Annotated in this window: 52 protein-coding genes and 2 riboswitches (1 of these 54 running past the window's edge); of the genes, 17 read left to right on the top strand and 35 right to left on the bottom strand. The window is 49.2% G+C overall.

Going from position 1 to position 57,671, the window contains the following annotated elements; translation table 11 throughout:
* The first annotated feature begins 132 nt into the window (after positions 1-132).
* Positions 133-1,266, top strand: a complete 1,134-nt coding sequence (locus ACQ5DJ_RS21765) for a glycerate kinase (RefSeq protein ID WP_429844282.1) — start codon at positions 133-135, stop codon at positions 1,264-1,266.
* 27 nt (positions 1,267-1,293) lie between these two features.
* Here the strand turns inward: ACQ5DJ_RS21765 and ACQ5DJ_RS21770 are convergent, their stop codons facing one another.
* From ACQ5DJ_RS21770 to ACQ5DJ_RS21785, 4 genes are all read right to left on the bottom strand, one after another.
* Positions 1,294-2,712 carry a glycosyltransferase family 4 protein gene (locus ACQ5DJ_RS21770; RefSeq protein WP_429844283.1) on the bottom strand — a complete coding sequence of 473 codons (1,419 nt, stop codon included), beginning with the start codon at positions 2,710-2,712 and terminating at the stop codon, positions 1,294-1,296.
* 132 nt (positions 2,713-2,844) lie between these two features.
* Positions 2,845-2,994, bottom strand: a complete 150-nt coding sequence (rpmG, locus tag ACQ5DJ_RS21775) for a 50S ribosomal protein L33 (RefSeq protein ID WP_007726139.1) — start codon at positions 2,992-2,994, stop codon at positions 2,845-2,847.
* A gap of 24 nt (positions 2,995-3,018) precedes the next feature.
* The gene (locus tag ACQ5DJ_RS21780) at positions 3,019-4,233 is read right to left on the bottom strand and encodes a GTP-binding protein (protein WP_429844284.1); all 1,215 of its coding nucleotides are present in this window, start codon (positions 4,231-4,233) and stop codon (positions 3,019-3,021) included.
* Positions 4,234-4,452: 219 nt separating this feature from the next.
* On the bottom strand, positions 4,453-5,409 hold the full coding sequence (locus tag ACQ5DJ_RS21785; protein ID WP_429844285.1) for a hypothetical protein: 957 nt from the start codon (positions 5,407-5,409) through the stop codon (positions 4,453-4,455).
* Between the two features lie 255 nt (positions 5,410-5,664).
* Between ACQ5DJ_RS21785 and ACQ5DJ_RS21790 the strand changes: the two genes are divergently transcribed.
* From ACQ5DJ_RS21790 to ACQ5DJ_RS21805, 4 genes are all read left to right on the top strand, one after another.
* Positions 5,665-7,029, top strand: coding sequence for a VCBS repeat-containing protein (locus ACQ5DJ_RS21790; RefSeq protein ID WP_429844286.1), 1,365 nt, complete (start codon positions 5,665-5,667; stop codon positions 7,027-7,029).
* A 37-nt stretch (positions 7,030-7,066) separates the two neighbouring features.
* The gene (locus tag ACQ5DJ_RS21795) at positions 7,067-7,774 is read left to right on the top strand and encodes a response regulator transcription factor (protein WP_429844287.1); all 708 of its coding nucleotides are present in this window, start codon (positions 7,067-7,069) and stop codon (positions 7,772-7,774) included.
* Complete coding sequence (locus tag ACQ5DJ_RS21800) at positions 7,761-9,155, top strand: ATP-binding protein (RefSeq protein ID WP_429844288.1); 1,395 nt, start codon at positions 7,761-7,763, stop codon at positions 9,153-9,155. Before ACQ5DJ_RS21795 ends, ACQ5DJ_RS21800 begins: the two co-directional genes overlap by 14 nt.
* Before the next feature lie 196 nt (positions 9,156-9,351).
* On the top strand, positions 9,352-9,462 hold the full coding sequence (locus ACQ5DJ_RS21805; RefSeq protein WP_012684156.1) for a putative holin-like toxin: 111 nt from the start codon (positions 9,352-9,354) through the stop codon (positions 9,460-9,462).
* Between the two features lie 365 nt (positions 9,463-9,827).
* On the opposite strand, the gene ACQ5DJ_RS21810 is transcribed toward ACQ5DJ_RS21805, so the two are convergent.
* Positions 9,828-10,460 carry a nitroreductase family protein gene (locus ACQ5DJ_RS21810; RefSeq protein ID WP_429844289.1) on the bottom strand — a complete coding sequence of 211 codons (633 nt, stop codon included), beginning with the start codon at positions 10,458-10,460 and terminating at the stop codon, positions 9,828-9,830.
* A 127-nt stretch (positions 10,461-10,587) separates the two neighbouring features.
* On the opposite strand from ACQ5DJ_RS21810, the gene ACQ5DJ_RS21815 reads away from it, so the two are divergent.
* Positions 10,588-11,343: an SDR family NAD(P)-dependent oxidoreductase gene (locus tag ACQ5DJ_RS21815; protein WP_429844290.1), complete on the top strand. Its 756-nt coding sequence runs from the start codon at positions 10,588-10,590 to the stop codon at positions 11,341-11,343.
* A 221-nt stretch (positions 11,344-11,564) separates the two neighbouring features.
* Here ACQ5DJ_RS21815 and ACQ5DJ_RS21820 read toward each other — a convergent pair whose 3' ends face one another.
* The 5 genes from ACQ5DJ_RS21820 to ACQ5DJ_RS21840 form a co-directional block, all read right to left on the bottom strand.
* The gene (locus ACQ5DJ_RS21820) at positions 11,565-13,238 is read right to left on the bottom strand and encodes a b(o/a)3-type cytochrome-c oxidase subunit 1 (RefSeq protein ID WP_429844291.1); all 1,674 of its coding nucleotides are present in this window, start codon (positions 13,236-13,238) and stop codon (positions 11,565-11,567) included.
* A gap of 15 nt (positions 13,239-13,253) precedes the next feature.
* A complete protein-coding gene (locus tag ACQ5DJ_RS21825; protein WP_144618062.1) occupies positions 13,254-13,721 on the bottom strand; it encodes a cytochrome c oxidase subunit II in 468 nt (155 codons plus the stop codon).
* 23 nt (positions 13,722-13,744) lie between these two features.
* Entirely contained in the window at positions 13,745-13,912 is a 168-nt protein-coding gene (locus ACQ5DJ_RS21830) for a cytochrome c oxidase subunit 2A (protein WP_429844292.1), read from the bottom strand.
* Positions 13,913-14,147: 235 nt separating this feature from the next.
* Positions 14,148-14,804: a response regulator transcription factor gene (locus ACQ5DJ_RS21835; RefSeq protein WP_069851973.1), complete on the bottom strand. Its 657-nt coding sequence runs from the start codon at positions 14,802-14,804 to the stop codon at positions 14,148-14,150.
* Complete coding sequence (locus ACQ5DJ_RS21840) at positions 14,779-15,849, bottom strand: ATP-binding protein (RefSeq protein ID WP_429844293.1); 1,071 nt, start codon at positions 15,847-15,849, stop codon at positions 14,779-14,781. Before ACQ5DJ_RS21840 ends, ACQ5DJ_RS21835 begins: the two co-directional genes overlap by 26 nt.
* Before the next feature lie 160 nt (positions 15,850-16,009).
* Between ACQ5DJ_RS21840 and ACQ5DJ_RS21845 the strand changes: the two genes are divergently transcribed.
* The gene (locus tag ACQ5DJ_RS21845) at positions 16,010-16,525 is read left to right on the top strand and encodes an N-acetyltransferase family protein (RefSeq protein WP_429844294.1); all 516 of its coding nucleotides are present in this window, start codon (positions 16,010-16,012) and stop codon (positions 16,523-16,525) included.
* 48 nt (positions 16,526-16,573) lie between these two features.
* Here the strand turns inward: ACQ5DJ_RS21845 and ACQ5DJ_RS21850 are convergent, their stop codons facing one another.
* The 4 genes from ACQ5DJ_RS21850 to ytaF form a co-directional block, all read right to left on the bottom strand.
* Complete coding sequence (locus ACQ5DJ_RS21850; RefSeq protein ID WP_429844295.1) at positions 16,574-17,548, bottom strand: copper amine oxidase N-terminal domain-containing protein; 975 nt, start codon at positions 17,546-17,548, stop codon at positions 16,574-16,576.
* A gap of 126 nt (positions 17,549-17,674) precedes the next feature.
* The gene (yunB, locus tag ACQ5DJ_RS21855) at positions 17,675-18,376 is read right to left on the bottom strand and encodes a sporulation protein YunB (RefSeq protein ID WP_429844296.1); all 702 of its coding nucleotides are present in this window, start codon (positions 18,374-18,376) and stop codon (positions 17,675-17,677) included.
* A 30-nt stretch (positions 18,377-18,406) separates the two neighbouring features.
* Positions 18,407-21,211: a calcium-translocating P-type ATPase, SERCA-type gene (locus ACQ5DJ_RS21860; protein ID WP_429844297.1), complete on the bottom strand. Its 2,805-nt coding sequence runs from the start codon at positions 21,209-21,211 to the stop codon at positions 18,407-18,409.
* Between the two features lie 109 nt (positions 21,212-21,320).
* The gene (gene ytaF, locus ACQ5DJ_RS21865) at positions 21,321-22,016 is read right to left on the bottom strand and encodes a sporulation membrane protein YtaF (protein ID WP_429844298.1); all 696 of its coding nucleotides are present in this window, start codon (positions 22,014-22,016) and stop codon (positions 21,321-21,323) included.
* A gap of 166 nt (positions 22,017-22,182) precedes the next feature.
* Between ytaF and ACQ5DJ_RS21870 the strand changes: the two genes are divergently transcribed.
* Both ACQ5DJ_RS21870 and ACQ5DJ_RS21875 read left to right on the top strand, forming a co-directional pair.
* The gene (locus ACQ5DJ_RS21870) at positions 22,183-22,773 is read left to right on the top strand and encodes a TetR/AcrR family transcriptional regulator (protein WP_429844299.1); all 591 of its coding nucleotides are present in this window, start codon (positions 22,183-22,185) and stop codon (positions 22,771-22,773) included.
* A 19-nt stretch (positions 22,774-22,792) separates the two neighbouring features.
* Complete coding sequence (locus ACQ5DJ_RS21875) at positions 22,793-23,422, top strand: HXXEE domain-containing protein (RefSeq protein ID WP_429844300.1); 630 nt, start codon at positions 22,793-22,795, stop codon at positions 23,420-23,422.
* Positions 23,423-23,480: 58 nt separating this feature from the next.
* Here the strand turns inward: ACQ5DJ_RS21875 and ACQ5DJ_RS21880 are convergent, their stop codons facing one another.
* The 13 genes from ACQ5DJ_RS21880 to kdpB (ACQ5DJ_RS21940) form a co-directional block, all read right to left on the bottom strand.
* Positions 23,481-25,142: a DUF4179 domain-containing protein gene (locus ACQ5DJ_RS21880; RefSeq protein WP_429844301.1), complete on the bottom strand. Its 1,662-nt coding sequence runs from the start codon at positions 25,140-25,142 to the stop codon at positions 23,481-23,483.
* Positions 25,123-25,689 (bottom strand): RNA polymerase sigma factor, encoded by a 567-nt coding sequence (locus tag ACQ5DJ_RS21885; protein WP_429844302.1) that lies wholly within the window; start codon positions 25,687-25,689, stop codon positions 25,123-25,125. The genes ACQ5DJ_RS21880 and ACQ5DJ_RS21885 overlap by 20 nt, the downstream gene beginning before the upstream one ends.
* Before the next feature lie 196 nt (positions 25,690-25,885).
* The gene (locus tag ACQ5DJ_RS21890; RefSeq protein WP_429844303.1) at positions 25,886-26,449 is read right to left on the bottom strand and encodes an RNA polymerase sigma factor; all 564 of its coding nucleotides are present in this window, start codon (positions 26,447-26,449) and stop codon (positions 25,886-25,888) included.
* Between the two features lie 507 nt (positions 26,450-26,956).
* The gene (locus ACQ5DJ_RS21895) at positions 26,957-27,799 is read right to left on the bottom strand and encodes an arginase family protein (RefSeq protein ID WP_429844304.1); all 843 of its coding nucleotides are present in this window, start codon (positions 27,797-27,799) and stop codon (positions 26,957-26,959) included.
* Positions 27,800-27,861: 62 nt separating this feature from the next.
* Entirely contained in the window at positions 27,862-28,587 is a 726-nt protein-coding gene (locus ACQ5DJ_RS21900) for a hypothetical protein (protein ID WP_429844332.1), read from the bottom strand.
* Between the two features lie 12 nt (positions 28,588-28,599).
* On the bottom strand, positions 28,600-30,930 hold the full coding sequence (locus ACQ5DJ_RS21905) for a universal stress protein (RefSeq protein WP_429844305.1): 2,331 nt from the start codon (positions 30,928-30,930) through the stop codon (positions 28,600-28,602).
* 21 nt (positions 30,931-30,951) lie between these two features.
* Positions 30,952-31,515, bottom strand: coding sequence for a potassium-transporting ATPase subunit KdpC (gene kdpC / locus ACQ5DJ_RS21910; RefSeq protein WP_429820885.1), 564 nt, complete (start codon positions 31,513-31,515; stop codon positions 30,952-30,954).
* Positions 31,516-31,550: 35 nt separating this feature from the next.
* On the bottom strand, positions 31,551-33,590 hold the full coding sequence (gene kdpB / locus ACQ5DJ_RS21915) for a potassium-transporting ATPase subunit KdpB (protein ID WP_429844306.1): 2,040 nt from the start codon (positions 33,588-33,590) through the stop codon (positions 31,551-31,553).
* 76 nt (positions 33,591-33,666) lie between these two features.
* Entirely contained in the window at positions 33,667-35,340 is a 1,674-nt protein-coding gene (kdpA, locus tag ACQ5DJ_RS21920) for a potassium-transporting ATPase subunit KdpA (RefSeq protein ID WP_429844307.1), read from the bottom strand.
* Positions 35,341-35,401: 61 nt separating this feature from the next.
* Complete coding sequence (gene kdpF / locus ACQ5DJ_RS21925) at positions 35,402-35,479, bottom strand: K(+)-transporting ATPase subunit F (protein ID WP_111914364.1); 78 nt, start codon at positions 35,477-35,479, stop codon at positions 35,402-35,404.
* A gap of 741 nt (positions 35,480-36,220) precedes the next feature.
* Positions 36,221-36,367, bottom strand: a riboswitch (cyclic di-AMP (ydaO/yuaA leader).
* A 162-nt stretch (positions 36,368-36,529) separates the two neighbouring features.
* The gene (locus ACQ5DJ_RS21930; RefSeq protein ID WP_429844308.1) at positions 36,530-38,467 is read right to left on the bottom strand and encodes a putative bifunctional diguanylate cyclase/phosphodiesterase; all 1,938 of its coding nucleotides are present in this window, start codon (positions 38,465-38,467) and stop codon (positions 36,530-36,532) included.
* 9 nt (positions 38,468-38,476) lie between these two features.
* Positions 38,477-39,802 (bottom strand): methyl-accepting chemotaxis protein, encoded by a 1,326-nt coding sequence (locus tag ACQ5DJ_RS21935; RefSeq protein WP_429844309.1) that lies wholly within the window; start codon positions 39,800-39,802, stop codon positions 38,477-38,479.
* A gap of 37 nt (positions 39,803-39,839) precedes the next feature.
* Positions 39,840-41,840, bottom strand: a complete 2,001-nt coding sequence (kdpB, locus tag ACQ5DJ_RS21940; RefSeq protein ID WP_429844310.1) for a potassium-transporting ATPase subunit KdpB — start codon at positions 41,838-41,840, stop codon at positions 39,840-39,842.
* A 167-nt stretch (positions 41,841-42,007) separates the two neighbouring features.
* Between kdpB (ACQ5DJ_RS21940) and ACQ5DJ_RS21945 the strand changes: the two genes are divergently transcribed.
* Entirely contained in the window at positions 42,008-42,376 is a 369-nt protein-coding gene (locus ACQ5DJ_RS21945; RefSeq protein WP_048036120.1) for a DUF2294 domain-containing protein, read from the top strand.
* 56 nt (positions 42,377-42,432) lie between these two features.
* Here ACQ5DJ_RS21945 and ACQ5DJ_RS21950 read toward each other — a convergent pair whose 3' ends face one another.
* The 8 genes from ACQ5DJ_RS21950 to ACQ5DJ_RS21985 form a co-directional block, all read right to left on the bottom strand.
* The gene (locus ACQ5DJ_RS21950; protein WP_429844311.1) at positions 42,433-42,843 is read right to left on the bottom strand and encodes a hypothetical protein; all 411 of its coding nucleotides are present in this window, start codon (positions 42,841-42,843) and stop codon (positions 42,433-42,435) included.
* Positions 42,844-42,862: 19 nt separating this feature from the next.
* Positions 42,863-43,798 carry a glycine betaine ABC transporter substrate-binding protein gene (locus tag ACQ5DJ_RS21955; RefSeq protein WP_429844312.1) on the bottom strand — a complete coding sequence of 312 codons (936 nt, stop codon included), beginning with the start codon at positions 43,796-43,798 and terminating at the stop codon, positions 42,863-42,865.
* Entirely contained in the window at positions 43,795-44,634 is an 840-nt protein-coding gene (locus ACQ5DJ_RS21960) for an ABC transporter permease (RefSeq protein WP_429844313.1), read from the bottom strand. The genes ACQ5DJ_RS21955 and ACQ5DJ_RS21960 overlap by 4 nt, the downstream gene beginning before the upstream one ends.
* On the bottom strand, positions 44,618-45,844 hold the full coding sequence (locus ACQ5DJ_RS21965) for a quaternary amine ABC transporter ATP-binding protein (protein ID WP_429844314.1): 1,227 nt from the start codon (positions 45,842-45,844) through the stop codon (positions 44,618-44,620). Before ACQ5DJ_RS21965 ends, ACQ5DJ_RS21960 begins: the two co-directional genes overlap by 17 nt.
* Positions 45,845-46,238: 394 nt before the next feature.
* A riboswitch (cyclic di-AMP (ydaO/yuaA leader) is annotated at positions 46,239-46,385 on the bottom strand.
* A 752-nt stretch (positions 46,386-47,137) separates the two neighbouring features.
* Positions 47,138-47,338 carry a copper ion binding protein gene (locus ACQ5DJ_RS21970; protein ID WP_429844315.1) on the bottom strand — a complete coding sequence of 67 codons (201 nt, stop codon included), beginning with the start codon at positions 47,336-47,338 and terminating at the stop codon, positions 47,138-47,140.
* A gap of 64 nt (positions 47,339-47,402) precedes the next feature.
* Entirely contained in the window at positions 47,403-49,823 is a 2,421-nt protein-coding gene (locus ACQ5DJ_RS21975) for a heavy metal translocating P-type ATPase (protein WP_429844316.1), read from the bottom strand.
* 642 nt (positions 49,824-50,465) lie between these two features.
* The gene (locus tag ACQ5DJ_RS21980) at positions 50,466-51,392 is read right to left on the bottom strand and encodes a pseudouridine-5'-phosphate glycosidase (protein ID WP_017247167.1); all 927 of its coding nucleotides are present in this window, start codon (positions 51,390-51,392) and stop codon (positions 50,466-50,468) included.
* 3 nt (positions 51,393-51,395) lie between these two features.
* The gene (locus ACQ5DJ_RS21985) at positions 51,396-52,496 is read right to left on the bottom strand and encodes a carbohydrate kinase (protein ID WP_376898797.1); all 1,101 of its coding nucleotides are present in this window, start codon (positions 52,494-52,496) and stop codon (positions 51,396-51,398) included.
* A 187-nt stretch (positions 52,497-52,683) separates the two neighbouring features.
* On the opposite strand from ACQ5DJ_RS21985, the gene ACQ5DJ_RS21990 reads away from it, so the two are divergent.
* The 7 genes from ACQ5DJ_RS21990 to ACQ5DJ_RS22020 form a co-directional block, all read left to right on the top strand.
* Complete coding sequence (locus ACQ5DJ_RS21990; RefSeq protein WP_429844317.1) at positions 52,684-53,130, top strand: MarR family winged helix-turn-helix transcriptional regulator; 447 nt, start codon at positions 52,684-52,686, stop codon at positions 53,128-53,130.
* Positions 53,131-53,262: 132 nt separating this feature from the next.
* Complete coding sequence (locus ACQ5DJ_RS21995; RefSeq protein WP_429844318.1) at positions 53,263-53,889, top strand: FMN-dependent NADH-azoreductase; 627 nt, start codon at positions 53,263-53,265, stop codon at positions 53,887-53,889.
* 75 nt (positions 53,890-53,964) lie between these two features.
* Positions 53,965-54,351, top strand: a complete 387-nt coding sequence (locus ACQ5DJ_RS22000; RefSeq protein ID WP_429844319.1) for a DoxX family protein — start codon at positions 53,965-53,967, stop codon at positions 54,349-54,351.
* 54 nt (positions 54,352-54,405) lie between these two features.
* Positions 54,406-55,179, top strand: a complete 774-nt coding sequence (locus ACQ5DJ_RS22005; RefSeq protein ID WP_429844320.1) for a pirin family protein — start codon at positions 54,406-54,408, stop codon at positions 55,177-55,179.
* A gap of 192 nt (positions 55,180-55,371) precedes the next feature.
* Positions 55,372-55,998, top strand: a complete 627-nt coding sequence (locus ACQ5DJ_RS22010; protein WP_429844321.1) for an FMN-dependent NADH-azoreductase — start codon at positions 55,372-55,374, stop codon at positions 55,996-55,998.
* 58 nt (positions 55,999-56,056) lie between these two features.
* Positions 56,057-56,683, top strand: coding sequence for an FMN-dependent NADH-azoreductase (locus ACQ5DJ_RS22015; RefSeq protein ID WP_429844322.1), 627 nt, complete (start codon positions 56,057-56,059; stop codon positions 56,681-56,683).
* Between the two features lie 156 nt (positions 56,684-56,839).
* Positions 56,840-57,671, top strand: partial view of a cytochrome ubiquinol oxidase subunit I gene (locus tag ACQ5DJ_RS22020; protein ID WP_376898943.1) — the 5' portion only. Its footprint extends 503 nt past the window's final position; only the first 832 of its 1,335 coding nucleotides appear in the window; the start codon lies at positions 56,840-56,842; its stop codon lies beyond the right edge, outside the window.

Raw genomic sequence — 57,671 nt, forward strand, 5'->3', positions numbered from 1 at the left:
TTGCTTAATTCGCAATGGTGTTTTGATACCTGTCCTACGGACGGGGGTCAGTCCCCTCCTCTAGAATATCTTCGATGGAGGTTTTTTTATTATGGAAAAAATACCCTCTCTTTTGATAGGAGGAACACCGTCATGAAAATTGTAATCGCTCCGGACTCTTTTATAGGTAGCCTGACTGCCAAACAAGTGGGCGAAGCCATTTGCTCAGGGATTCGACGCGTACTCCCACAAAGTGAACTGATCGTGAAACCGATGGCTGACGGCGGCGAAGGTACCATGCAATGCCTGGTCGATGCCACAGATGGCAAAATACTAACCACCACCGTAAAAAACCCGCTCGGACTGGACATTTCCGCTGAATTCGGCATTTTGGGTGACGGTGTAACCTGTGTGATCGAAATGGCTGCTGCCTCTGGTCTTTACTTAATTTCTGCCGCAGAGCGCAACCCGCTTGTCACGACGACCTATGGCTTTGGTCAATTGATTACGGCCGGACTGGATCAAGGCTGCCGCAAGTTTATTCTGGGACTGGGGGGCAGCGCTACCAATGACGGAGGCGCTGGCATGCTCCAAGCCCTCGGATATGTGCTTCTCGATGAGGACGATCAGCCACTCTCTTTTGGAGGTGGCGAATTATCACGACTCAGCCGTATTGACACCAGTCACATTGATAAGCGGCTGGCTGAATGCCACTTCGTCATTGCATGTGATGTCACCAATCCTTTTGTTGGACCCAATGGCGCTTCTCACGTTTTCGGCCCGCAAAAAGGAGCTACACCGGAAATGGTGCTGCAATTGGATGATCATTTGCGCCATTTCGCTGACTTGATCGAAAAGACCCGCGGCATCGCCATTCACGAATTGCCTGGGACAGGTGCTGCGGGTGGTGTCGCTGGTGCCCTTCTCGCTTTTCTAAATGGTCAGATGCGTTCCGGGATTGAGATTGTGATCGAGACGACCGGACTCGCGGAAGCCATGGACAAAGCCACTCTTGTGATCACAGGTGAGGGACAAGTCGACTTCCAGACGGCCCATGGAAAGACGCCATGTGGAGTTGCCCAAGTCGCACAACGATACGGTATTCCCGTCATCGTCCTCGCTGGTTCCATTGGTACTGGCATCGATGCCCTATATGAAAAAGGCGTTTCTGCCGTTGTCAGCATCACCAACAAACCGATGGCGCTGGACCAATCGATGCGCGAAGCCGCCTTGCTCTTGGAGCAGACAGCCGAACAGGTCATGCGGATTTATTGTCTGAAATCCTGATCGGCCACTTCCTTTTCATCATAATTGCTACGATCCCGTTCCAGCATTGTGTGAACCGTATAGGAGTGCATCGACAAGCCTTTGATAGCCGATATCGGAAAAGAAATCGAAAGTGGCTTCGGCAGACTCATCACTCCCATCGGACTCGTCATCATTTTCCGTACACAGATTGGCAAAGTTTTGGAAAACTCCGGTACTGGCGATGCTTTGGTTGTCTTCATCAAAGCAATTCCAATCGTGGATGATGTTAAATGGTTGCAGGATGGGATCACAGCATGGATTGCTTCTCTCGTCATTACCCCCACCATTGTCGGGCTCCTCTTGCCTTCGCTCAGGCTGGACGCCATGCTCGGTACCATGGCATTCATAAATGTGACTGAGTCTATCTGCTGTTGCACGCCAACTAAATTTCTCCAAGGCAATTTGACGAGCTTCTTGCTTCATTTTCAAATACAGTGGCTTATTCATGATCAGCGAACAGATCGCATCGGCGAACGCTTGCGGATTTTTATATTGTTTGATCAGCAATCCAGAACGGCCATGCTGAATCACTTCTTTTATTCCCCCGTTTTTCGAGGCAACGACTGGCAATCCGGAAGACATCGCTTCGACGTTAACAAGGCCAAACGATTCATGCTTTTGCGAAGGACAAATGAACAAATCGGCCTTTCTAAAAACACAGTGGATACTACGATGGGGAATCGTACCTAGGAATTCGGCATGTACCCCAAACTTACGAGAGAGCGACTGCAATTCTCTTGCATACTTGCTTGTTGGTGTTCCTCCCGCAATCATTACTTTGACAGGTTGGGCTACCTGTTTATTCACGAGCTTAACTGCTTGAAGTAATACGGGAACGCCTTTGCGTGGGATCAGCCTCCCTGCGAACAATAAGGTGAAGGCACGGGGATGAGAGGTTTTTTGAATAGGGGAAAAGCGACATGTATCAACCCCAAGCCATGCAACCCGGATTTTTCTCGACATACTAGGAAAGCGAGCAGAAAGCCGACTTTCAAGCGAAGAACTATTGGTGATAATCAGGTCTGCTTTTCGTAATCCGGCCAAGGTCTCTACCCGGCTGGTATGGGGTAAGTTTACAAAAGTCAGCGAGTGAAGATACAAGGACACAGTCGCTTTCGGAAACATCGATTTAATCGACCTGACGAACTCTGGACGGTTATCAATTTGCAAAACGTCAAATCGACGTTTTTTCAGGATTTTTTTCACATGGGTCAAATATTTCGCAGGACTGCCGGTAGGGACGCGATATATGTGCACCCCATCGATAACTGAATACTTCGGATAACGAGGATGCGCTCTGCTGATGATCGAGACCGAATGCCACTTACTCAATTCTTTGGCGATCGCCAGAATCGTAATTTCGACGGACCCCCCAAGAATGGGGGGAACGGGAATTTGCTCGGGGGCGATGATCACGATTTTCATACCGAACCCTCTCCTGTTTAAGAGCTAGGACTTGCAGCGAATTCTTCATTCGATAAACACAAGTACATTTTATGTTTTGGTGATTAGAAGGTGTTGGGCAGGGTGCCTATGGTCTCCAGACATTTTTTAGAATTACTTTGTTTCCCTATGAAGGGTATAGCGTTTTAAACGTGGAGAGTATTTTTTCAGTTCCAATCGCTCGGGATGATTCCGCTTATTTTTGGATGTGATATAGTTTCGGTCTCCGGTTTCCGTGCATTGCAGGGTAACGTTCACGCGCATGGATGTCAGCCTCCTCTTTTTTGCTTACAAGGTCGTCTCGATTACAGCATCTGCTGTCGGGAGTGGGTCGGGCAGCTTACTCCAGTCTGCCTCGTATTCCTCATCGTTCAGGAGACATGCATCGAGATGCTTCACGATTCGCTCCTGGTTCAGATCGATCCCGATAAAGACGAGCTCTGTCGTTCGATCCCCATGTACGGGATGCCATGTTTGCTGCCAGTCCGGCTCTTCGACCAGAATGGCTTGTTGCTCTTCTGCCGATAACGCTGCTGTCCAATAGCCTGCCGTTCCGATTTCGATGGATGGCCCCGCCTGACTGAGTGACATCGCCACATTATTTCGTGTCGCTAACCAGAAAAAGCCTTTGGCACGCACAACCTCCTCTGGCCACTCCTCCAACCACTTTTCAAAACGTGCTGGATGAAACGGCCTGCGACCGCGATAAACGAAGGAGGAAATTCCGTACTCGTCCGTCTCAGGTGTATGCTCTTCCTTTTGCAACTCAGCAATCCATCCCGCTGATTGACTGGCTGCCTCGAAGTCGAACAGGTTGGTATTCAAAATTTCTTGCGGATCTACCTGCCCACGAACAGCGCGGATGAAGCGAGCATTTGGCTGTAGCTTGCGCAGAACGGCTTCCAGCTGTATTAAATCATCTGGAGCGACACGATCGCATTTGTTCAGAATCAACACATCACAGAATTCAATCTGGTCGATCAAAAGATCCGCCACCTCACGGGTATCCTCTTCGCCAACTGCCTGCCCTCTGTCCAATAGGTTTTCGCCGGACGAAAAATCATGCCAGAACCGGTACGCATCGACTACGGTCACCATCGTGTCCAGACGACACAGGGACGATAAATTGATGCCATTTTCTTCGTCTACGTATGTGAAAGTCTGGGCGACAGGAACCGGCTCACCTACTCCCGTCGATTCAATCAGTATGTAGTCATACCGTCCTTCCAAAGCCAGACGCTCTACCTCCGTTAGCAAATCCTCTCGCAAGGTGCAGCAAATGCAGCCATTCGACAGCTCTACGACCTTTTCGTCCACGCGTGAAAGACCACTGCCCGAGAGAATAAGAGAGGCGTCTACGTTTACTTCGCTCAAATCGTTAACGATCACGGCGACTCGTAACCCGTCCCGATTGTTCAGGACATGGTTCAGTAGCGTCGTTTTGCCCGCTCCCAAGTACCCGCTCAGGACTGTGACGGGGATTTTCTTTTTGATTATGTTCATGGTAGTTTCTCCTTTTTGCTTTACTCAAAGCGTAATTATTACGATTTATTGGTTATCATAACGTACTGAAATATCCGAAGTCAACACAAAACGTAATTATTACGATTTAAAAATCAGAGAATAACCTTCATTTCTCCTTTCGGAATGACTTTTTACGAAATTAGTATAAAAAAAATCAGCCAGATTTCACTCTGACTGATTTCCTCCACGCCTACTCCATTATTGTTTTTTCGCCTTATTCATCCCAACCGCTTCCCCATAAGCCCCAATAACCGGATGATACGCCTGACGATCATTTAATTTCCCCTGCTCGACGACTGGCTGCGGGCGATTATCTTTCCACGTAAGCTGACTGTACACATGACCTGCCGCAGTGGGCATCGTGACGAGGATGTCTTTTACCTGATCGACATTGCCATCCGTGATAGCGAGCTTCGGAAGAATACCACTGTCGCGTTTTCCTACAGAGATAAACGTCTGCTGATTATCCTTCCCTTCGCGAACCACGACACGCAGGTTATGGGCGGTCTGATTCATCGATACGCCCATCTTATCGCCTACTAGCAAAATGTGATCCTTGATATTGTCTCCGGTCACATCTGCATACTTCGAATCAAGGACAAAGGTACTATCGCTGCCCATACTGAAGCCGCTATTGATCGTCACATCTGGCGACGGCATATTGTCCCAGTCTGCTTTTTGAACCGTTACCTGTAAAAGCTGCGGCTGTTTGTCGACGACGTTCCACACACTGGTCGCTACTGCCAAGCGATCCTCCGTATTCAGCCCCCACAAGGTTTGCTTGCCCATATAACGCAGGTTGCCTTGCGCATCCCGGAATGGCACCAGCTCCACCAGCTTTTGCGTATATCCATTGGTTGCCTTTTGCAGCTTTCCATTGGCATGATAAATTCCTTGCTTCACGTACGTAGCCTTATTGTCCGATATATCTACTGTACTCGTCGCTTTTGTTTTTGCATTCGTTACTTTTGCCACAAATCCATCAACAAATTGTATGGTAAACGGAATATTTTGCTCTGATTGCAGTAAGACTACTGGCGCGTACGCTTGCGATTGGGTGCCGCTCGCTTGAACCGGGTTAGCCCCAACGCCCGAAGCCATGAGAACCGCTCCGCTGCAAAGAACTACCGCTATCGTTTTGTGCCATGCTTTCATCCTATTCTCCTCCTTCGTATAAATAACATCGAACTCCTATCCTACATTTTTAAACGAATTTGCTAGGTCAATTGTTGCTAGTAAAATGTTCCCTGTTCTCTCACACTTTTTTCCTGTATAAGGAAGCATAGGACACGTTCATTCGTTTTTGAAAAAGCTTAAATACGGGTTTTTTTACCGTTTTGCAACAAATTTGCGGGATGGGCAAGCTACAATATAGTCAAATGGATGCAGCAACAGAAAGGAACATTTGAAATGAAAAAGGCTTGGCTCGTTACGACAGCACTCTGCGCCTCGCTCGTTAGCGGTTGCGGACTCACAGATACACCCAATGAATTGATGCGCGCCCCATCAGCAGACGGCGATCAAAAATCGATTAATCAGGCCGTCATGCAATATTTGCCCGCAGGGTCGCAATTATCTGTTCCTCTTCATCCCGCAGAGGCCAGTGCCGTCTCCCTACAGGATTTGAATGGCGATGGGATTGCGGAAGTCGTCGCTTTTTACAAAACCGAAAAAACCGATTACGAAATCGGTGTGCTTGTGCTTACCCAAAACCAAGGAAACTGGGAAAAGCTCTCCTCCTTTACGGGTGTCGGTAGCGAATTGGATTACGTCTCCTTTCAAGATCTCACAGGTGACAAAATCCCGGAAATGCTGATTGGAATGGGGGGCGGCGAAGATTTGAACAAGGAGCTCTCCGTTTATTCGCTAGCGAATAATATGACCCAGGAATTGATGAAGCAGCCCTATTCCATTATGGCAGTAGGCGATTTGACAGGAGATGATCACGCGGATCTCGCTCTCGTTGTTCTCGATAAAAATAACTTCACATCCAAAGCCGAGCTGTATGGGGCGGCGAACGGCACAATCGCAAAAAAGACGGAGCTAGCCCTTGACGGATATGTGAATGGTTACTATCAGGCTGTCATCGGAAAAGCATCACCAACCCGAAACGGACTATTTATTGATGCTGGATTAGGTGCTCACTCTGCTTCTACTGAACTACTCCTCTGGAACAATGGACAGCTGTCCAACCCTTTGGCAAAAATAGAAGGAGAGATGGACCTGACCTTTAAGCCGTATTCTTTGGAAAGTGAAGATATCAACGGTGATGGCATCATCGAGATCGGCACGAAGATACAACCCGCTGGGACAGAGGATTTAGCCATGGCAGAAATCCCTTGGGTCTCCTCCTACTTCCAATGGGACGGGAAAACGGGCTTGAAACACATACAAGATCATTATCAAAATTACACACAAGGGTTCGACCTCAAGATTCCAGCAAAATGGGGCGAAAAATACACCATTTCCACCAACCATGATACGAATCCATTTCTAGTCCGGTTCCTTTATTACGGAGCGAATGGAAAAAATAAGGCAGAATTACTAACGCTGCAAAGCATTCCACAAAACGAATGGGTGAAATTTGAAAACGGATTGAAGCAAAAGCAGGTTCCCTACATTTTGCTAAAGGAAGAGGGGAAACAAGTCTTGATCGCCATTTTACCGCAAACGACACCTACCCTTGGAAAGGCAGCTCTCGCGGAATATCGATCGATGCAGCTTACAGCTGAGGAAGTTCGCCAGCTCTACAAACCAATGACGAGTCGGGAATAAAGTGAAATAGTAAATCCTTATCAAGGAGATTTGCCCTATGAAGGTTCTATTACTGGAAGACGAGAAATCCATCCGAGATTTTGTGCGCATCAATCTCAAACGCGAGGGCTATGAGGTAATCGAGGCAAGCACCGGAGAAGAAGCACTTGATCTCGCAGATCAACAATCGGACATCGTCATTGCAATTCTCGACGTGATGCTCCCTGGCATTGATGGCTTCGAAGTATGCGGACAACTGCGGAAAAAATATCCGCGCCTCGGGATCATTATGTTGACTGCTAAAAGCCAGGAGTTGGACAAAGTCATGGGTCTCGAATTCGGGGCAGACGATTACGTCTCCAAACCGTTTAGCCCTGCGGAACTGCTGGCCCGTGTCAAAGCGTTGCACCGCAGATTGACACCCATTCCTGAGGCTGAGGACAAAAATGAAATTAACATTGCCCCCTTCACGCTGTTGCTCGATGAACGCAAGCTGATTCGGGCGGAACAAGAAATTGACCTCACGCCAAAAGAATTTGCCATCATCAAATTACTCGCAGAAAATGCGAACAAAGCCATCAGTCGCGACGAGATTTTGACAGCAGTTTGGGGTCAATTTTTTGTCGGGGACTTAAAAATCGTTGATGTGAATATCCGTCGAATCCGGCAAAAAATTGAGGACGATCCGGCTCATCCAGCTTTCCTGGAGACAGTCTGGGGGTATGGCTACCTCTGGCGAAAGGACGTCCCAGATGAAAGGCATTAAGAGCAGGCTGGTTCTTCATTTCGGCCTGATCCTCCTTTTGATCGTACTGCTCTTGGAAGGACTGTTTTACTGGGCCGTTCATACGTATTACATCGGGACTGCGACCGAAGCATTAGTGACCCGCAGCACGACCTTCACCAATTTTATTAACAAGTACGCCACTGGCTATCGGTTAAAAGACAAGGCACGCTACATTTTGGAGAATGTTTCGAATCAGGAATACGCCAAAATTGAGGTCTTGGACCCAGGAGGAAAAGTCATTCTCAACTCCTACGGTTTTCAGACCAGCGAGATCATCAATACCCCTGACGTCATGGATGCCATCAAGGGGCAAAGTGGTCTCTACATCGGGAAAAGTCCACAGTCGCGGGAGCGTGTCATCGCGGTGTCCAATCCGCTTACGTACAGCGGAGAATTTGTAGGCGTTCTGCGGTACACGATCTCCGCTGAACCGCTCTATCAAGCAGTCAATCGCATTGCCTTGTATGGGGCAGGCGTTGGGACAAGCGTAGTCGTCCTCGCTTTTGCGCTCAGCCTACTCATGGCAAAACGAATCGTTGACCCTATCGAGGATTTAACGAATGCGGCTAAACAAATGGCGGAAGGAAATTTCGCTGTCCGCGCGCCAAAACGATTCGATGATGAGGTTGGAACCCTCGCGGATACGTTCAATTACATGGCTGCGGAGATCGGGAAAAACGAAAAGCTAAAAAATGACTTCATCTCCTCTGTCTCCCATGAGTTGCGTACCCCACTTACGTCGATTAAAGGATGGGGAGAAACACTCATTTCGGGCGGTCTGGAAGAACCTGAAGAGACGATGCTCGGTCTGGAAGTCATCTCCAAGGAGACAGATCGTTTGATCGGGCTGGTCGAGGAATTGCTCGATTTCTCGAAGTTTCAATCCGGTGAGATGAAGTTGTCCCGCGAACGCATGGATGTCCGGGAGCTTCTCCATGATTTGCATCTTCAATTTTCCGTACGTGCCAATGCGAAACAAATCGAGTTGAAGCTAGAGACTCCCCCTACCCCACTCATGGTTTTAGGAGACCCGAATCGGCTGAAGCAAGTATTTGTGAATCTATTGGACAACGCGTTGAAATTCACGCCACAAAACGGCTCGATCGTCATCGCGACTTCCTTGTCAGGCGATAGGCTCCTTGTCACCGTCACGGATACTGGTGAAGGCATTAACCCGGAAGACCTGCCGCATGTCACAGAAAAGTTTTTCAAGGGACGCTCCAAGCTCTCTGGCAGTGGTCTGGGATTGGCGATCTGCAAAGAGATCATTCAACTCCATGCCGGGCGGTTTTCGGTCAGCAGCGCCCTTGGTCAAGGAACATCGATTATGGTGGATTTACCGTTATTGGCAAAGCAATAAGGCAGGAAGAGCGAATAGCTGCTCTCCTGCCTTTTTTTGTGAAAAAGTATTAAGATGAAACTGACTCGTCACTTTCGCTTGTTCCCGGTAATAGCATTTCTATCAGGTATTTTCATTGTCTTTCCCTATCACTTTACGTAAAATTAAGGTAATTCAATAGAACGAGGTCTCTCAAGGGTGGACGGCTCGCTCTCTCATGTCTAAAAACGAGGGGGTGATGCTGGTGGAGGTTTATCAAGCGCTGACGCTCATGTTTATGTTTGGCATGTTCATTCTGGCGCTACTTACTTACCTCAAAAAGAAATAGACCGCCCTTGAGCTTGCGAGGCCAGGTGGCGGTCTTTTTACTGTAACACATATGGAGCCGCTCCCTTTTCGAGAACGTCTATTGAAGTAACCGTAGGTGCTGGAACACCTACGGTTTTATTTATATCCGAATCCAATAAGAAAAAACCTTATGCGATATCGTATATCGTATATCGTATAACAAATATAACATGTGGAGTGATATACGTTCAATCTTTGATTGACGCTTCGTGAAAAGCAAACTTGCACATTGGATTAACGTAAAAAAGGGTACGCTAATTCTTGTATCGATTTCTCTATAAAAAAACTCACCCTGTCCCTATTAGTATGAGGCGTGGATGAGTTTTTTGCTGTTGGAACACGATATTAGAAGCTGTTTTGAATAACCAGCTCATCCAATCCAAAACGGGAAGTCGAATAAGCTTGCACGCTTGCTTTCCCCAAAGTCAGCATGAGTGTTGGCAAATAGCGGGATGGGATGTTCAGCTCTTTAATGAGCGCATCGCGGTTGTAGCCACCCATTGGGCACGTGTCGTATCCTTTGGCTTTTGCCGCCAGCATGAGCTGCATCGCTGCATAGGATGAATTACGGATTGCTTCATCACGCGCGATTTCCGGGTTGTTATTGTAAGCCCCTTCGATTTGCGCGATCATGGTCTCACGCACTTGCTCTGTCACATATCCTTTTGCCAATGCTTCATCATAAACAGGGCCAGCAGACTTGTAAGCCTCCAGATCGCCGAGAATGATAATGGTAGCGTAAGCATCCACTACCTGCTGCTGATTGTATGCGATTGGGAGCAGTTTTTCTTTGATAGCAGGATCGGTCACGACGAGAAAACGCCAATGCTGCAAATTCCAGGACGATGGCGCACTTGCTGCAAGACGTAGGATTTCGTTCAGCTCGCCTTGTGGAATTTTTTCATTTGGATCGTATTTACGCACGCTGTGACGGGCTTCCATTACCTGTTCAGCGGTAATTTTCAGTTCTGTATTCATGATTGAATCTCCTCCATACTGTATAGTACGCTGCTAAAAAGACATTACTTACTTTATTATCGTTACGAACATTTTGCAATTACTTTTTTCATTTCGCTTCATACCCTATTGTTTGGAGGCACTCTCGATGAAATACACGGATAACATTGTCATCGTCACTGGCGGTGGCCAAGGCATTGGACGGGCTATTGCCACCATGTATGCTGCCGAAGGTGCACATGTCGTCATCGCCGAATACAATCGCGCAGCGGGAGAAGAAACGGCCTCGCTAATCAACACGACAGAAGCAGTGAAAGGTACAGCCCACTTCGAGCATATCGACGTCAGCGTTCCAGCGCAGATCGAACAATTGATGAGAACCGTCGATGAACGCTGGGGACGCCTCGATGTTTTGATCAACAACGCGGGCTTGTCCGTATGGGAATCCCCCTATGAACTGACCGTCGAAGCGTGGGACCATATCTTGAACACAAATTTGCGCAGTGTTTTTCTCGCATCGAGAGAAGCAGCCAAAATCATGCGTCGCCATGGTGGAGGCGCTATCCTTAATCTTTGTTCGACGCGGGCACACATGTCCGAGCCACACTCAGAGGCATACGCAGCTTCCAAAGGAGGCATATTGTCCTTAACACATGCGCTTGGTGTTTCACTCGGTCCCGATGGAATTCGTGTCAATGCGATCTCTCCCGGCTGGATTGAACACCGCGAATATGCCGCTCTTCGTCCCAGCGATCATGCCCAGCATCCGGCAGGTCGCGTAGGTACACCCGATGATATTGCCCGTGCGTGCCTATTTTTGACGCAAAAGGACAACGATTTCATTACGGGTACTGAGCTGATTGTAGATGGCGGAATGACCCGCAAGATGATATATGAGCCATAAGCTAAACCAATGTCCTCCCTCTTGAATATGTTGTGCTAACAAGAGATAAAGGAGGAGTTGTATGCCATTTGAAGAGGAAGACCTCAGAATTCTCGCCCTATGGCTTTTGGCAATCGGGTATCTGATTCTTGCCTTTACTGAATTGGCAGCGCTTGAGTTTATTTTAAAAGAAGGGCCGCTCGCTTCCAAACGGAATGAGCGGCTTTTTCGTACGTATCGTCTTACCAAGTCACAAAAGGCGGCGAGCCTGGTGCCTGGTGCTGAATTTGTTCCAAAATCGGATAACCGTAAGCGAGAATTATTAGGAAGGCAACGAGTCCGATCCATACAGGCCAACGCTCCAAAATTTTTGGAACCTCTTGTGTTGTCTCTGTCTCTGCAATCGGATATTCTGTATTCCCTTTTGGTGCGTAGAACGTCAGGTACAGCAAGATCAGGATCAAGAGAATCGCAGACACGAACAACAGTCCTCCCCCGAAAGCCATCACGCGCTGATAATCCATCCAGCCCAGAGCTAACGGATGATCCATATACGTTGTGTAGTCTGTACGGCGTGGCGCTCCTTGTAAGCCCATCGTGTGCATGGCGAGCGACATCAAGAACATTCCTACTGCCCAGAATACGGTTTGCACCATTCCCATGCGATTCGCAGTCTTGGTCAACTGCCGTCCGGTCAATGCTGGAATCAGCCAAAAGCTGACACCGAAGAAGGTGAGCGCAACAGCTGCTCCTACCGTGATGTGGAAGTGACCGGTAACCCAAATCGTATTGTGCACGACCGCGTTAATTTGGTTACTTGCGTTAATAATTCCCCCAGCTCCGCCAGGAATGAAGAACAGCATTCCTACAAATGGAGCAAAGAAACGTACGTCTGTCCAAGGCAGTTTTTTGAACCAACCAAAGAGTCCGACTCCGCCTTTTTTACGTCCAGTCGTTTCAAAAATGGCAAACATCGAAAATGCTGTCATCAAAGATGGAATTACAACAATCAGCGTCAGTGTAACGTGGATCATTTTCCATGCTGGTGAGATTCCTGGCTCCATCAATTGGTGGTGGAAACCGACAGGAATCGAGAACAACAGCAGGCAGATAAAAGCGAGTCGACTGAGTGAATCACTAAAAACGTGACCGCCAATGATTCTTGGTAAACAGACATACCACGCCATATAAGCAGGCAATAGCCAGAAATAAACGAGCGGATGACCGAAAAACCAGAACAGCGTACGGCTGAGCATGACATTAATCGTTGGAACCAGCCCGAGTGACCACGGGATAAGTTGGAACAGAACCTCAACCGCTACAGGAATCGTCGCAGTAATCCACAGGATATAAGTAGTGACCCCCATGTAGAGGAACAGCGGGGACGTTTTCCCTTTATTTTCGCGTTTCCATTTGCGATAGCTGGCAAAAACCCCGAATCCCGCCAGCCAGCTACCTACTACGAGCAAGGCAGAACCAATGTAAAAGTACGGAGATGCTTTCAGTGGTGCGTAGAACGTATACAGGACAGAGGCTTCATTCAGCAGAATGGTGACAACAGCCATCAACGTCCCTACTGTCATGAGAATCCAGCCGGCCCATCCAAATTTCAGAGCGGCTCCGTGCAAGGAACCACCTGTCGTGCGGGCGACTCCTGAGAAAATAAATCCGACGATGAAGTACGTTGTAAAAATAAGTGCCATCAACACGCCATGGGCGGTCAAAATTTGATAGTAATTTGTCCAGCTCGGGAGTTCCATGATTCCACCGCGAACCATTCCCTGTACCATCCCTGCTATAGCTGCCAATCCGAATGCAATATAAGCTACCCACACATAGGCCAAACTAAGACTTGCCGCAGAACGCTGAACCGGAACATGGGGGATTGTATCGTCGATCTTCCGTTCGATTACCATAGGATTCACCTACCTTTATTTCACAATAATCGTGGTCGCCATTACCTGATGACCTGCGCCACAGTATTCGTTACAAAGGATCAAATACTCACCTGGCTCGTCAAACGTGTGTGTCGCCGAGCTGATGTGTCCAGGCAGAACCATGAAGTTAATGTTGGTCTCTGGAATCTGGAATCCGTGAATAACGTCTGGACTCGTGACGTGGAAATTCACCGTTGCGCCAACCGGTATTTCCATCTTGGTCGGAGAGAAGCCGAACGCAAATGCTGTCATGTAAGCGTCGTATTCGTTGTCCCCTACCTGTTTCAAGCCTGGTTTATCAAAAGGAGGTGTCTCCGTAACCTTCTCCGGATCAATCATTTCCATATTACTTGGCGGAGCCATCCCCATAGCAAACGCATTGACGCACAACAGTACAATAAATAAGGCCAAACCACCTGCGCCAAGCATCAACCAGATTTTTTCATATCGATGCAAATGCATAAGTACCCTCCTTTACTTCCTTATTACGACCTATCCAGGAAAAGCCCGAATACACCCAACCAACCGACTAGAATAATGCCTCCAACGATCAGAACCGCGACAAACGTTCCCTTCAAGTCTTCCTGGTTCGTTTGCAGCTTGCTGGATTTAGATTTCTTGCCTTTCTCCGCCTTGTCAACTTGCGTCTCCATCGCGCTCTTCTCCTTTCCTACGTGCCTCATGGGCGCGGTGTAGTATTCACGCCTTCATTTTACCGCTGGAGCCCCTTGGAAGTAATTCGGGGAAATCCCCTAAAATGTTCCGGGAAACCCCTGATTTCGACCGTTTTATGACCGTTTTTGGTCACAAGTTCGACACAAAAAAAGACGACCCCTTAATGGGATCGTCTTTAACCCGTTTTACATTCTGCTGAGCCGATCGCATACGCTACTCAAAATCCAGCCAGCCCTTCTTAATCGCATACCGCACCAAATCAGGGCGGGTACGCAGGTGGAGCTTTTCCATTATATGCGCTTTATGCGATTCTACTGTCTTGACGGATACAGTGAGCTGCTCCGCAATTTCCTTGTTGCTGAAGCCTTTTGCAATCAAGACCAGCACTTCTTTTTCCCGATCAGTCAGGATGTCGTACTTGGCTTGCTCCTCACCGTTCTTGACCATTTGCAGAAATTCCTCGATCAGAGATTTCGTAGCGGATGGATACAAATAGGCCATGCCCTGATTGACCGAACGGATCGCCGTGATCAAATCGAGGTCAGGTGCGCTTTTTAAAATATAGCCGGCAGCTCCGGCTTGCAGTACCCGAAACAAGTATTCCTCGTCATCATGCATTGTAAGCACGAGCACCTGAATGTCGGGTGCCGTTTCCTTCAGTCTGGCAGTTGCCGTCAAGCCGTTTTCCCCAGGCGGCATGCTCAAGTCCATCAAGACAACGTCGGGCCGGACTTCCCATGCTTTTTCACATGCCTCTTTTCCGTCAGCTGCATAACCGACGACTTCCATGTCCTCCTGGGCGTTGATCAGCATCCCCAGCCCAGAGCGTACAATCGCATGATCATCAGCGATCAAGACGCGAATGGTCATTCCCTACCCCCTCCTTCGGCACCGGAATTCGGACGATCACCGTCGTTCCTTCCTCGGGTGCGGAGCGAATATCAACGGTACCACCAAGCAGCTGGGCACGCTCCTTCATGCCAAACACACCGAGACCTTTGCCGATGTTCAATGTTTTCTCTACTTCAAACCCTACGCCGTCATCCACAATCGTGACGACAATTTCCTTTTCCCTATTCTCGAACATGATTCCCAGATGGCTCGCCTTTGCGTATTTTGCTGTATTGGTCATGGCTTCCTGTACAATCCGGTATAACGCTGTTTCCATCGCAGCGGAGTATCTGCGTTTCTCCCCCTGAACATGCAACTCCACCTGGATATGAAACGTCTTTTCCACCCGTTTCATCAACGAACGTAATGCAGGCAGTAAACCAAGATCATCCAGTGCAGACGGACGCAGCTCCAGCGCCATGCGCTTCACTTCCTCCATCGCCTTGGAAGTCATATTCACCAATTCCGTGACATGGTGCATAACTGGCTCGCTCAATTCTCGTTGTCTGACTACGTTTAGTCCCACTAAAATACTATAAAGCGCCTGCCCTACGCCATCATGCAGCTCCCGGGCGATGCGCTTTCGTTCTTCTTCTTGTGCTTGGATCGCAAAATTCGTCAGCTTGTACTGATGGCGCTCTTTTTCCACTCGCTGTTGCGCAGACATATCACGCAAAATCATGACCAGCTTCCCCTGCGATTCATCCTCTAGTCTCGCAGAGCTGGCAGCGACAGGGTAATCTACACCCGATTTCGTTCGGAGCCTCATCTCGAATGAAGGCATTTGCACGCGCTTAAAAAAGCAATCCGTGCAGCTCTTTTCTTCCATACACGTTGCCATTCCGAGACACAGCTCGCAAATATGTTTATCTCGAATCAGCTCTTCTTCTGTCCAGCCCGTCATCTGCTCCAACGCAGCATTGGCCTTTACGATTCGTCCCTCATGATCAATCACCAGGATCGCATCGCTAGCGTTGGCAAAGATGGACTGCATCAGGGAGAGCACTTCACTCGACGTACCCATGCGCTCCTCCTTTTGAGACAATCATTCTATCGTTATTGTAAAGTTTCCATAAAAGAAAGTGTATCAGGAATTCCCTTATCATCATTCGAATTGACATTTTATTAAATTAGAATATCATCTAATTAGATGAGTAAAAAATATCCTGAAAGGAGCATTTGACATGCCAAGCACAACTCCCTTCCCAGCCCAAAGCGCTCGATTGGTGTTTCAGCCTGTCACGGAACACGATTTCCCCGAGCTGCTGACGGTGTACAATTCAAACCCCGATTATATGGAGTTTGCCTTTGGACAACAGGTCGTCACTCTACAGACAGTAGCAGATGACCATCAAGATAATCTGAAGCTTGCGGACTCCTACAGCTTTTCGATAAGAGAAGTACACGGTACCGAGATCATCGGGATCGCCCAGTTCATTTTGCGTAATCCGCGAGATGGGCACCCTTGGCTAGGTCTCATCATGCTGCACAGTGCCTACCAGAGTCACGGTTACGCTAGAGAATTCCTCGATACGTTAATCGCCTGGTACCGGGAAAACGGCTACACTTCTCTGCATCTGGCCGTTTTGGAGAAGAATAGCCGGGTCGTACCTTTTTACGAGAGATACGGTTTTGTTATCTACGAGGAAAGAGAGACGGAAAAACTCGGTCGCGTCATCTGTATGAAATACTCGATCTAGTCATGAACGCAAAAAAACGGGACAGCAAATGCCATCCCGTTCTTTCTCTTACTCTACTACGATTTTTTCAGCAGTGCCGATAGGCGGCAGGCTCTTTGTCATCATTGGGCCATAGAAGGCCACTACCTGCATATCTTCTTTCAGATCTGCTGGGGAGAGAACTTTGTTGTCACGCGCATTGATGATAACCGTTTTCTCGGTAATGTTCAGGTTGATTTTTTCTTGGGAGGTTTCGGTAATACCGCGACCCTCTACGAGCATTTTGTAATTGCCCTCTTTGTCAGCAGAGATGCTCGCTACTTTTCCAGTTGTTCCCAGGATGTCCTGAGTCTCCAAGCCGCCTTTTACCGTGATGCTGAGCACACTCGTTTGTGGCGGCAAGCTCATCGCCATGAATTTTTCGGTAGTAGCATCTACAGCCATACCCAGCTTCAAGTCTTCTGGCTTCAGTACTTTACCTGCTTCATCCGTGATTTTCGTATCTTCCGTCAGGTGCAGGATGATGCCAGACTCATAGATGTTCAGTGTAACGGAGTAGCCTTTGTCGGATTTGCTGATGTTGGTAATTGTACCTGTACGCATAGGAGCGATTTCGTCTTCCACTACAGTCACTGCATCATCGGTTACATTCACTTCTGCTTGCAGGATTTCGTCTACGAATTTAACTGGCACATATGTACTGCCATTCAGTACACGCGGCTCCGCTCCCAATGTTTTGTACATTTTTGCGAAAGGATAGCGATCCTCTCCTTCTTTTGCGTAGCTGGTGATCGCGCCTCTTTGCACTTCTGCTGCTTTTTCCTTGTCGTTCCAGCTTACTTTGAAACCGAGCGCTTCAGCAACGGGACGAAGTGGAACCAGTACGGTTTGTTGACCTTTATCAAAGATCGCATCTTGTGCGATTGCTTGACCGTTAATGTTAACGGAAAGTTCTTTTACTGGTTCGGAGGTTGCAGATACCACGCTAGTTCCCAAAACGGCCAGTGCCGCGATTGTCATCATGCCTGTACGGATTGTTTTCATGTTGTTTACGCCTCCAATGTTCTTTCTAGTTTTTGTGTGTCTCTATTCATTGGACGGCACCATTTCAGAAACGTTTCAATAAATTTTTCATAGATGTGTAATTCGTTCGCGTATAAGCGAAAAACATCACGGCTGGCTTGGGATTTCGTTGTTTCGTGGCATCGGCACATCGGGCTTGCCTGTCGGGTTGTCATACAAATAAGTCGGTACCTTGCCGACGATCAGGGCTTCAGAGACCGGGATTTGTGTGGTGACCGTCTGTTGCTGGGTCGCAAACGGGATAATGACCCGCAAATCGACCTCGACGTGAATGTAGACAGTCACCAGCACCATGTTGATCCCGGCTTGCTTCAGGCCTGTTTCCAGCTTGGTTTTGACGGCTCCAATCGGAACGAACGACACTGGAATATCAGGCCCAAGGTGCTCTAGAAAGACGTTTTTGGTAGCCAAGCCTAGTGGTATGGTTGTCTGGACATGCTCCTGCTCGAATTCCTTCAAGCGATTTTGAATACGCGCTGTCGTTTCCCCCACAATCCTGGAGTACTCTTTGAAATTAAAATTCACCGCTTTGATGCTTCCATTCTCGTCTTTCTCCATGAGGACAACTTCGTTGACGTCGAGACCCTGCTGAGACATGCGTTTGGTGACTGCATCGGTAATAGCGAGCTTTGCGACCTGCTCTGCCTTGGCCTGGGCAATCAACATCAACGTCGGCTCTACCCTGCGTTCCACAACGATAAACAAAACGATCAATACCACCATAATCAGCAGGAACCCAGCGAAAATTCTCCTTCTACGTCTTTTCCATCCTCCCCTTCTCACGCGCACGATGGCTCCCTCTCCCCTTTGGCGGCTCGGTTAGTCAGGACGAACCGTACGCATAGCTGGACGTTTCTCTTTGCTTGCGCGCTGTCTGCCGCCGGTAAGCACCCCACCGATTCCCGCGACAAACGTAGGAACTCCCGCCGCGACTAAAATTAATGCCCAATCGCGCAGATTCAGATCCGTTGTTTTGAAGATTGGCTGGAGTGTCTCCATGTATACGACACCGATCACGAGCACGATCGACGAAAGCACAGCCCAGACGAGGTATTTGTTTTCAAATACATTGCGGTGAAAAACGCTGTATTGACTCCGGCAATCGAAAACGTGAATTAGCTGCGCCATAACCAACGTGACGAAAGCGACAGTTTGGGCATGCACCAAGTCATTCGGATTCTCTTTGAGAGTCAGCCAGAACGCCAAGAGCGTCATAGCCCCGATGAGGAAACCACGGCTAATAATTTTCCAGCCCAACCCTCTGCTGAATATGTTCTCTGCCTTGTTGCGCGGCTTCTGATACATCGTGTCTTTCTCCGCCTGATCGACGCCCAGCGCCATGGCCGGTAAGCCATCTGTCACGAGATTGACCCACAAGATCTGGATCGGCACCAATGGCAAAGGAAGCCCGAGGAGCATTGCAAAAAACATGACGAGAATCTCACCTACGTTGGACGCGAGCAAATAACGGATGAATTTTCGAATGTTGTCATAGATGTTGCGACCTTCCTCGACGGCGGCAACAATCGTGGCGAAGTTATCGTCGCGCAGCACGAGATCGGCTGCTTCCTTCGTCACATCTGTACCGGTAATCCCCATCGCGATCCCAATGTCTGAGGTCTTGATCGCAGGAGCATCATTGACACCGTCTCCGGTCATGGCAACAACATGTCCTTGGCTTTGCAGGGCACGGACGATCCGCAGCTTGTGCTCAGGAGAAACACGGGCATAGACAGTCACTCGCTCCGCATACTCTGCGAGCTGCTCATCTGACATGCCATCTAGCTCACGCCCCTCCAGCACCTCTCCGTAGCCACGCATCAAGCCAATCTGCCGGGCGATTGCCTCTGCTGTTACCTTGTGGTCGCCTGTAATCATGACCGTCTTGATTCCTGCTTGATGGCACAGATTGATCGCTGGACGCACCTCTTCACGCGGTGGATCGATCATCCCGGCCAATCCGACAAAGACGAGATTGTTTTCCAGGGTGCCGATCGGCTGTCCCGGGCGGTAGCCTTGCAGTGTCTTATACGCGAAGCCCAGTACGCGCAGCGCTTTGCCTGCCATCCGTTCCGTTTGCTCCAATACTTGATGACGAAGCGTCGCGGAGAGTGGGATGAGCTCTCCCTTCCACAAAATGTGCGTCGATCTCGCCAGCAATGCCTCCGCCGCGCCTTTGGTCAGCAGGGAATACACACCGTCCGTTCCCTGTTCGACGACCGACATCATTTTACGGTCAGAATCAAAAGGAAGCTCCTCGACACGCTGTCCCTGACTCTTCTGGTTGCTACGCTCTGTATTGCCGCCCAATGCCTTCGCGGCAAGCACCTTGAGCGCACCTTCTGTCGGGTCGCCTACGACTTGCCAAAAGCGTGACGTCTTGCCCATTCCAAGCAGATTGCGCGTGCTTTGCTCCTCGCATGTCAAACGGGCGTTGTTGCATCGGTCTGCGATTCGGATCATTTGTGAGAGCGCTCCGTCACGGGCGGGAGATACCATTTTCCCTAGATAGTGAAAGGCTCCCTCTGGTGCGTAGCCGCTGCCGCTCACTTCATACGTGGAATCGCTGTGCCACACTTGGGTAACGGTCATTTTATTTTGAGTCAGGGTCCCTGTTTTATCAGAGCAAATGACAGAGGCGCAGCCCAATGTCTCGACTGATGGGAGTTTGCGTACGATCGCATTGCGCCGGATCATCCGCTGGACGCCAAGCGCTAGCGCGACAGTCACAATCGCTGGCAAGCCTTCCGGAATCGCCGCCACTGCGAGACTCACCCCGGCGAGGAACATCGTAAACAACTCATGACCATGCCAGACACCAGCAGCAATGACCACAATCGTCAACAGCAGTGCAACGACCACGAGAATTTTGCCCATTTGCTCCAATCGCAGCTGCAAAGGGGTTTCTGCTTCTTCCGCTGTATTCATCAAGTGCGCGATTTTCCCGATTTCCGTGCTCATCCCTGTCGCTACAACGAGGCCGTTCCCTGTTCCTCCAGTCACCATCGTGCCCATGAATGCGAGATTTTTTTGGTCGCCAAGCGGTACAGTTGATGCCTGGGCTGTCTCCAGTGTTTTCACGTTTTTACCGACGGGGACAGACTCCCCTGTCAACGCAGACTCCTCCACCTCTAGCCGATTGGCCGAAAGCAACCGTAAATCTGCGGGAATACGGTCCCCGGCCTCCAATTGCACCAGATCACCAGGTACCAGTCGCGAAGCCGGTATCATGGAAATGTGCCCACCCCGGATGACGCGCGCCATCGGGGATGCCAGCTCCTTTAGCGCTTGCAAGGATCGCTCGGCCTTGGCCTCCTGAATAAAACCGAGGATTCCGTTAATGAGGATGATCGCGATAATCGCAATCGCATCCAAGTACTCTCCAAGGAAGTACGAAATCAGTGTCGCGATGAACAGGATGAGTACCATAAAATCCTTGAACTGATCAACAAAGACCGAGTAGAGAGGCTTTCGCTTTTGTTCAGCCAACTGGTTGGCACCTTGTTTAGCCAGTCGCCGCTCCGCCTCCTGCTGAGTCAACCCTTGCGCAGCATCACTATGAAGGGCTTCGGTCACGTCGGCCGCCGCCAGCGTGTACCATTTTCGAATTGGCTGTGTATCCACCTACATCTCCTCCATCCACATCTCACTCCTTTTCATGTGTATGCAGACGAGCTAGAAAATAAAACAACCCGTCCATTTATCTGGACGGGTCTGTGATTTGGTTTGTCGGTTATTTCAAGCTTTTGGCTACACCAATGCAAATCAACAAAATCGGCGGCAGCCAGGTGAGTCGCGTCAACCAGCTAGCTTTTCCTGCGCGGCTGCCGAGGGCAATTCCTACCACAAGAAGCAAGGCACTCATCACTGCGATACAAAGGGCGACGAGCAGTGGCGAGTATCCCAAAAACGTAAGGCTGATGCCTGCGCCGAAAGCATCTAAAGACAGAGCAAGCCCCAACATGACGGCCTCCCAGCCCATAATATGCCCAGAACGGTCAGCATCGGCTTTGGACGGATCTTTTAAAATCTGGATCATGACACCAAAAATGCGGAACTGCGACAATAATACGATGGGTTCCTGCTCTTCCTGTTCTTCTGCAGCTACAACGGCATCGCTGCTCGCATCAGTAGACTCCTTCTGAGCCTCTGTCCCCGACCTTGTCGCAATGAGTCGCCACAGAGTAAATAAACCCATGAGGATCAAGACTGCGGCGCCAATATACTTGCCGATCTCGGGGGTTAACCATTCGGTGAGGGATGAGCCTACGAGCATGACACCATATACAACAGCAAACGAACAACCGGAAACGACGACGAGCGACAAAAAGGGCATTCTCATGTTCCGTAAACCATACGTCAATCCTACACTGACACTGTCCATGCTGATGGCCAGGGAAACGAGCAGGAGTGCGAGCCATCCGCTCATATGTGGTCACCTCTTTCCCATTGCCTATTAGGTATACGCGAAAAGCTCAGCTGATGTGCCAACAAATCATTGTCATCTCGATTGGAAAGTGCTACCATAAAATTAAACAACGTTTAAAACGTTGTTTAATAAATCGTTTTTGCTTCCAATAAAGAGGAGGTTGGTCATGTCACAGGTAGATAAAAACAGCGAAACGAAAGCGAAAATTTTGCAATCGACACTGGATTTGATCAAGATGGAGGGCTTCGAGAGTGTGACGGTGCGGAAAATCGCAGCCGATTCCGGTACTAACGTAGCTTTGGTTAACTACTATTTCGGTTCCAAGGATAAGCTCATTAATGAAGCCCTTAGTGCATTTCTAGGAAGCTTTACAGCCACATTTGATATTTTGGATAACACATCTCTACTTCCCCAAGAACGACTCAAGCAGTTTTTCATGAGCTACGTGCAGATCATCCAGCAATATCCCGAGCTGGTTTCCCGAATTTTTTCGCTTGGAGGCGCTGTATTCACATCTCAATATGAGTACGGCCAATTTCTAAAAAGCATCGGGTTCGTGAAGATTGAGGGAGTTTTGAAAGAAATGACCCGCGAAGAAAACCATGAAGTTCTCATGATGATGATCATGCAGCTGTTTGGAGCGATTTTTCTGCCAGCCTTGCTCAAGTCGATATTGTCTACAGGCGCTGGCATCGAGGTCGCTTCGGTAGAGCAACAGATTGATTTGTTATTCGCACGCTATTTTCATAAACAATAGGAAATAGGGGGAGAAACAGATGGGCTTTTTGCGAAAATATTGGTCTGATCTCGGTTTGTTGGTGGCAGTAGGCGTAGGTTTGTATGTCATGCTGCAATGGGGAACCCTTCCTGTTATCGAGCGGCTGTTGTGGCTAAGCTTCATCGCCATCCTTGTTCATCAGTATGAAGAGTACCGTTGGCCTGGATATTTTGCCGGCCTGTTTAATGGTTTGATTTTCAAAAGCAGCCATCCAGAGCGATACCCGCTGAATCCACAGTCTGCGATGATCATCAACCTCGTCATTGCCTATGTCTTTTATCTGGTTCCCCTCTTATTCCCGACGGTCATCTGGCTCAGTTTGGGACCGATTCTCATGGGCTTCTTCCAATTTATCTGGCATGGAATTTTTGCGAATCTAAAAGCCAAAACGCTCTACAATCCGGGCCTGTTCGCCGTTATCGTCTTCCACATCCCGATCGGGGTATGGTATATCAGGCACATTATCTCCACTGACATGGTAACGACGTCAGACTGGATCATCGGGACGATCTACTTCATCGTTGCGGTGTACATCCTCATTGTGAAGGGCAATATGTGGCTGAAGGACGAAAATTCCCGTTATACCTTTACTCATCAGCAGTTGGGGCCATATGTACACAAATCATAAAAACCAGCTCCTGTGATGAAAAGAAGAGGCCACTGTCGGCCTCTTCCTTTTCTTTGAACTATTTGATTTCAAAAGGTACTTCCCACTTCACGTCATGCTCCACCATATAGGTAGCGTAGGATACCGTGAGCTTTTTCAATTCTTGCTTCAAGAGCGGAATCGAGACCTCACCTTTGATCTGTACCCGTCCGTCCTTGTCTCTGGTGCTTTCAGTACTCACTGACGCAGAGTAAGCCTTCCCATTTTCATCCTTTACAAACCAATCCTGGTTCTCGACTATACCTTTTCCTAATGTACCCTCTATGGTCATTACGGCCTCACCTAGATCTTCGCCGTTACCTGGCTTCCATGCATAAGAAGAGAATGTAAAGGTACTGCCTGTTGACTCATCCTTGAAAGTCGCACCATTCTTGTCTAGTTCTGTTGGAACCAGATCAAATTTAGGCGAAGCCAGTTTTTTCTCATAAATCTTCTGAAGCTCAAGCTTTAATTTTTGTTCGCCCTTTATCGGGCTAAATGTATGCCACCAATTCAAAACATCGCCTTTTGGTCCTTCTTCCGCTTCTTCTTCTGTTCTCGGTGTCCGAAGAACATTCTCCTTTTTATCAAGCCCATCATCCAATGATTTCATATCCCAAGCTGCTACTACTTCCCCTTTTTCATTGGTGATTTCGTACATCATATTCTCTCCCGAAAAAGCAGGATCACGCTCTTTTTCAGTGATATGGCCGCCTCGCGGGTTTTTCCGATCGTATAGGATCGACGTTCGTTCAACGTCCAAATAAGCTGATTTTGGAGAAATAGTATCCAGCATGATCCGTGTCGCACTTGGGGAAAATTCGATATTTTTCAGTTCAATCCCTAGACCTTGTGGCGATTGAAAAGCCGTATTCTGGAAGACAACCGTTTTCGTCGCTTCCTTGGCTTTCTTCATATCAATCGGAATTTCCAAAGACCATTTTCCTGTCTTACCTGCAATTTCTGTCTGTTCCAAATACAAGGTCAGTTGGTCGGGAGTAGCTTCAGGTGATTCGAAAATCTCGTTCAAATACCGCTCCGTGATGAAAAACTGTCCATAACTTTTCCATCCATTTCCAACTTCTTCCAACCAATCTTTTCCGTTCGAATCAATCAGCTTCGCTTCCAGAAGATGATCCTCAATCTTGTTACCGCTCTCGTCGTACAAGTCGTAGATAACGGCGATCCTCATCGAGTCTGCCAGAAGCTCTTTTGCTTCAACCGTAATTCCTTGATCCGTCGCCTTTTGCTCCAGCTTTTGGACAAGGCCTTTATAGACAGCGTTTTTCATCCCTTTATCAGAGTTCTCTTCCATCTGAAACAAGCTGTTCACGTAGTTTGCAAATGTAGGTGATACAACCGTTCCTGTCACCACCAATGCCGTAAGTCCTGCTACTACCAATCCTGTCTTCTTCACAATATCCCAGCCCCTTTGTCTTCTAGTTAGGGAGGAGCGCTTTCGCGTAGAACGTGGAGGAACTGCATCAGACAGCTTATCCATGACCTCATCTGTAAACGCATCGAGTACAGGAGCCTCCGGAATGTCAGGAAAATCCTCTTCCTGCATGCCTTCTACCCACTCTTGTAGGTGCTTCTGGCATTGTGGGCAATTTTCTACATGTTGCTCCAATCCTTTGCTCTCGGCAGGGGCCAGCTCATCGTTTACGTATAGCTTCAATTGATTAAACATGAAGCATTTCATAAATAGCTCCCCCTCCCATCGTTTTCGTCAGGCTGTCTCTCATCTTTTTGCGGGCGCGGAATAATCGCATCTGAACGGAGCTCTCCGAGAGAGACAGTTGCTCGCTGATTTCCCGATACGACAGACGATGGATATAAAACAGGACGAATACCTCACGATACTCCTCATCCAGCAGCATGATGCTACGTTCCAGCTCGGCGTCCCGTTCCTTTTTCAATAAAGTCGTCTCTGGCGTGTCTTGGTCAATCAGCTGCTCCTCATCGATTTCTACCTGTTCTGTCCTTTTGCGTTTTCGCATTTCATCGAAACAATGATTGCTCGCAATTCGATACAGCCACGACGAAAACTTGTACTCAGGCCGATAGTCGTGTAAACGATAAAAGGTCTTGATAAACACGTCTTGAGCCAAATCCTGTGCGTCTTGCATGTTGCCGATCATCCTGTACAAATAGCCAACCATCTTGCCCTTGTATCTGTCGACAATTTGTCTGTACTGCTCATGATCGCCAGCCAGGATTTGCTCGATTAGTTCCTGATCGTCCGGCATTTTGCTACTCCTCCATCTATCACAGATCAAGCCAGCGGGGAATGCTGCGCAGCTTCCGTTTTGGTTGATTCATAAGCTAATACGGATCGGCTGGAAAAACCTTTCTCTTTTTTTGAATAAATTCTTTAAATTACCAAAAACCTTTTGATTAAACGCGAAAAGAAGAGGCTTTTCTCAGCCTCTTCTCTCATTCGATCTATTTGATTTCAAACGGTACTTCCCAATTCACGTCGTGCTCCACCGTATATTCAGGATAGGAAATGGTAAGCTTTTTCGGTGCTTGCTCCAATTTCGGAATGACCAGCTCGCCTTTGACCAGCACGCGTCCATCTTTGTCTCTAGTGCTTTCTGGTCTCAATGTCGCATGGTAAATCTTCCTATTTTCATCCTTTACATACCAATATTTGATGGAGACCATGTCTTTTCCTAGTGTACCCTCTACAGTTATCACAGTCTTACCTTTTTCCTCCCCGCTAGCAGGTGTCCACAATGTCCTTTTGCGTCTTCGCATTTCATCGAGACAGTGATTGCTCGCGATTCGATACAGCCATGAAGAAAACTTGTGCTCAGGCCGATAGTCTTTCAATAGGTAAAAGGTTTTGGTAAACACGTCTTGAGCCAAATCCTGTGCATCCGGCATGTTACCGATCATTTTGTACAAATAAGTAACGATTTTGCCCTTGTACCTGTGGATAATCTGACTGTACAACTGATGATTGCCAGCCTGGATTTGCTCGATTAGTTCCCGATCCTCCGGCATTTCTACTACTCCTCCATCTATCACCGATCAGCCTTTGGGGAATGCTGCGCAGCTTCCGTTTTGGGTGATTCACAACTAGTACGAATGGGATGGAAAATCCTTTCTCATTTTTTAAAAAAATCTTTTTTTCCTTTTAAAAGTGAATGGAGTCAACATTGTGGAGGAGAAGAAAAAGCACAGTTCTCTTCGACTCTGACACGCCAGTATGGGGGATTGACTGTCCGTCTCCACTTTAAAAAGAGGACCGTCGAGCCAAAGCCACCCTACGGGCGGACGTTTCTCAGGGAAGAAGTGTTCGACAAGCGTGGTCCTCTTTTTAAAGTTCCGACTGGGAAGGCGTTGTCAAGGTCTGCGAGCCCTGTGCTTTTTCTTCTCACCAGCTTAGTAAGTTTATCGATACCTTTTAAAACTTAGGAAGATCCAAAAAAAGAGCTCGACAGCCTGAACGAAATCAGGACTGCCGAGCTCACTCGTTATCGAATTTATTATTTCATAGATGGGAGGGCATTAAGCACGTGCAGATAGTGCCCGAGCGAGCAACTCTGCCAGTCTCCGCGCATACTCGCCAGCGGTATCCCTCGCCCCTGAAAACTCTGTCACTTCCATACTGGTCACGCGCGAATCTCGCAGAATAGTCGCAAGCAATGTCTCCGCTTCGGACAGCGACAATCCAATCTCACTTGGGGAATAGGCAGCTGCCATTGCGTCTTTGTGCATAATATCTACGTCGAAATGAACGAGGATTTTGGCATCAGGCGGGATCGATTGGAGCATATGAGAAACTCGCTCCACGATGCTTCCTTCTGTGAGCTGAGCCAAGGTCATGATCTCTACGCCAAACGTCTCCGCAGGCATCTGCTGGCAGCCGACAAGGCGGATTCGCTCTGCATCCCAGCCGCTTGGTTCGATCCATTGTCCGCGATCCTGAAGCAAAAACCACAATCCCATCCCTGCTGCCCCAATACAGCGAGAAGCCGATGGAACTACTGCATCCAGATGACCGTCAAGCACCAGCAGATACGCCCTCTCTTGATGAATAGCCCGATGAGCCTGCGCCGTTGCAACGATCAAGCTGCAATCGCCACCGAGCATCAAGACAAAGTCGTCTGTATCGATCCACTCTTGCGCGTCCTTTTGCAGCAAATCCCAAAACATACGCGGAGCCGGCCAATTACGAACCGGCGGAATATTATGGCGCGGCAATTCATCGGGAAGATGCAGATTTCCTACATCCTGCACATCCAAGCCATACTGCTGCAACTGCTCGATCAATCCTGCTGTACGAAGTGCGTCCGGAGCTAATTCTGTACCAGAGACATACGCCCCTGTGAAATGCGGGATACCAGCCACTTTTACTTTTATAAATAGTCCCTCCCAAGGAAATTCATGGTATGAATGTCCTTAGAAGTATATCACAGCTTGGCTTGCAATAATTGGATGAGATCACTGACAGACGGCTGTAACCAACGATCTGGCATGGATGCTTTTTCCCCGCGCAGCAATTGGCAAGCGAGCGCATTCGGATGGACATCTGCACTTAAAAAATACACCTGGTTTACAGGTTGCGGGAGCGCGTCCATGACTTCCACATATTTGTTGACGTACACCTGCAACGCATCCCGATAGGCTGGAGTGGTTAGTGCCGCGCCACACCACACGTCAATTCCGGTCAACGCCTTGGCATGAGCTGCATCCAAGCTTTTTGCGAGCGAGCAGACAACGAACAACAGCTTCTCTGGCGCCAGCTTGAACCGCTTCTGATACTGCTTGGCAAAACGGGCAAGTGTCGCATTCCAAGACGGTGTATCGTAGCTGCCGAGATCCGGGATGCATTTGAGTGCTGCTACCAGTTGTTCGTCTTTTTTCATAAACAACAGACCGTCGATCACTTGAAACGAAAGCCCGGCCAACTGCCCAGACAAAAACTCACCCACCCGCTCATGCATGACGCGAGAGATTCGCTGTGAGGATTTGCGCTTTAGCTTTTGCCGTATGCGCACCTCTTCTTCCTCCAGGTAGACCCGTATCAGCCTGGAAAACAAATCTGCCTCCGTAGTTGGCTCTAGTATCAGGCACTCCAAACGGCTATAGGCGTCTGCCACGCTTTGGTCCCATTGCCCTTCTTTTTCTGTGCCCATCATTAACCTCCCTCACATCATATCGGGTGCGTGATCGGCCACGACCAGCACATCCATGTGTCGGACCTCCCGCAATAATCGCTGGATGACCGAACCCTCGAGAATTTCCTTCCATCGAGTCCGTGCCGACTGCCCGATGACGACCTGTGTCGTTCCTTTTTCGTTCATATGCAAAATCAGCTTGGTGAAAACCTTGCGTCGGGAAGGGGCTTCGTATCGTTCGAAACGACCTCCGAGCCGCTCTGTTAGTGCCTTCAGCTTCGCCAGCTGTGTCTCTTCCTCTTCTGTCAGCGACGGATGATCCTGCACGTAAGCGACATGCCAGGACGCCTTCAACCGATACGCAATCCGGAACCCTCGGCGAATCAATCGTTCACTGTCTGCGCGCAAATTCACACAGACAAAAATGACTTCCTGCTGCCTCCAAGGCCCGCGCAGTGTTCGGCGCTCCCACGCCTCCAAGCGTTCGTCGACGTCATCCGCCACTTCACGCAAGGCCAGCTCTCGAAGCGCGATCAAATTCCCTGTTTTGAAAAAGTTGGTCAGCGACTGCTCCACCTTTTCCATCGCGTAAATATTGCCCTCCCGCATCCGCTGACGCAGTGCTTTGGGGGAAATATCAATCAGCTCTACCTCGTCTGCTTGATGCAGAATATGGTCCGGCACCGTCTCTCGCACGCGGATTCCCGTAATTTGCTCGACGCTGTCGTTTAGGCTCTCGAGGTGCTGAATGTTCATCGTGGATATAACGGAAATACCCGCAGCCAAAATCTTCTCGACATCGTGGTATCGCTTCTCATAGGCACTCCCTGGCACATTCGTATGTGCCAGTTCATCCACCAGTACGACCTCCGGATTTCGCCGGATAATTTCGTCCGTGTCCATTTCTTCCAGCGTTACGTTTTTGTACGGAATGCGCTTGCGCGAGATGAGAGGAAGTCCCCCTACCTGCTCAATGGTTTCTTTCCGTCCATGCGTTTCCAAAAGCCCAATCACCACATCGATGCCATTTTCGGCGAGCTCGTTGCCTTCTCTCAGCATCGTGTACGTCTTGCCGACACCAGGTGCAGCTCCTACATATACTTTTAGCGTCCCGCGCTTGATTTTCCCGATTTCCTCCTGCATCTCCTCATCGGAGAGTCGTCGGTACGGATTGGCCGTTATCGCTTGTTCTCGCTTGGTCGGCATGACGCGCTCACCGTCCCGCTCGGAACGATCCGCCACGATCAAGATATCGATATTTTTCGTTTGCCGAAGAATCTTATGAACGATGGAGCCGTACCATATCTCTTCCCAGCGTGTACGCTTGGATTGCCCCATGACGATTCGGGTCACATTATTCTCCATCGCATAAGCGACGAGCTCGTTTGCTACGTCCTTTTCACGTGCAAGCATCTGCTCTTCAAAGGTACCTCCGACTTTGTCCACGAGCTTTCCGATGGATCTCTTAAAAGTCGCTTCTTCCTTCGTCAGCTTCTTGGATAAAGGGAGAAAACAGACGACCAAGAGCTCTCCGCCGAGCCGCTTGGCAACCTGTTGTCCACGTCGAACCAATATCGAGCCGTTCCAATGATACTGGGCAGAAACCAGCACCTTCTCTGTGGCTCCTGAAGCCCCCACCATGCCGTGCTTCTCCCGATAATCCTCCAAATCCTCGTTTACGCCCGTAGCTACGAATCGAAGAGCGAGTTCCCGCAGCATATGCAGATTGTCTCTGCGAAACAACGGATGCTTGGTCCGAGTCGGGTTGCGATCGTCTTCTTGCAGCCGTTTCAGAATAGCTTCTGGCGTAACATCGAGCAGTTTCACCTCGTCTGCCATGGCAAGCGTATCTTCCGGGACACATTGGTCGATCCGTACCTCTGCCTTCGTCAGTCGCTCAGCCATCTCTTTCATCCCGGCCAATTCGTAAATGTTGACCGTCGCAATCACACTTATATTGTGGTTCAGCAAATACTGAACATCATCTAAGCTGGTTGGTCGCGGGGCATCTGGACGATTGCGATGAGCCAAACCGTCTACGAGCACAACTTCCGGATCTCGTTCGATAATGGCTGCAACGTCCAGATCATGTCTCGCTTCCCCGAGGGAATACCAGATGATTGGCTGGATTTGCTCCAAGCCTTCCCGCTTTTGCGCCAGCTTGGGATGAGTGGCCTCACCTGAGCCAGCTACGACTACATCAATCCCTTTTTTCTTCAGCGTCTGCCCTTCCATTAGCAGGTGATAGGTTTTCCCTGAACCACTGACTGCCCCCAGAATGATTTTCAGCCTGCCCCGGTGCATTCTGGAGATGGACTGCAAGATTTCCTCCGGGGACTTTCGCCGAAACTGCTCTACCATCTCGCAGCCCTCCTTCTATCTTTACTTCTTCAATTCGTCCAAGGCCAAATTCAGCTTCACTACATTGACACGCGGCTCCCCGAATACACCCAAGCTTCTTCCGTCTGTATTGGCTTCAATCAGTGCCTGTAGTTGTACCGGTTCGAGATTCCGCGCTTTGGCTACACGCTCTACTTGTATCTGGGCAGCTTTTGGCGAAATATGTGGGTCCAGACCGGAAGCGGAGTTGGTCAACAAATCAGCCGGGATGTCCTCCTGCTTCACGCCAGGATTCGCTGCCAGAAACGCGGCGATATCCTTTTGCGTACGTTCGATCAGGGCTGGGTTGGATGGCGCATAGTTGTTCGAGCCAGAACCTGCCGCATTATTATCAATAGAAGAAATGCGTCCCCAGAAGTACTTCGGATCGGTGAAGGTCTGCCCGATCAGCTCGGAGCCGACCACCTTGCCGCTCGCATCGGTGATGAGACTACCACTTGCTTGTGCAGGCATGACAACCTGTGAAATACCTGTCATCGCCAGCGGGTAGGCAATGCCGCAAATCAGCAGCAAAACGAGGCTGAGACGCAAATTTTTCAATATCATATCGGTTCACCTGAGCTTTCTTTTTTCAATATGAGTTACACCAGATTCAATCCGGTCAAAATCAGGTCAATCAGCTTGATGCCCACGAACGGAACGATAATTCCTCCCAATCCATAAATCACTAGATTGCGGCTAAGCAGCTTTGTTGCGCTCATTGGCGTGTATTTCACGCCTTTCATCGCCAGCGGAATCAGGATCGGGATGATGATCGCATTGAAGATCAACGCGGACAAAATCGCACTTTGCGGTGTAGCCAGGCCCATGATGTTGAGCGCACTCATTTGTGGGATCGCCAGCATGAACATCGCAGGAATGATCGCGAAGTATTTCGCTACGTCATTGGCGATACTGAACGTCGTCAATGCACCGCGTGTCATCAAAAGCTGCTTGCCAATCGCTACGACCTCGATGATCTTAGTCGGGTCAGAATCCAGATCGACCATGTTCGCTGCTTCCTTCGCCGCTACCGTACCTGTATTCATCGCCAAACCGACATCGGCTTGTGCGAGAGCTGGCGCGTCATTCGTACCGTCACCTGTCATGGCGACCAGCTTGCCTGCCGCTTGTTCTTTGCGGATCAGTGCAATCTTATCTTCCGGCTTGGCTTCGGCTACGAAATCATCCACACCTGCTTCGCGGGCAATCGTCGCTGCTGTCAGCGGGTTATCCCCCGTGCACATGACTGTACGAATTCCCATGCGGCGCAGCTCTTCAAAGCGTTCGCGCATGCCTGGCTTTACGGTATCTTTCAAGTAAATCAAACCGAGAATCGTATTTCCTTCTACTACAGCCAATGGCGTGCCGCCCGCCGTTGCAATTCGGTTTGCTTTTTCATCCAAGTCAGCAGGGATGTTGCCCCCTTGCTCTACCACGTATTTTTTGATGGCGTCGACGGCCCCTTTGCGGATGAGTACGCCGTTTGCCAGATTCGTTCCACTCATTCTTGTTTCAGCGCGGAACTCCACGCCTTCGGAACCAGGCAATTTCAGTTCAGTAGGTGCCAGACCTTGTTTTTTCGCCAGCTCTACAACAGAGCGTCCTTCCGGTGTTTCATCATGAACCGAGCTTTGTGCAGCTACGCGGTTCAATTCTGTGCTTTTGCTGTCGCCTACAGTGACAAACTCGGCAGCCATCCGGTTACCATGCGTGATCGTTCCTGTTTTATCCAAAATAATCGTGTTGATGTCACCAGATGCCTCTACGGCTTTACCAGACATGGCGATGACGTTAAACTGTGTGACCCGGTCCATACCCGCAATCCCAATCGCTGACAAGAGTCCGCCAATCGTGGTCGGAATCAAGCAAACGAGCAAAGCAATCAGTGTCGCAACCGGAATGGCTGCATTCACATAGTTCGCAATAGGCTGCAAGGTCGTGCAGACGATCAGGAAAATCAACGTCAAGCTGACCAACAGCGTATTCAACGCGATTTCATTCGGGGTCTTCTGTCTTTTCGCGCCCTCTACCAACGAAATCATGCGATCCAAAAACGATTCACCGGGATCCGTCGTCACACGGACGCGGATGCGGTCACTGACGACACGTGTACCTCCTGTGACAGAGCTGAAATCGCCACCTGCTTCTTTAATGACCGGAGCGGATTCACCCGTAATCGCTGATTCGTCCACAGAGGCGACACCCTCGATGATTTCCCCGTCGGAAGGAATCAGCTCGCCTGCTTCCACGATGACCAGATCGCCTTTTCGCAGTTCTGTGGAACTGACGACTTGAATGCGACCATCTTTCCCTACTTTTTTTGCTTGCGTGTCCTGCTTCGTTTTTTTCAGGCTCTCTGCCTGTGCTTTGCCACGACCTTCTGCCAATGCTTCTGCGAAGTTGGCGAACAAAATCGTCACGAACAGGATAAAGCTGACAACGCCGTTGAAAAACGGGTCCGAAGCTCCCCCAAACAAATTGGGTGCAAACGTCAGGAGGAGCGTAATGAAGAACCCGATCTCTACCACGAACATGACAGGATTTTTCATCATCACACGCGGGTCCAGTTTTTTGAAAGACTCGACAAAGGCCCGCTGGTACAAATCTTTAGGAAGCGCAACCGTGCGCGTTCTACTCATGGAAAATTACTCCTTTGCCTCTAGTATTCATTTTCAAATCGAAGTTCAAAAAGTCAGCTTTATGAACTACCTCTTATTAGCGGATCGTGAGCCACTCGGCGATTGGGCCGAGAGCAAGCACAGGCAGGAATGTCAGTGCGCCTACGATCACCACAGTCGCAATCAGAATCACTGTGAATACACTATTATCTGTGCGCAGTGTACCCATCGTTTCCGGTACCGGCGTTTTTGCGAGCAAGGAGCCTGCTACCGCCAGCATCGTAATGATCGAGACGTATCGGCCGAACAGCATGACGAGTCCGGTAGATATGTTCCAGAATGGCGTGTTGTCACCCAATCCTTCAAAACCAGAACCGTTGTTAGCTGCCGAGGAAGTGTATTCGTATAGCACTTGTGAAATGCCGTGGAAGCCTGGGTTCGACACTGCGGATGATCCCATTTCTGTCGCCAATGCAATGGCGGTCGGCGCCAAAATAATCAGGGGATGAACGAGAATCGCGATGGCGATCAGCTTCATCTCTTTTCCTTCAATCTTGCGGCCGAGGAATTCAGGCGTACGCCCTACCATCAAGCCCGCCAAGAATACAGCCAAAATCGCATACATCAAAATGTTAATCGTTCCAACGCCATCTCCGCCGAATACGCAGTTGAGCATCATTTCACCGAGTGGAACCAAACCGCCAAGTGGCGTCAATGTATCGTGCATGTTGTTCACAGTTCCTGTCGTTGCCGCTGTTGTCACGGCAGTGAACAAGGCGCTTTGTGCGATACCAAAACGGACTTCTTTTCCTTCCATACTGCCCATTACTTGTGACAGGCCAGCTCGTTCCAGCGCCGGGTTGCCGTTTACTTCATTGGCATACGCCGTAATCAGAAACGCCAGGAACATCACGAACATCGCTCCAAAAATAACCCAGCCTTGCTTGCGGCTCTTCGCCATGAAGCCGAATGCGAATGGCAGTGACGCCGGGATCAAGAACATTGACAAAATTTCGATCACGTTTGTTAGCGGTGTCGGGTTTTCAAATGGATGCGCGGAGTTTACCCCGAAGAATCCGCCCCCGTTTGTTCCCAAATGCTTGATCGATACGAGGGAAGCGACCGGACCGCGAGCGATTTGTTGCTCCGTTCCGCTTATGGTTGTCGCAGTTGCCGTCGGCTCCATCGTCTGCGGCACGCCTTGGGACACCAAGAGCAATGTCACGATAATCGCCAGTGGAATCAACACTCGTGTATGAGCACGTACCAAGTCAACGTAGTAGTTACCGATGCTGCGCTGCCCTGTCAGGCCGCGCATGAAGGCCATCACGACCGCGATCCCTGTCGCTGGCGTCGTAAACATCAGGAAAATAATGACCAGCATTTGCGATAGATACGACAATCCGCTCTCCCCGCTGTAATGCTGAAGATTCGTATTCGTCAAAAAGCTGACAGCCGTGTTAAAGGAAAGCAACGGCTCCATCGCCGCGATTCCACTTGGGTTTCCCGGCAGCATCCCTTGCAAACGAAGCAAGAGATAAGCAATAGCTACCATCGAAATGTTGCTGACCAGAATAGCCATTGCGTACTGCTTCCAGGTCATATCTGCTACGCGAATACCAGATATCTTGTATATCGCTTTTTCCACTCCGCCAAAAACACGGTCCAATCGGGTCGTCTCCAGCGAAAAGGAGCGTGCCAAATATTTTCCCATCGGTATGGCGAGCACGAAAAGCACCACCAAAACCAATGCTATTTGTATAAAGTCCACGACAGTTCCTCCTACTCCCTCTAAAAAATGGTTCCAAATAAACGAATGCCTCGGATAACCCCTAGTATTTTTCCGGGTAAATCAATGCGTGGCACAGGTACATCGCAAGCCCTGCCACAATCAGCAGCAACCAGATCATTTCTCTTTCCCTCCCTGTTCTCTTACCACGGCGTCACAAAACTTGATGAGTGCAAAAAATACACCGAATGAAAGCGCCAAGAGCAGTATGGAAACCACGTCCATGCAATGTCCCTCCTTTTTTCCGTACTAACTATTCCGTGAAGTCTGGTCGGATCGTCTCTCTCGCTTCCCTCTGTACAGGCTTCCTTGTAAAGGTAGTTCAAAAAGTTGTCTTTTGATCACGAAGTAGTCCTGAGGGCTTATGCGACATCGAAAGTGTCGTTCACCTTCAAAGTCCGGTGCTCATGTAGGTCCCCTACACTCCGCTCCTCCTTCATCAGGTTCTCGCCACTTTCTCGGTGCTGAAAAGCCAACTTTTTGAACACACATTTTTTTGAAAAAACCTGCCATTTGGGAAAAAAATAGACCAATGCTTACGATTTCCCCGAAAGATCGTCACATTTAACCGAGCTGAAGATAATCAGACGAACGAAGTCGCCCGCTTCCCGCGGCAAATAAAACAATCCTTTGTATCGGAGAAAAAGTACTCATTGGTCTACCTAACGCCCAGCCGACTTGAAGTTGCCTTCTTTGCGTTTTGTCTCCCGTTTCCTTTTTCCGAAAACAGCTATTTACTTGTAAGTAAAAACGGTCATTGGCCGTTTTTGAGCAAAACGAAAAGACCTGCATTACGTTTCGAGTCAACCCTTGTCGTCCCTCAATGGATAACAAAAAGGCCTCCTCAAACAGGCGGTCTTTAGACCTCCCTCGCTTTAGCCGACGAAGTTAGCTGACGGGTAGGATGGCGAAAGAGTTTCTCATCCCTCCCACGATTCATGCGTGGGATTAACCCCTACTGATTGGGTCCTCCGTTCCCGAGTGCCTCGGGATTTGGCCATATTTGCAATTGTTGGTTACGAGTCTCATTATACGTCCGGCATAATCGGATGTTAATGTCCTATTTCAGTCTTTTTCACACGATTTTTGCGTTCTTTATCCGTGTAAGCGATTTAAACCTATCAGGCCTCATCCGATCATGATATTTCATCGTTTCTCTCCTTTTTTCATTTTATTTTCCCCATACCGCGAGAGCAGTCGTGCCTAATTGTTGCATCCATTCTTCCAATTGCTCCGAAGGTAACGGCTTACTACAGTAGTAGCCCTGCATTTCATCACACTGCTGCTCACGCAAAAAGGCCAGCTGAACTTCGTTTTCCACCCCCTCAGCCAGTACGTTCATTTGCAAGCTGTGCGCCATGGCTATGATCGACTTGGCGATGACAGCATCTTCGTTTTCTGTAATATCATTCACAAACGACCGATCGATCTTCAAGCGGTTAATGGGAAAATCACGCAAGTAGCTTAGCGAGGAGTAGCCTGTCCCAAAATCGTCGATGGACAGCCATATCCCTAGATTTTTCAGCTCATGCAGGATTCCGATGAACCGCGTGGCGTTTTGCATGACGGCACTTTCTGTAATCTCTAGCTCCAGAAATTGCGGTTGCATCCGCGTTTCTTGGAGCACCTGTTTGATCATGCCAACCAAATTCTCCTGCTGAAATTGGCGGGCTGATAGATTCACCGCTATACGCAAGGGAGGATAGCCTGCTTCTGCCCATGCTTTGTTTTGCTGACAAGCCGTTCGAAGCACCCATTCCCCAATGGGTACAATCAAGCCAGTCTCTTCCGCCAAGGGGATAAATTCGGCTGGCGAGACCATGCCCCATTCAGGATGCCGCCACCTGAGCAGAGCCTCCACTCCGACCACCTGATTCGTTTTGCAATCAAGCTGCGGTTGATAATGCAGGCAAAACTCATTGCGCTCCAACGCCTTGCGCAGCTCCTGCTCGACTGCCAGCCGTTCCGCCGCCTGAAGGCTCATCGTAGACGAATACAGGTTGTACCGATTCCTCCCCTTTTCTTTGGCACTGTACATAGCGGCATCCGCATGCTTCATGAGGGTTTGCGTATCCTCTCCATCTCTCGGGAAAATACTGATCCCGATACTTGTCGTGACAATGCATTCCCGATCCTCCACCTGAAGCGGCGACTGCAAGGACGCAATGATCCGATCCGCCAACGCAATCACCTCTATCTCGTCAGCAATCGCAGGGAAAATCATCGTAAACTCATCCCCGCCCATGCGAGCCAATATGCCTGCCGAGCCGACATTTTCCTTTAATCGATGAGAGAGCGACTGGAGCAAGCAGTCCCCGAAATAATGCCCCAAGGAGTCGTTGATGTATTTAAAACGATCCAAATCAAAAAACAAGATCGCCATCATCTGCCCTTGCTGCTTCGCCTGGGATAGCGCAATTGTCAGCTCCGCCTCGAAAAGTCGACGGTTCGGCAAATCAGTCAGCGCATCGTAGTACGCCATGTGATTGATTGTCTGCTCTGCCTGCCTGCGATCCGTCACGTCGCGGATAATCCCGCGCAGCCCCGTGATACCACCCGATTTTTCGCTGATTTTCACAATGGAGCCCTCCACTAAGCGCCTCTGACCGTCACGCTGGACAAACGCCCAGTCAATTTGCTGGACAGGCGTCCCGGTATGCGACACCCACCGAAACGCGTGCTTTAGCTTCAGGGCATCTTGCTTGCCCACGTACTCCTGATAGCTTGCTCCCAACAAAGCATACGCAGGTGCTCCAAGTATTTCAGAGAGTGCAGGATTCACAGCGAGAAACCGACCTCGCTCGTCCAATTCGTAATAACCGTCTTTGATGCTCTCCAATATCGAGCGAATCTTCCTTTCCTCGTTCTCCCAATACGTTTGTTCCAGCTGATGCGTATCACAGGCATACCTCAGCGCCATGCGATAGCAGATAGCCATGATGATCAAGATAGGCGCTAATCCGGCCAGCCATACACCTCCTCGCGTTTCCTCCGTCAAGAAGAGCAGCAACAAGACGATGACAAGCATGAGCGTGGCAACCGCAGCAGCCAGCTTTAGCGCTATTTGTTTCTGCCTCTCGATCCGTTGCTGCTCTAGCCATAGTCCCATACCCATCACCTATGTCTTGAATCTGCGAATTAAACTTTTTTGCTGGTGCGCCAGCTTGCTGAGTGAATCAATGCACTCACGAAACGCCTCCACCGCACTGTTTTGCTGATAGGCCGCTTGTGCCACTTGATCAGCCCGCTCAGACGCCACCTTCGCGATTTGTGCCAGCTGACCCATTTGAGCGGTCACCGTCACCGTTTTGCCCGAGGTATGATCCAGACCTGTCGCGACTTGGTTAATGTGCATGGATACTCGCTGGACAGCCAGACTAATTTTTGCAAAAGCATCCCCTGCTTCCTTTACGACCGTCACGCCAGAAGCGACCTCTGTATTTCCCTCTTCGATGGACCCTACTGCCCGGGCAACGTCCTGTCGCATCTGTTCGAGCATGTCGGCAATCTGCTCCGCCGCTTGTCTGGATTGATCTACGAGCTTTCTCACCTCCCCGGCTACGACGGCGAAGCCTTTGCCTGACGCTCCCGCTCGTGCCGCTTCAATCGCGGCATTGATCGCCAAAAGATTCGTCTGATTCGCCATCGCCTTAATGATAGCTACACACGCTTCAATCTCCCTTGATCGCGTGCCCAGCTGCGTCACAGCTTTCTCTGTCGTGGTAAAAGCAGCCGCAATGTCTGCCATCTGCTGCACGGTTTTCGCGATGACTTCCGTTCCTGTTTCGGCCGCCGCAGAGGCACTTGTGGCTGATCCGAAGACATGCTGCGCGTACTCCTCCATTTGCTTCACAGCTTCTTCTACGCGTTCCATCGAATCGACGGTTTGATCGGAGCCTTTCATTTGCTCTCCAGCGCCATCTACCAGCTCTTGCATGGCTGCGACAACCGATCGGCTGTTTTCCGTTGCTTGCAAGGCATTCGTCGCCAGTTCCTCGGAAGCATTCGCTACATGATCCGCTCCCGTACTGATTTGCCCGATCAAATTACGTAAATTACGGGCCATCTGGTTAATCGCTTGCGCTACCTGACCCACCTCATCCTGCGTGGCGATCTGAATCTCTGCTCCTGTCAAATCTCCTGCCGCCATTGTTTCTGTCGCATCGGCAATGACACGAATGGATCGGCTAATTTTTCCGGAAATGATCCAGCCCAATCCGATGATCAAAGCAAACATCCCAACACTCGTCACATAAATGTAGGAAAGCTCCTCAAGCACACTCTTTTCTACTTGCCTGATTGCTTCTTCTCCAAGTTCCACACTGGCATCATAGCGCGCATTGATTTCAACCAGCTTTGTGTAATAGAGCTGCCCCAGCACTCCGATTAGAAGGGCCGCGGCGACAAAGCCGCACATGATTTTGGAACGCAACGATACGTTCACGTGAGTACACCTCCGTATGTCATTCATAGCTGTTTGGTTACCAAAACAGTTGCAGTCCCATATCAATCAGCTTGATTCCGATAAAAGGAAAAATGATTCCTCCTACGCCGTAAATCAACAAGTTCCGGACGAGAAGCTGGTTCGCATTCATCGGCACATAGCGCACTCCTCGCAAAGCCAGCGGGATTAACAGAGGGATAATGATCGCATTGAATAAAAGTGCGGATAGAACAGCACTGGACGGAGACTGCAGGTTCATGATGTTCAAAAGCTGCATCTCGGGTACTTGCTCGACCAGCATTGCAGGGATGATCGCAAAATACTTGGAAAAGTCGTTCGCGATACTAAAGGTCGTCAATGCGCCGCGAGTCATGAGAAGTTGCTTCCCGATGGAAATGACCTGCAGAATCTTCGTCGGGTCTGAATCGAGATCGACCATGTTGGCCGCTTCCTTCGCAGCCGTTGTCCCGCTGTTCATCGCGATGCCTACATCGGCTTGAGCCAGTGCTGGCGCATCATTCGTGCCATCTCCGGTCATCGCAACCATTTTCCCTTGTGCCTGTTCTTCCCTGACGATTCTGATTTTGTCCTCGGGCTTGCTCTCTGCGATGAAGTCATCTACTCCTGCTTCTTTGGCGATGGTAGCCGCTGTCAGTGGATTATCGCCTGTGCACATCACGGTTCTGATGCCCATGCTCCGCAATTCTTCAAAACGCTCGCGAATCCCCGGCTTCACCGTATCCTTCAAGTAAATCAGGCCAAGAACCTGACTGTCCTTGCATACAGCGAGCGGAGTACCGCCTTGTAGCGAGATTCGCGCGCTCTTTTCTTCAAGATCTGGCGGAGCCATGCCACCGTGCTCCCTGACATAGGCACTAATGGCGCTAACTGCTCCTTTTCGATAGTGGACGCCTTTGTAATTCAAACCGCTCATGCGCTCCTCGGCAGTAAACGGGATGATCTCTCCTTCATACGCTTTGACATCGCAGATAACCTGGTTTGCTTGCGCGAGCATCATGACGGAGCTTCCTTCTGGCGTATCATCGAACAGCGAAGTGAGCACAGCGACTTCCATCAGCTCCTTCTGGTCGACTCCCGCTACGGGAACGAATTCTGCCGCCAGTCGGTTTCCGTACGTGATCGTGCCTGTCTTGTCCAAAATGATCGTGTTGACATCACCAGCCGCTTCTACTGCCTTACCCGACATCGCGATGACACCAAAGCGGGTGACACGATCCATTCCCGCAATGCCAATGGCCGATAACAAGCCACCAATCGTGGTCGGAATGAGACACACGAGCAAAACGACCAAGACGGAGATATCCAGCTCGATACCCACATACGACGCAATTGGAACCAGCGTGACAACGACGATCAAAAAAATAAGCGTGAAGACGATAAGCACTGTATTTAAAGCAATTTCATTCGGTGCTTTTTGACGTTTGGCCCCTTCAATGAGCATAATCATCCGATCCAAAAAAGAGTCCCCGGGGTTCGTCGTAATTTTCACGATGATAGAGTCACTAATGACACGTGTCCCACCCGTTACAGACGTCTGGTCACTACCCGCCCTTTTGATGACCGGAGCCGATTCGCCCGTGATCGCAGATTCATCAATGGAGGCCAAGCCATCGATAATGTCACCATCTCCTGGGATGATATCTCCTGTTTCGACCAAGACCCGATCACCTTTGCGCAGTTCGCCAGATGAAATAACCTGCACACTGCCATCGGCTTTGAGTCGCTTGGCCTCCGTATCCCGCTTGGCTCGCCGCAATGTATCTGCTTGTGCTTTCCCGCGTCCCTCTGCCAATGCCTCAGCAAAATTCGCGAACAACACCGTGAATAATAAAACGGAAAAAACGACTGTATTCCACCCTACCTGATTCTCCGTACCAAAATACTTCGGAAACAACAGCATCAGCAAAATCAGAACCGTCCCGAGCTCTACGACAAACAGCACGGGATTCGATTTCATGACCAGCGGATTCAGCTTGCGAAAACTATCAAGCAGGGCCTTTCCTATCAATTGTTTCATAGCTCCTCCACATGTAATAACGCATAGATCAAATAGAGAAAAATACCAACAGCAAAAATGGAGACGATCACCACAGGATTGTTTTCCCCCTCTTTTTTCGTAGGTTGACAGCCCCAAGACGGCTGAGTAATATTAGGCACAATGATAAATTATGGGAGGTATGGCGTTTGGCCATCTCTAACAAAAAAAAGCTGGAAGCAGAAATCAGCGAAGCATTCATAAAATTTCAACGCGATCTGATTGGACGAGGTCCACAGGAAGCGAAGACCTACATTGTCGGTGATATGGTCATCGTCAGGTTCAAAGGTGTTCTCACCGTCGAAGAAAAGCATCTGTCCAGTCACGATAAAGGCCGCCGCATCGTCAAAGAAATGCGCGAGGTTCTCCGTGAGATGTACAGCGAAGAATCGGAAGAAATCGTAGAAAAGCTGACAAGCTGCAAGGTACTATCGAGTCATAGTGACATCAGTACGAAAATGGGTGAACGGATCGAGGTTTATGTATTGGACAAGGACCTCGAAAAAATGTTGGGCTAATTTTACGAAGCACGGCTCCGCCTTCATTTGCAGGCGGAGCCTTTTCTATTCCTCTCTTACCCACTCATCTGTTCAGCCAACCAGCCGTAGCCTTTATACCCGGGCTGGCTCACGATAACGTGATTTGCCCCGAGCGCCTTGTATAGCATCGCGTTCCGATGCTCCTGCGTCATCACAAAAATCCGGCAGGTGCCCAGCTGCTTGAACAAGGTAACGAAGTCGCGCCCCTCCGCCCACTCATCGGGAAAAATGTAGACAGAATAGTAGAGTAGCAAGGATTCCTGATCGCGGTAGCATTCGTCAAATGAGATGGGCAAAAAACGCTGAATCGTCTTGTCTCCAGGCCCCGCTGTCAATGAAAAGGCACCGGGATTCCTTCCCCAAAAAGCAGGCAAACTGTCACAGCATAGTGTCTGGATAAAAGAAGTGAAAGCTTCCCCCTTGCCCATTACGAGATAATGCTTCATAGCACCGCCTCCCTTTCCCTTATTGGAGATCCTCAATGGACGAGATGTTCATGTACGAAGGAACCACGAGTCCGATTTTGGTTCCTTCGAGATTCGGACCCAAATCCTCGATTTGCCCACCAAATTTTTTCAAATAACTCGTATCTGTAGACGGCAGCCAAGCCGCAACCATCCCATCTACATCCCCAATGGCCACACCTGCCCACATCGGTCCAGTCTGGACCTGACTCAATTCGACTTCATACCCCAGCTTCTGCTCCAGCACATGCTCTACGACGTGCGAGCTGGCAATCTCGGAATCCCATGCTACATAAGCGAGCGTCAGCTTCTCTTTTTGGACAGGCTGTATGCCCTCCACCCATTTCGCTACTTTGGCTTCGTTGTTTTTTACCCATTCCGCAGCGGCCACTTCCGGATCTTTTCCGTCAATCATTTGGACCATGACTGACTCCATATCGGCTGGCTCCCACGAGAACTTATCCAGAAACTGATAGGCAGCAGGCTGATCCTCTTTCAGCCCTTTGCGCACGATGGTATGGATTTGTTCCGCTCCACCAAAGCCATTCTTCGGGTCCGCCAAATATTTCAGATCCATCTTTTTAAACATCCAATGCGGCGTCCAGCCCGTAATGATAATCGGTTCCTTGGCTTCGTACGCCTTGATCAAAGCTGCTGTCATCGCTGCATCGGAGCCTTCGACAAGCTGCCATTTATCCAAGCCATACAGGTTCATGACTTCCTCTGTCTTCACCATCGAGCCTGCTCCTGCGTCGATTCCGATGATTTTGTAGTCGAGCTTTTCTCCTAGCGCGTTGTCCGACATCTCAGAAGGAATAGGATCGATCACCGTTGCTGTCGGTACTTGTGTGTTTGTGTTTTGACTGGAGCAGCCTGCAAGCCAAGCTGTCGCTCCCATCATCACTGCCAGTAAAGCCGGAACCGTTTTGTTCATCATGTATTTCTCTCCTTTTTTCCTGCATGTTGAGTAAGTCGATCCAAGACGATAGCGATAATCACGATGGATAGCCCCGCCTCGAATCCTCTTCCTATATCCACTTGCGAAACGGCGCGATATACATCTGCACCCAAGCCTTTCGCCCCGATCATAGCCGCTATGACCACCATCGACAGGGCGAGCATGATGCACTGATTGACTCCCGCCAAGATCGTCGATTTCGCATACGGCAGTTGCACTTTCACAAGCTTTTGCCAGCCAGTTGCTCCAAAGGCGTCCGCTGCTTCCTCCATTTCCGCTGGGACCTGGCGTATACCTAAGTTCGTGAGACGCACGATTGGCGGCAAAGCAAAAATAACGGAGGCAATCACTCCCGGCACCTCGCCCAAGCCGAAGAAAAAGATCGCGGGAATCAAGTAAACGAACGCTGGCATTGTCTGCATCAAATCGAGTACTGGCGTGACCAGATTGCGAAACGTATCGTGTCTCGCGCAAAGAATGCCAACTGGAATCCCGATAGCGATCGAAATAATCGTGGAAGTGAGGACGAGTCCCAATGTCTCCATCGTTTCATCCCAGTACCCCAAGTTGTGAATGAAAGAAAGTCCGATAACCGTAAAGACCATGGACGCTCTCCCTGCAAAAACCCACGTAGCGGCCCCCAGCAGCAAGATAAGAATCAGCGAAGGTATCTCTGCCAAAACCGTGGAACAGTATGTCACCATCGTGGAAATGACGATAGACACTGGATCAAACAATACCCCCTTGTACTGGCCCAGCACCTCCACGAAGCCTTCCATCCATTGGCCAATCGGCAGCTTAGGCACGACGTCCATCACTCATCACCTCTGCTCTCTGGTGTTCTTGGACATTGACTTTGCCTACTAGCCCGCCTAGCACCGCTCCTTTTACGATGACACCCAGCAAACGCTGTTGCTCGCCCACTACCGCAATCGGAACGTGCAGGTCTGCCATCATCGGGAACAAACTGTGCAGACGTGCGTCAGGTGAAACAGTAGGGAGGTCGGTTTTCATAATCGTCTCCAGTGAATCTCCCGTACTGATCGCGAGTGATACGTCATACGCCGTAATCAAGCCGAGCAGTGTGCGCTTTTTGTCCACGACGTACAAGCTCGACACGCCGTTATCCATCATGAGTTGCAGCGCCACTCGCGCCCCTTTGTCAGGTGTGATTGCTTCTGCCCGTTTCATCACATTTTCAGCAACGAGCACCCTGGACAGGTCGGCATCCTCGACGAACTTCCGTACGAATTCATCCGCTGGGTCTGCCATGATTTCTTCTGGGCGACCGATCTGAATGATTTGCCCGTCTTTCATAAAGGCAATCCGATCTCCCAGCCGCAACGCCTCGTGCAAGTCATGCGTAATGAATAGGATCGTCTTTTTCATCGTCATCTGAAGCTCCAGCAGCTCATCCTGCATATCTTTTCGAATGAGCGGGTCCAGTGCACTGAACGCTTCGTCCATCAAGAGAATATCTGGATTATTAGCCAACGCCCGCGCCAATCCGACCCGCTGGCGCATCCCTCCGCTCAATTGATCCGGGTACGCATTTTCCCACTCGGTTAATCCAACGAGCGCGAGCGCTTCCCGTGCTTTTTCTAACCGGAGCTCTGGTGGTACTTGTTGAATCTCCAAACCGAACTCGACGTTTTCTCGTACCGTCCGCTGCGGAAACAGGGCGAAATTTTGGAAAACCATCCCGAGCTTCTTCCTCCGTACCTCGCGCAAAGCCGATGCCTTCATGTCCACGATCTCTTCCCCATCGATCTCGATGCTTCCGCTCGTTGGGTCAATCAGTCGATTACACAGTCGGATTAAGGTTGATTTGCCGCTGCCGGACAGGCCCATGATGACGAAGATTTCACCTTCCTCGACTTCAAAACTGACCTGATTAACCCCGATAGACTGGCCCGTTTGCTTGTAAATTTGTTCTTTTGTACGTCCTTCCGCCAGCAGCTTCAAGGCCAGCTCGGGCTGCTTGCCGAACACTTTTGTCAGTTGATGGACTTTCATTTTGGGCATGGTATCCCTCATCCTTCGTTTTTTCGTAAATGTAAAAAGCCCGCGAAATTTCCACACTTCAGCAAAACCAAGCAGGCACGCTTGATTTTTACTCGTGTTGAAAATCCGCAGGCTTACGTAATACCTGGCGTCCCTTTTCAGGACTCCCTGTACTCTGTCTTCCTGATTTCGATTGTCAGCGGTTTATGTCGTACCAACTGCCTCCCAGCGATCACACGTTGTTCGATAACGTCTGTATAGCGTAAGCTGCTCATCGGTATTTCCATAAAAAAATAGGCCGATCCATTCTTTTTCTCCAGAACAAAGGTCCCAAAGAAAAAGCCTGCATCGGCCTATCACACGCCCGCAAGGAATCCCCTTGTTGCGTATTATATGCCTAGACTTTATCCATCCATGACCTTCCCTGCTTTGGCCGACGAGGTTAGCTGACGGGTAGGATGGCAGAGAAGACATTTCCTCATCCCTCCTGATCACTCAGGATTAACCCCAAAAGATTGGTTCCCCCGCTTCCGAGAATCTCGGAACTAGGCCGTATGTGTTGTTTCTTGTTTGAGCTTGATTGTGATTTGAATTATACGCTCGCTTCCAGTTATTGTGAACGTTCGTTTAGCACGGTTTTAACCGGACTTTGTCTTTCTTTATGAATCGGATTGGATTAGCTCTCGGTTGCTCATTCGATTAAAGGATTAGTGCGTTATTCTCGCTCGCTGGTGGGGTGGGGAGGAAACAGGAGAAAACACTCAGATTCTTGGAACACCTGCGAGGGAGCATGAGGTGCCCGGCTCCGTGAAAAAAAGCGAAACCGCGTCCAAAGTTGACTGTTCAGGATGCGTCTCAGAGGTGAACGCTAACGGCAGTTTCTCTTTTTTTCACTACGCCTCGGTAGGTGTGTCCAAAGATCTTCGCTTATTTCTCCTGTTTCCTCTACGAGCTGTTGAGTTTCTACATGCTTTTTAAAAGACAGCTTGAATGCTGCTTTCAAGATGTAGTAAAAAGCTGCTTGGGAAGAAGAACATTTCCAGTCCTAGCGCCTCTGGAGCCCTACCAAGCGGAGAAATGAATGGCGGGGGTTTTAAGCTTTTATCACATACAAAATCGTTGTAACGTTTTCAGTTTTGAAGCGCTCCCGACATTCATTTCGGAGCGGACAATTTAACCCCATGCGGGGCGTAGGCCGAAGCGTAGACTGGAAATGGGCTTCTTCCTCTCCACCACAGCTATTCCTACCACAATAGTAAAAAGCTCCCGCCTCAACGAATCAGGCAGGAGCTTTCACTTGTACTGGTTCGTTGATTAAACGACGTCGTAGCCTTGATCTTCGATTGCTTCTTTTACTGCATCAAGAGTCAAGTTGGTCTCGTTGTAGGAAACCTCAACCTTCTTTTCAGACAGGTTTACTTTGCCTTCTGCACCCAGTTCTTTCAATGTGTTCTCGATGCGCGCTACGCATTTGTTGCAAGACATACCTTCTACGTTCAATGTAATATTTGTCATGATCAATCTCTCCTTATATTTTATGTTGTATAGGTAAGGCGGACATAGCCGCTTGTTACTGTTGTTACAGCTTCACTCGTTGCAATCTCAGTGCGTTGAGTACAACGGATACGGAGCTGAAGGCCATTGCGGCACCGGCAAGCCATGGAGCGAGGAGGCCGATTGCGGCAATCGGGATGCCCAAGGTGTTGTAGGCCAATGCCCAGAACAGGTTTTGCTTGATGTTGCGGATGGTGAGTTTGCTCATCTCGATGGCGTCTGCGACACTGGTCAGTTCGCCGCGCATCAGGGTAATATCGGCTGCTTCCATAGCCACATCTGTACCTGTACCGATTGCCATACCAACGTCAGCGGTAGCGAGTGCGGGAGCATCGTTGATACCATCGCCGACCATCGCGACTTTTTTGCCTTGTTCTTGCAGTTTTTTCACTTCTGCGGCTTTGCCTTCAGGCAGGACTTCTGCGATGACGTGATCGATTCCTGCTTCATGGGCAATGGCCTCAGCAGTTTGACGGTTGTCACCGGTCATCATGATCACAGTTAATCCCATTGCTTTCATGCGTTGAACAGCTTGCTTGGAGGTTGGCTTGATCGTATCCGCTACGGCAATCAAGCCAGCGAGCTTGCCTTCGACGACTGCGAGCATCGCCGTTTTACCGGAGCGCTCCAGTGCCAGCATGGTATCAGACACTGCTTGGTACGAAATTTGATGTTTTTCCAGCAATCGGCGGGTACCGACGAGTACTTCTTTGCCAGCGACGGTTGCCTGGATACCGAAACCAGGAATGGCTTCAAATGAACCTGTATCAGACAAGGTGATTCCTTTATCTGTAATTCCGCGAACGATGGCTTGAGCCAATGGGTGCTCGGAGTTTTTCTCAGCGGCACCGACCAGAGAGAGTAGCTCTTGTTCTTCGATATCCATGGCAATGACGTCTGTCAGCTCTGGCTCGCCTTTGGTTACAGTCCCTGTTTTATCGAGGACGATCGTATCCAGATGGTGAGCAGTCTCCAGATGCTCCCCGCCTTTGAACAGGATGCCCAACTCAGCTGCGCGTCCAGACCCTGCCATGATCGAGGTCGGTGTTGCCAAACCGAGGGCGCACGGGCAAGCGATTACGAGTACAGCAATTGCTTTCTCCAAAGCTTCACCGAAGTTGCCAGGTATAACGAAGAAGTACCAGATCAGGAAGGTAAGAATGGCAATCCCTACTACGATTGGGACAAAAATCCCCGAGATGCTGTCAGCTACGCGCTGAATCGGTGCTTTTGTTCCTTGTGCTTCTTCCACTACTTTAATGATTTGCGCCAGAGCCGTTTCTTTTCCGACTTTGGTTGCCTGGACCTTCAAAAAGCCGTTTTTGTTCAAAGTGGCGCCGATGACGGTATCGCCTGCGGCTTTATCCACCGGAATACTTTCGCCAGTCAGCATGGACTCATCAACTGCGGACTGTCCTTCCATGACGATGCCATCGACAGGTACTTTGTCGCCCGGTTTCACGTGAACGACGTCGCCCAGTCTCACTTCTTCTACAGGAATGGTCATTTCGACGCCATCCCGTATGACTACTGCTGTTTTTGCTTGCAAGCCCATCAGCTTGCGAATCGCTTCCGAAGAGCGTCCCTTTGCTTTCATCTCAAACAGTTTACCCAAGACGATCAACGTGATCAGTACCGCACTGGTCTCAAAGTATAGCTCCAGCATGTGTCCGCCATGAGCACCGATGGAGTTGATCGCGACCCATAAACTGTAGAAATAAGCAGCTGAGGTACCGAGAGCAACCAGCACATCCATGTTAGCACTCTTGTTGCGAAGGGCTTTGAAAGCTCCCACGTAAAACTGTGCTCCGATGATAAATTGTACCGGTGTTGCTAATGCGAGCTGTACCCACGGATTCATCAAGATTTCAGGCAACCAGATAAACGAGGTGAAGGAAAAGTGGCTCACCATCGACCATAGCAGTGGGAGCGACAGAATCGCGGAAATCCAGAACTTGCGGGTCTGCCGTTTGATTTCTTCCTGACGACGATCTACTTTTTCTTCTTCTCTTCCTTCTTCCTTGCGAGTCGCCTGATACCCTAGCTTTTCTACCTTTTGAATGATGTCCGTCACACTTACCTGTGATGAATCGTACTCGACAGTGGCTGTTTCCATCGCCAGGTTCACGTTTGCCTTCAGAACCCCAGCTGTTTTGTTCAAGCCTTTTTCGATCCGTGTGGAGCAAGCCGCACATGTCATTCCCGAGATGTTTAGCTCCACCTTGTCAGTGACGACGCCATAGCCGAGCGATTCAATTTTGGAGCGGATGTCATCGATGTTCGTTTTCGTTGGATCGAACACGACTGTGGATTTTTCCAAAGCCAGATTGACGTTGGCGGTCTCCACTCCCTCCATTTTTCCCAGGCCCTTTTCGATGCGCAGTGCACAAGCTGCGCAAGTCATCCCTGAGATTGCGACTGTTGCCTCTGCTGTTTTGGCACTCATTTTAATCCCTCCAAATACCCTTTAGGGGTATATTTTATCGTATCGTTTCCCTTACGTTGTTTCCTGTTCACACCTTTACTATACAATACCCCCTCAGGGTATATCAAGCACTTTTTTTCAATTTTTTTCTAAATGGGCTTCAAGTGTTGAAAACACAGGGAGAAAGGATGGGTGGTCCTCTAGCCTTGGTGCCGGACGAAGCCCTGCCACATGTTTTCCAGTCGCCTTTTTCCTCACTTCGTTCGGGCGGTCTCCTTCCAAACATATGGCAGTATTTCTTAACAGCGAAGTTTTCGCCGTGTTTTAACGATGTTTTGCGGGTTAATACGGAGAAGATTTACAACCCAAGATATTTTTTTGAGTAGTCCTTTGAGGGAGTCTTCTAAATAATCCTCTTGAGCCCGACCCAGCTTTGGAATAAATGGCGGGGGTTTTCAGCTTCAACCTCTGCGAATACATCCTCGAAACTCTACTTTTGAAGCGCTCCCGACACTTATTCCAAAGCGGACAGTTTAACCCCCTTTTGGGGCGTAGGCCGAAGCGTAGACGGAAATGCGCTTCTTCCTCCTCCACTACAGCCACTCATAACATGAAAAAAGCCCCCAGTATAACCAGGAGCAAAGGGGCGATCTTCGCGTTCTCTTATTTACCTTGATTCGCTTCTTTCTGATAAGCTACCGCGATTTTCGCAGCTACTTCAGCATTGTGTTTCACCAGCGCGATGTTCGTTGCCAAGCTCTTGCCTTCTGTCAGCTTTTTCACTTTATCGAGCATGAATGGCGTTACCTGTTTACCTGCAATGTTGTTTTCTTTTGCTTCTGCGAGGGCTTTTTGGATCACTGCCTCGATTTCCTGGTGGTTCAGTGCATCAGATTCTGGTACTGGGTTCGCGATAATCATACCGCCTTTGAGTCCCAGATCCCATTTGGTGTTCATCATCTTACCAACTTCTTCTGGTGTATCGATGCGCATGTCTACACCAAATCCGCTTTCGCGAGCGAAGAAGGATGGGAATTCATCCGTGCGGTAGCCCACAACTGGTACACCTTGCGTTTCCAAATATTCGAGTGTGCGGCCGATATCGAGGATCGATTTCGCACCTGCGCATACTACAGCTACATCTGTTTGCGCCAGCTCAGTCAGGTCAGCAGATACGTCCCAAGTAATTTCGCCTTCACGGTGTACCCCGCCGATACCGCCAGTTGCAAACATGTGGATGCCAGCCATCTCAGCTGCGATCATAGTAGCAGCTACTGTCGTCGCACCGATTTTACCGCTAGCCAAAATGTAAGCGAAGTCGCGACGGCTTACTTTTGCTACATTTTTGTTCGTCGCAAACTCTTCCAGCTCGCTGTCAGTCAAACCGATTTTAATTTTGCCGTCCATGATCCCGATCGTAGCTGGTACGGCACCGTTGTCGCGAATGATTTGCTCTACTTCTTTTGCCATTTCAATGTTTTGCGGATATGGCATACCGTGTGAAATAATCGTCGTCTCCAGAGCAACTACCGGCAGGTTGTTCTCCAGTGCGTGGCGTACTTCCTCAGTAAAAGTCAAATATTGTTTCATCTCTTATCGCTCCTTTTCGAATTGTTCTACGGCCAGTTCCAATTGTTCTGCTTTTAATAGAGGAGATACGGACTGCTCTGTTTGCAATGTCAGAGCGGATGCTGCCAATCCAAGGCGGCACGCTCTCTGGAAAGACTCTCCGTTTACAATGCCATACAAGAGTCCCGACGCGAACGCATCTCCCGCACCTGTTACATCTACCACTTCCGTTGGATATGGAGACATATGCTCCTCAACGTCCTCGGATTGATAGTAAATGCCTTCTTCGCCCAAGGTCACGATAACGTGCTTGACGCCTCGTTCCCTAATCTTGCGGCAAGCCTCGGCGCATTCTTCGATCGTCGTGATCTTCATGCCAGCCATCAGCTCAGCTTCTTCGCGATTCGGCAAAATCGCTTCTACTCCGTCCAATTGCTGTGGGAGCTTCTTAGCTTTAATGGAAGAGACCGGGTCAACGAAGAGCAGGATGTTTTCCTCCCGACAACGTTCGATGATGTAGGCCAAGCAGTCCGCCGGAATGTTTGTATCGATGAAAACCACGTGGGCTGCTGCAATGTGGGACCATTTCTCAGCGAACATCTCTGGTGTAAGAGCATCGTAAATATCCATGTTCGCCAAGGAAACAACCATCTCGCCATCAATATCGAGAAGCGCGGTATACGTTCCCGTCCGCTGTGTAGGCAGTCGCCACACTTGGCTGATGTGCACCCCGTGCTTTTTCGTCTCCTGCAGGAGCCAGTCGCCTTCCTTGTCCTCACCAATGCTGGTGATGAGTGACGTATTGCAGCCAAGACGACCGAGGTTCTCCGCGATATTCCGTGCCACCCCTCCACACGATTCCATAATCGTTACTGGATTGGATGAGTGTAGACGCACCTGTTGCTTGCCGCGTGCTTTGCGGTCCAGGTTGGCTCCACCGATACAAGCAATCATTCCTTCATCACGAAGTACATAAGCCCGTCCTTTGATTTCCCCGCGTTTGGTCAACTGTGCGATGTAGCCAGCTACCGCTGAACGTGAGATGCCAATCAGATCAGCCAGCTCCTGTTGCGTGATAAAAGGATTTTGCCGGATATGATGAAGGATCTGCATGTCTTTTTCCACGGTCATCCTCCTTTCTTCTGTTTCGCTTTCACAGCTCGTTTACAAACAAAAGTTTATCATGAAGACAACTGTTTGTACAGGCGTGTTTTTCATTTTATTTTTTATCTCAATTTGACAAATTTGAATACGAGATGTAGGATTATCTTAAATTAGAGATATCGAGATTTCGATGAAAAGGAGGGTCCATATGCCTGACAAACCACTGCGAAATGATCCCCTCGATCTTTTTGTAGTTTTATCGAGGTCATACAACTGGGTTACCGCTCACTCCAATCGTCACATTCGCGAGCATGGACTTAATCCAACTGAATTCGGGGTACTAGAGGTATTATTTCATAAAGGTCCTCAACCATTGCAGCAAATTGGCGAAAAAATATTGATCTCCAGCGGAAACATCACATACGTTGTGGACAAACTCGAAAAGAAGCAACTGCTCATTCGTAAGCCCTGTTCGGCAGACCGCCGCGTCATTTATGCGGAGCTCACGGAAAAAGGGCACCAATTTTTGTCCGAAATCTTCCCTCCTCATCAACTCGCAATTGAGAAAGCGATGGAAGGTCTCACACCAGAAGAACAGCGTCAAGCAATCGAGCTGCTAAAAAAGTTGGGACGCACTGCTCAGGCTTCTTATTAGATGAGCAGTCCCCTCTCTCCACCACAATTTTAAAAAAGTGTTGACAAAAGATCTTAAACGTAATAATCTTAAAATCAAGATTTACACATTAAAAGTTAGTGACTTACTAAACGGAAGGGGAATAAAATTTCCATGAGTAAAGTACTTTTTATTAAAGCAAACGATCGCCCAGTTGAGCAGGCTACAAGTGTAAAGTTGTACGAAGCTTTCACCAAAACATACAGAGAAACACATCCAAATGATGAAATCGCAGAATTGGATCTGTTCGCAGCTAACCTCCCTTACTATGGCAATGACTTGCTGACTGCTATGTGGAAAGCAGGAAACGGTATCGAACTGACTGCTGAAGAGCAAAAAGGTGCTGACCTGGTAAACAAATACCTGAACCAATTTGCTGATGCTGACAAAGTAGTAATCGCATTCCCTATGTGGAACTTCACGGTTCCAGCAGTTCTGCACACGTATGTAGACTACCTCTCCCAAGCAGGTAAAACATTCAAATACACTGCTGAAGGTCTAGTTGGTCTGATGGGCGACAAAAAAGTAGCTCTGTTGAGCGCACGTGGTGGCGTATATTCCGAAGGCCCTATGGCTGAAATGGAACTGGCTAACAAATACATGCGCACTGTTCTGGGCTTCTGGGGCATCAGCAATGTAACGGAAGTGATCGTAGAAGGTCACAACCAATTCCAAGACAAAGCAGCTGAGATTGTTGCAGCTGGTGTAGAAAAAGCAGTAAAACTGGCGGAATCCTTCTAAGGCCCGCCAGCCTTTTTGGACAAATATCTCAAAATAAAGATATACTAATTAAAAACAATTAAGGAGAGATGAAAAGTGTTGGATACTGGATTGTTATTGATTCGTTTGGTCATCGGTTTGACGTTTGCAGGGCATGGTGCGCAGAAGCTGTTTGGCTGGTTTGGCGGTTATGGTTTGAAAGGAACAGGCGGCTGGCTGGAGTCCATCGGCGTGAAGCCTGGCGTAGCGATGGCCTTTGTCGCTGGATTGTCTGAACTCGTTGGCGGTCTGATGTTTGCAGCAGGTGTAGGTATCTGGCCAAGTGCTATTTTGCTCGCTTTCACAATGCTGGTTGCCATTCTGAAGGTACACGGTCAAAATGGATATTGGGTCACACAAAACGGATTCGAATACAACCTGACGTTAATCGCAGTTGTTATTGGTGTGGCGTTGATCGGTCCAGGCGCATACGTTTTGCTTTAATGGTGACTCCTCACAACCCGTAAGCCAGCAATCGTACTAAGGGAGGAACATCTGATGGAAATCCGCGTCTACACACAGAACGAGCAAGCAAAAGGACATTTTGGCGACGGTGAAATCGTAGAGAATAAACCAATTGGCTTCCCTCATGAAGGCTCCGTTGTCAAACGGGTAGGACCGCTTTTTTACTGGGCATGGGCAAAATCACTGAAGACATTTGAAATTCCGCTGCACCCTCACTCCGGCTTTGAAATCTTGTCGTATGTCCTCACAGGGACAGTCGGACATCGTGACACGCTCGGGAATCTTCAAGAGGTGTCGACAGGCGGCGCGCAGATCATGCAAACCGGGTCGGGCGCGTACCATGCAGAAGAACTTGGCAAGGATACGGAAATGTTTCAAATCTGGTTTGAACCGCATCTCGCACAAACGACGAAGCAACCTCCGACTTACCATCAGTATGATCATGAGGAGTTTCCGTCTGGGGATGTCGATGGTGTGCAAGTGAAACACATCATCGGATCGTCTGCGCCCATTCAGTTGGTTACAGATTCCTTGATGAGCGACATCACGATTCCCGCTGGAAAATCGTATGCAAAAGAACTCCCCGCTGGTTACGCTCACGCAGTCGTCATAGTGGAAGGGAACGGAAGCGTTGCAGAGAATGCAACTGTCAACGAGAACCAAACCCCAGCAACCAAAGGTGACTTTGTCGTTCTTTCCTCCGAGGAAGGCAACACAGCCATCTACCAAGCATCAACAGATGCTCCACTCCGCCTGGTGTTGATTCAAGTACCAACTGAGGTTGATTATCCACTCTATCGTAAATAATCAATTCTTCCAACGTCCTTATTCTATCATCAAGCCCGACCGTCACATTTTTGTGACGGTCTTTTTCGTATGCACTGCTCCGGCTAGTTAAAAAATATTGACAAATGATCTGATACGTAATAACCTTAAAAACAAATATTATATTAATAAAAGTTAGTAACTAACAAAATAATATTGGAGATGAGTATTTTTATGAGTAACGTCCTTTTTATCAAGGCGAATAATCGCCCGGTTGAGCAAGCTATCAGTTTGCAGCTGTACGAAGCTTTTGTGAAAACGTACAGAGAAACTCATCCGAATGACGAAATCACTGAGTTGGACCTGTTTGCTGAAAATCTCCCATACTACGGAAATGAATTGATCACAGCTATGGGGAAAGCAGGCAAAGGTATCGAAATGACTGCGGAAGAGCAAAAAGATGCTGACTTCGTTAACAAATACTTGAACCAGTTTGAACAAGCAGACAAAGTGGTTATGGCATTTCCGTTGTGGAATCTCACAATTCCTGCCGTTCTGCAAACTTACTTTGCTTACCTCACGCAAGCAGGCAGAGCGTTCAAGTACACTTCGGAAGGCTCAGTTGGTCTGATGGGTGACAAAAAAGTGGCTCTCTTAAGCGCACGCGGTGGCGTTTATTCCAATGGCCCTTTGGCTGACATGGAGATGGCAAACAAATATGTACGCACCCTTTTGAACTACTGGGGTATCAGCGATATAACGGAAGTGATCGTAGAAGGCCATCACCAATTCTCAGACAAAGCAACTGAGCTTGTTGCAGCTGGGGTAGAAAAAGCAGCAAAACTGGCGGAATCCTTCTAAGGACCGTCGCGTCATTGATGCAAAGCTGACAGACAAAAATAGAGAGGATGAAATTTTCATGAGTAACGTACTTTTTATCAAAGCAAATGATCGTCCTGTTGAGCAGGCTATAAGTGTTCAGCTTTACGAAGCTTTTATTAAAACCTACAGACAAACGCATCCAAATGACACAATTACTGAGTTGGATCTGTTCGCGGAAAACCTTCCTTACTATGGAAATAACTTGATCACTGTTATGTTGAATGCAGGCAAAGGTATGGAAATGACTGCGGAAGAGCAAAAAGATGCCGACTTCATTAGCAAATACTTGAACCAGTTTATAGAAGCAGACAAAATTGTTATCGCTTTCCCATTGTGGAACCTCACAATTCCTGCTGTTCTGCAAACCTACATTGCTTACCTTTCCCAACCAGGTAAAATGTTCAAGTACACTCCAAAAGGATCAGTTGGTCTAATGGGTGACAAAAAAGTGGCTCTCTTAAGCGCACGCGGTGGCGTTTATTCCGAAGGCCCTTTGGTTGACATGGAAATGGCAAACAAATACGTTCGCGCCATGTTAGGCATGTGGGGTATCAGCAATATAACGGAAGTAATCGTAGAAGGCCACCACCAATTCCCGGACAAAGCAGCTGAGCTGGCTGCAGCTGGTGTAGAAAAAGCAGTGAAACTGGCGGAATCCTTCTAAGGCCCGCCAGCCTTGGATACTGGTCATCCTCGACCGTCACATTTTTGTGACGGTCTTTTTCGTATAAACTCCGGCTCCTCATGGGACATTAACGAGGAAATCGTTAACAATTTTTGGTGCCGATCAGAAAGGAAGTTGAACGTGGAAGATATCGTGATGACCAGAGCCATATTCGGGACGACTATGGCCTTTCACATTATTTTTGCGACCTTGGGCGTTGGTCTCCCGCTCATGATCTTGCTGGTGGAGCTCCTCTTTTGGCGGACGCGTGACCGCGATTACGAGATAATGGCCAAGCGCTGGACAAAAGCTCAGGCGATCTTGCTCGGTGTCGCAATCCCGTCTGGAACGATTGCTGGGGTCCAGCTTTCCCTGTTATGGCCTGGTTTCATGGAGATTGTCGGCAAGGTGATCTCGCTGCCTTTTCAGATCGAAATATTCGCTTTCTTCGTGGAAGCCTTATTTATGTCCATCTACGTCTACGCGGCTCACCGCCTATCCCGCAATATGCGTTTGTTGAGTTTGTTCATGGTTTTGCTTGGTGCGACGGCCTCCGCGATCCTGATTACGAACGTCCACGCCTTTGAAGGCACGCCAACTGGGTTCCGGATGGTCGATGGGCAGATTGTCGACGTGGACCCGTGGAAAGCTTTTTTCAATCCCAGCTTTATCGTGACGGCAGGTCATGTAACTGTATCTGCTTATATGACGGGAGCATTCATCGTCGCTGGAGTAGCAGCGTGGAAAATGCTGCGCGCCCAAAAAGGCAGTCGGGTTTATTTGTATCATCAAAAGGCACTCTTGGCCGGTTTGATTGTGGGTGGCACCTTTTCCCTTTTAACCGCCTTGAACGGTCATGAATCCGCACAGCTTTTGCATGAATACCAGCCGGAAAAGCTGGCAGCTGCGGAAGGACTGTTTGAAACACAAGCATACGCCCCACTCGCGATTGGCGGCTTTACCGATCCCGAGACGAAAGAAGTCAAAT

The organism is Brevibacillus sp. FIR094 (genome assembly GCF_050477165.1).
Classification (GTDB): Bacteria; Bacillota; Bacilli; order Brevibacillales; family Brevibacillaceae; genus Brevibacillus.

Coding starts and splice junctions, on each gene's coding strand:
- ACQ5DJ_RS21850 (WP_429844295.1), bottom strand. CDS start 17,548: ATGAAAACAATCCGTACAGGCATGATGACAATCGCGGCACTGGCCGTT.
- kdpB (WP_429844306.1), bottom strand. CDS start 33,590: ATGAGTAGAACGCGCACGGTTGCGCTTCCTAAAGATTTGTACCAGCGG.
- ACQ5DJ_RS21780 (WP_429844284.1), bottom strand. CDS start 4,233: ATGAACATAATCAAAAAGAAAATCCCCGTCACAGTCCTGAGCGGGTAC.
- ACQ5DJ_RS21830 (WP_429844292.1), bottom strand. CDS start 13,912: ATGGAGACGCAAGTTGACAAGGCGGAGAAAGGCAAGAAATCTAAATCC.
- ACQ5DJ_RS21800 (WP_429844288.1), top strand. CDS start 7,761: ATGAAAGGCATTAAGAGCAGGCTGGTTCTTCATTTCGGCCTGATCCTC.
- ACQ5DJ_RS21870 (WP_429844299.1), top strand. CDS start 22,183: ATGTCACAGGTAGATAAAAACAGCGAAACGAAAGCGAAAATTTTGCAA.
- ACQ5DJ_RS21825 (WP_144618062.1), bottom strand. CDS start 13,721: ATGCATTTGCATCGATATGAAAAAATCTGGTTGATGCTTGGCGCAGGT.
- ACQ5DJ_RS21820 (WP_429844291.1), bottom strand. CDS start 13,238: ATGGTAATCGAACGGAAGATCGACGATACAATCCCCCATGTTCCGGTT.
- ACQ5DJ_RS21880 (WP_429844301.1), bottom strand. CDS start 25,142: ATGAAATGCTTCATGTTTAATCAATTGAAGCTATACGTAAACGATGAG.
- ytaF (WP_429844298.1), bottom strand. CDS start 22,016: ATGAGCGGATGGCTCGCACTCCTGCTCGTTTCCCTGGCCATCAGCATG.
- ACQ5DJ_RS22015 (WP_429844322.1), top strand. CDS start 56,057: ATGAGTAACGTACTTTTTATCAAAGCAAATGATCGTCCTGTTGAGCAG.
- ACQ5DJ_RS21890 (WP_429844303.1), bottom strand. CDS start 26,449: ATGCCGGAGGATCGGGAACTAATCGAGCAAATCCAGGCTGGCAATCAT.
- ACQ5DJ_RS21990 (WP_429844317.1), top strand. CDS start 52,684: ATGCCTGACAAACCACTGCGAAATGATCCCCTCGATCTTTTTGTAGTT.
- ACQ5DJ_RS21795 (WP_429844287.1), top strand. CDS start 7,067: ATGAAGGTTCTATTACTGGAAGACGAGAAATCCATCCGAGATTTTGTG.
- ACQ5DJ_RS21765 (WP_429844282.1), top strand. CDS start 133: ATGAAAATTGTAATCGCTCCGGACTCTTTTATAGGTAGCCTGACTGCC.
- ACQ5DJ_RS21900 (WP_429844332.1), bottom strand. CDS start 28,587: ATGGGCACAGAAAAAGAAGGGCAATGGGACCAAAGCGTGGCAGACGCC.
- ACQ5DJ_RS21875 (WP_429844300.1), top strand. CDS start 22,793: ATGGGCTTTTTGCGAAAATATTGGTCTGATCTCGGTTTGTTGGTGGCA.
- ACQ5DJ_RS21810 (WP_429844289.1), bottom strand. CDS start 10,460: ATGAATACAGAACTGAAAATTACCGCTGAACAGGTAATGGAAGCCCGT.
- kdpB (WP_429844310.1), bottom strand. CDS start 41,840: ATGAAACAATTGATAGGAAAGGCCCTGCTTGATAGTTTTCGCAAGCTG.
- ACQ5DJ_RS21770 (WP_429844283.1), bottom strand. CDS start 2,712: ATGAAAATCGTGATCATCGCCCCCGAGCAAATTCCCGTTCCCCCCATT.
- ACQ5DJ_RS21995 (WP_429844318.1), top strand. CDS start 53,263: ATGAGTAAAGTACTTTTTATTAAAGCAAACGATCGCCCAGTTGAGCAG.
- ACQ5DJ_RS21785 (WP_429844285.1), bottom strand. CDS start 5,409: ATGAAAGCATGGCACAAAACGATAGCGGTAGTTCTTTGCAGCGGAGCG.
- ACQ5DJ_RS21805 (WP_012684156.1), top strand. CDS start 9,352: ATGTCTAAAAACGAGGGGGTGATGCTGGTGGAGGTTTATCAAGCGCTG.
- rpmG (WP_007726139.1), bottom strand. CDS start 2,994: ATGCGCGTGAACGTTACCCTGCAATGCACGGAAACCGGAGACCGAAAC.
- ACQ5DJ_RS21955 (WP_429844312.1), bottom strand. CDS start 43,798: ATGATGAACAAAACGGTTCCGGCTTTACTGGCAGTGATGATGGGAGCG.
- ACQ5DJ_RS21950 (WP_429844311.1), bottom strand. CDS start 42,843: ATGAAGCATTATCTCGTAATGGGCAAGGGGGAAGCTTTCACTTCTTTT.
- ACQ5DJ_RS22005 (WP_429844320.1), top strand. CDS start 54,406: ATGGAAATCCGCGTCTACACACAGAACGAGCAAGCAAAAGGACATTTT.
- ACQ5DJ_RS21840 (WP_429844293.1), bottom strand. CDS start 15,849: ATGGGTACGTCGAGTGAAGTGCTCTCCCTGATGCAGTCCATCTTTGCC.
- ACQ5DJ_RS21965 (WP_429844314.1), bottom strand. CDS start 45,844: ATGCCCAAAATGAAAGTCCATCAACTGACAAAAGTGTTCGGCAAGCAG.
- ACQ5DJ_RS21790 (WP_429844286.1), top strand. CDS start 5,665: ATGAAAAAGGCTTGGCTCGTTACGACAGCACTCTGCGCCTCGCTCGTT.
- ACQ5DJ_RS21960 (WP_429844313.1), bottom strand. CDS start 44,634: ATGGACGTCGTGCCTAAGCTGCCGATTGGCCAATGGATGGAAGGCTTC.
- ACQ5DJ_RS21980 (WP_017247167.1), bottom strand. CDS start 51,392: ATGAAACAATATTTGACTTTTACTGAGGAAGTACGCCACGCACTGGAG.
- kdpC (WP_429820885.1), bottom strand. CDS start 31,515: ATGATATTGAAAAATTTGCGTCTCAGCCTCGTTTTGCTGCTGATTTGC.
- ACQ5DJ_RS21835 (WP_069851973.1), bottom strand. CDS start 14,804: ATGACCATTCGCGTCTTGATCGCTGATGATCATGCGATTGTACGCTCT.
- ACQ5DJ_RS21845 (WP_429844294.1), top strand. CDS start 16,010: ATGCCAAGCACAACTCCCTTCCCAGCCCAAAGCGCTCGATTGGTGTTT.
- kdpF (WP_111914364.1), bottom strand. CDS start 35,479: ATGATCTGGTTGCTGCTGATTGTGGCAGGGCTTGCGATGTACCTGTGC.
- ACQ5DJ_RS21885 (WP_429844302.1), bottom strand. CDS start 25,689: ATGCCGGACGATCAGGAACTAATCGAGCAAATCCTGGCTGGCGATCAT.
- ACQ5DJ_RS21930 (WP_429844308.1), bottom strand. CDS start 38,467: ATGGGACTATGGCTAGAGCAGCAACGGATCGAGAGGCAGAAACAAATA.
- ACQ5DJ_RS21815 (WP_429844290.1), top strand. CDS start 10,588: ATGAAATACACGGATAACATTGTCATCGTCACTGGCGGTGGCCAAGGC.
- ACQ5DJ_RS21905 (WP_429844305.1), bottom strand. CDS start 30,930: ATGGTAGAGCAGTTTCGGCGAAAGTCCCCGGAGGAAATCTTGCAGTCC.
- ACQ5DJ_RS21975 (WP_429844316.1), bottom strand. CDS start 49,823: ATGAGTGCCAAAACAGCAGAGGCAACAGTCGCAATCTCAGGGATGACT.
- ACQ5DJ_RS21970 (WP_429844315.1), bottom strand. CDS start 47,338: ATGACAAATATTACATTGAACGTAGAAGGTATGTCTTGCAACAAATGC.
- ACQ5DJ_RS22010 (WP_429844321.1), top strand. CDS start 55,372: ATGAGTAACGTCCTTTTTATCAAGGCGAATAATCGCCCGGTTGAGCAA.